General features: G+C 66.9%; 51 protein-coding genes and 1 tRNA gene (1 of these 52 cut by a window edge). 33 read left to right on the top strand and 19 right to left on the bottom strand.

Features of this window, described 5'->3' with window-relative positions:
• From ABQJ56_RS11365 to ABQJ56_RS11235, 27 genes are all read left to right on the top strand, one after another.
• A protein-coding gene (locus ABQJ56_RS11365) for an SRPBCC family protein (RefSeq protein ID WP_367845128.1) crosses the window boundary here: on the top strand, window positions 1-310 show its 3' portion. The gene continues 134 nt to the left of window position 1, outside the view; the window shows 310 of its 444 coding nt (coding positions 135-444); its start codon lies beyond the left edge, outside the window; it ends in the stop codon at window positions 308-310.
• Between the two features lie 182 nt (window positions 311-492).
• Window positions 493-1,302, top strand: coding sequence for a DUF899 domain-containing protein (locus ABQJ56_RS11360; protein WP_367845127.1), 810 nt, complete (start codon window positions 493-495; stop codon window positions 1,300-1,302).
• 66 nt (window positions 1,303-1,368) lie between these two features.
• Window positions 1,369-2,112, top strand: a complete 744-nt coding sequence (gene fabG, locus ABQJ56_RS11355) for a 3-oxoacyl-ACP reductase FabG (RefSeq protein ID WP_367845126.1) — start codon at window positions 1,369-1,371, stop codon at window positions 2,110-2,112.
• A 231-nt stretch (window positions 2,113-2,343) separates the two neighbouring features.
• Complete coding sequence (acpP, locus tag ABQJ56_RS11350; protein WP_077483687.1) at window positions 2,344-2,583, top strand: acyl carrier protein; 240 nt, start codon at window positions 2,344-2,346, stop codon at window positions 2,581-2,583.
• Between the two features lie 196 nt (window positions 2,584-2,779).
• The gene (gene fabF / locus ABQJ56_RS11345; RefSeq protein WP_367845125.1) at window positions 2,780-4,018 is read left to right on the top strand and encodes a beta-ketoacyl-ACP synthase II; all 1,239 of its coding nucleotides are present in this window, start codon (window positions 2,780-2,782) and stop codon (window positions 4,016-4,018) included.
• Window position 4,019: 1 nt separating this feature from the next.
• Window positions 4,020-5,366, top strand: coding sequence for an aminodeoxychorismate synthase component I (locus ABQJ56_RS11340; protein WP_367845124.1), 1,347 nt, complete (start codon window positions 4,020-4,022; stop codon window positions 5,364-5,366).
• Window positions 5,363-6,178 (top strand): aminodeoxychorismate lyase, encoded by an 816-nt coding sequence (pabC, locus tag ABQJ56_RS11335; protein ID WP_367845123.1) that lies wholly within the window; start codon window positions 5,363-5,365, stop codon window positions 6,176-6,178. Before ABQJ56_RS11340 ends, pabC begins: the two co-directional genes overlap by 4 nt.
• Complete coding sequence (gene mltG, locus ABQJ56_RS11330) at window positions 6,175-7,215, top strand: endolytic transglycosylase MltG (protein WP_367845122.1); 1,041 nt, start codon at window positions 6,175-6,177, stop codon at window positions 7,213-7,215. Before pabC ends, mltG begins: the two co-directional genes overlap by 4 nt.
• Window positions 7,212-7,844 (top strand): dTMP kinase, encoded by a 633-nt coding sequence (tmk, locus tag ABQJ56_RS11325; RefSeq protein ID WP_367845121.1) that lies wholly within the window; start codon window positions 7,212-7,214, stop codon window positions 7,842-7,844. Before mltG ends, tmk begins: the two co-directional genes overlap by 4 nt.
• Window positions 7,841-8,776, top strand: a complete 936-nt coding sequence (gene holB / locus ABQJ56_RS11320; protein ID WP_367845120.1) for a DNA polymerase III subunit delta' — start codon at window positions 7,841-7,843, stop codon at window positions 8,774-8,776. The genes tmk and holB overlap by 4 nt, the downstream gene beginning before the upstream one ends.
• Window positions 8,767-9,708 carry a PIG-L deacetylase family protein gene (locus ABQJ56_RS11315; RefSeq protein WP_367845119.1) on the top strand — a complete coding sequence of 314 codons (942 nt, stop codon included), beginning with the start codon at window positions 8,767-8,769 and terminating at the stop codon, window positions 9,706-9,708. Before holB ends, ABQJ56_RS11315 begins: the two co-directional genes overlap by 10 nt.
• A gap of 82 nt (window positions 9,709-9,790) precedes the next feature.
• Window positions 9,791-10,144 carry a PilZ domain-containing protein gene (locus ABQJ56_RS11310; protein WP_367845118.1) on the top strand — a complete coding sequence of 118 codons (354 nt, stop codon included), beginning with the start codon at window positions 9,791-9,793 and terminating at the stop codon, window positions 10,142-10,144.
• 250 nt (window positions 10,145-10,394) lie between these two features.
• Window positions 10,395-10,751, top strand: coding sequence for an NADH-quinone oxidoreductase subunit A (locus ABQJ56_RS11305; protein WP_367845117.1), 357 nt, complete (start codon window positions 10,395-10,397; stop codon window positions 10,749-10,751).
• Entirely contained in the window at window positions 10,742-11,299 is a 558-nt protein-coding gene (locus ABQJ56_RS11300; RefSeq protein WP_077483677.1) for a NuoB/complex I 20 kDa subunit family protein, read from the top strand. Before ABQJ56_RS11305 ends, ABQJ56_RS11300 begins: the two co-directional genes overlap by 10 nt.
• Before the next feature lie 9 nt (window positions 11,300-11,308).
• Window positions 11,309-12,040, top strand: a complete 732-nt coding sequence (locus ABQJ56_RS11295; RefSeq protein WP_367845116.1) for an NADH-quinone oxidoreductase subunit C — start codon at window positions 11,309-11,311, stop codon at window positions 12,038-12,040.
• Window positions 12,041-12,044: 4 nt separating this feature from the next.
• Window positions 12,045-13,301, top strand: coding sequence for an NADH-quinone oxidoreductase subunit D (locus ABQJ56_RS11290; RefSeq protein ID WP_367845115.1), 1,257 nt, complete (start codon window positions 12,045-12,047; stop codon window positions 13,299-13,301).
• 21 nt (window positions 13,302-13,322) lie between these two features.
• Entirely contained in the window at window positions 13,323-13,850 is a 528-nt protein-coding gene (nuoE, locus tag ABQJ56_RS11285; RefSeq protein WP_367845114.1) for an NADH-quinone oxidoreductase subunit NuoE, read from the top strand.
• A 7-nt stretch (window positions 13,851-13,857) separates the two neighbouring features.
• Window positions 13,858-15,195 (top strand): NADH-quinone oxidoreductase subunit NuoF, encoded by a 1,338-nt coding sequence (nuoF, locus tag ABQJ56_RS11280; protein WP_367845113.1) that lies wholly within the window; start codon window positions 13,858-13,860, stop codon window positions 15,193-15,195.
• Window positions 15,192-17,519 (top strand): NADH-quinone oxidoreductase subunit NuoG, encoded by a 2,328-nt coding sequence (gene nuoG / locus ABQJ56_RS11275; RefSeq protein ID WP_367845112.1) that lies wholly within the window; start codon window positions 15,192-15,194, stop codon window positions 17,517-17,519. Before nuoF ends, nuoG begins: the two co-directional genes overlap by 4 nt.
• 5 nt (window positions 17,520-17,524) lie before the next feature.
• Window positions 17,525-18,541 (top strand): NADH-quinone oxidoreductase subunit NuoH, encoded by a 1,017-nt coding sequence (nuoH, locus tag ABQJ56_RS11270; protein ID WP_367845111.1) that lies wholly within the window; start codon window positions 17,525-17,527, stop codon window positions 18,539-18,541.
• Window positions 18,542-18,548: 7 nt separating this feature from the next.
• Window positions 18,549-19,040: an NADH-quinone oxidoreductase subunit NuoI gene (gene nuoI / locus ABQJ56_RS11265; RefSeq protein WP_367845110.1), complete on the top strand. Its 492-nt coding sequence runs from the start codon at window positions 18,549-18,551 to the stop codon at window positions 19,038-19,040.
• Window positions 19,041-19,052: 12 nt separating this feature from the next.
• The gene (locus tag ABQJ56_RS11260; RefSeq protein ID WP_367845109.1) at window positions 19,053-19,718 is read left to right on the top strand and encodes an NADH-quinone oxidoreductase subunit J; all 666 of its coding nucleotides are present in this window, start codon (window positions 19,053-19,055) and stop codon (window positions 19,716-19,718) included.
• A complete protein-coding gene (gene nuoK / locus ABQJ56_RS11255; protein WP_077483669.1) occupies window positions 19,715-20,020 on the top strand; it encodes an NADH-quinone oxidoreductase subunit NuoK in 306 nt (101 codons plus the stop codon). The genes ABQJ56_RS11260 and nuoK overlap by 4 nt, the downstream gene beginning before the upstream one ends.
• Window positions 20,021-20,024: 4 nt before the next feature.
• Window positions 20,025-22,067, top strand: a complete 2,043-nt coding sequence (gene nuoL, locus ABQJ56_RS11250) for an NADH-quinone oxidoreductase subunit L (RefSeq protein ID WP_367845108.1) — start codon at window positions 20,025-20,027, stop codon at window positions 22,065-22,067.
• 15 nt (window positions 22,068-22,082) lie between these two features.
• Complete coding sequence (locus ABQJ56_RS11245) at window positions 22,083-23,591, top strand: NADH-quinone oxidoreductase subunit M (protein ID WP_367845107.1); 1,509 nt, start codon at window positions 22,083-22,085, stop codon at window positions 23,589-23,591.
• Window positions 23,592-23,603: 12 nt separating this feature from the next.
• The gene (nuoN, locus tag ABQJ56_RS11240; protein ID WP_367845106.1) at window positions 23,604-25,046 is read left to right on the top strand and encodes an NADH-quinone oxidoreductase subunit NuoN; all 1,443 of its coding nucleotides are present in this window, start codon (window positions 23,604-23,606) and stop codon (window positions 25,044-25,046) included.
• A 76-nt stretch (window positions 25,047-25,122) separates the two neighbouring features.
• Window positions 25,123-25,199, top strand: a tRNA-Met gene (locus tag ABQJ56_RS11235).
• A 128-nt stretch (window positions 25,200-25,327) separates the two neighbouring features.
• Here ABQJ56_RS11235 and ABQJ56_RS11230 read toward each other — a convergent pair.
• The 4 genes from ABQJ56_RS11230 to ABQJ56_RS11215 all read right to left on the bottom strand — a co-directional run bounded on the left by ABQJ56_RS11230 (window position 25,328) and on the right by ABQJ56_RS11215 (window position 27,936).
• Window positions 25,328-26,101, bottom strand: a complete 774-nt coding sequence (locus tag ABQJ56_RS11230; RefSeq protein ID WP_367845105.1) for a formyl transferase — start codon at window positions 26,099-26,101, stop codon at window positions 25,328-25,330.
• On the bottom strand, window positions 26,098-27,147 hold the full coding sequence (locus ABQJ56_RS11225; protein WP_367845104.1) for a polysaccharide deacetylase family protein: 1,050 nt from the start codon (window positions 27,145-27,147) through the stop codon (window positions 26,098-26,100). Before ABQJ56_RS11225 ends, ABQJ56_RS11230 begins: the two co-directional genes overlap by 4 nt.
• Before the next feature lie 331 nt (window positions 27,148-27,478).
• Window positions 27,479-27,736, bottom strand: a complete 258-nt coding sequence (locus ABQJ56_RS11220; RefSeq protein ID WP_367845103.1) for a hypothetical protein — start codon at window positions 27,734-27,736, stop codon at window positions 27,479-27,481.
• A 77-nt stretch (window positions 27,737-27,813) separates the two neighbouring features.
• Window positions 27,814-27,936, bottom strand: coding sequence for a hypothetical protein (locus tag ABQJ56_RS11215; RefSeq protein ID WP_367845102.1), 123 nt, complete (start codon window positions 27,934-27,936; stop codon window positions 27,814-27,816).
• Window positions 27,937-28,656: 720 nt separating this feature from the next.
• On the opposite strand from ABQJ56_RS11215, the gene ABQJ56_RS11210 reads away from it, so the two are divergent.
• Window positions 28,657-29,826, top strand: coding sequence for a polysaccharide biosynthesis/export family protein (locus ABQJ56_RS11210; protein ID WP_496430681.1), 1,170 nt, complete (start codon window positions 28,657-28,659; stop codon window positions 29,824-29,826).
• Window positions 29,827-30,539: 713 nt separating this feature from the next.
• Complete coding sequence (locus tag ABQJ56_RS11205) at window positions 30,540-31,706, top strand: undecaprenyl/decaprenyl-phosphate alpha-N-acetylglucosaminyl 1-phosphate transferase (protein ID WP_367845101.1); 1,167 nt, start codon at window positions 30,540-30,542, stop codon at window positions 31,704-31,706.
• A 140-nt stretch (window positions 31,707-31,846) separates the two neighbouring features.
• Here the strand turns inward: ABQJ56_RS11205 and ABQJ56_RS11200 are convergent, their stop codons facing one another.
• From ABQJ56_RS11200 to ABQJ56_RS11130, 15 genes are all read right to left on the bottom strand, one after another.
• A complete protein-coding gene (locus tag ABQJ56_RS11200; protein WP_367845100.1) occupies window positions 31,847-33,286 on the bottom strand; it encodes a glycosyl hydrolase family 28-related protein in 1,440 nt (479 codons plus the stop codon).
• A 149-nt stretch (window positions 33,287-33,435) separates the two neighbouring features.
• A complete protein-coding gene (locus ABQJ56_RS11195; protein WP_367845099.1) occupies window positions 33,436-34,704 on the bottom strand; it encodes a glycosyltransferase family 4 protein in 1,269 nt (422 codons plus the stop codon).
• The gene (asnB, locus tag ABQJ56_RS11190) at window positions 34,679-36,646 is read right to left on the bottom strand and encodes an asparagine synthase (glutamine-hydrolyzing) (RefSeq protein ID WP_367845098.1); all 1,968 of its coding nucleotides are present in this window, start codon (window positions 36,644-36,646) and stop codon (window positions 34,679-34,681) included. Before asnB ends, ABQJ56_RS11195 begins: the two co-directional genes overlap by 26 nt.
• Window positions 36,646-37,731, bottom strand: a complete 1,086-nt coding sequence (locus tag ABQJ56_RS11185; protein ID WP_367845097.1) for a glycosyltransferase family 4 protein — start codon at window positions 37,729-37,731, stop codon at window positions 36,646-36,648. The genes asnB and ABQJ56_RS11185 overlap by 1 nt, the downstream gene beginning before the upstream one ends.
• Complete coding sequence (locus ABQJ56_RS11180) at window positions 37,728-39,047, bottom strand: hypothetical protein (protein ID WP_367845096.1); 1,320 nt, start codon at window positions 39,045-39,047, stop codon at window positions 37,728-37,730. Before ABQJ56_RS11180 ends, ABQJ56_RS11185 begins: the two co-directional genes overlap by 4 nt.
• A complete protein-coding gene (locus tag ABQJ56_RS11175) occupies window positions 39,044-40,321 on the bottom strand; it encodes a glycosyltransferase family protein (protein ID WP_367845095.1) in 1,278 nt (425 codons plus the stop codon). The genes ABQJ56_RS11180 and ABQJ56_RS11175 overlap by 4 nt, the downstream gene beginning before the upstream one ends.
• A gap of 85 nt (window positions 40,322-40,406) precedes the next feature.
• Complete coding sequence (locus tag ABQJ56_RS11170; protein ID WP_367845094.1) at window positions 40,407-41,864, bottom strand: oligosaccharide flippase family protein; 1,458 nt, start codon at window positions 41,862-41,864, stop codon at window positions 40,407-40,409.
• A gap of 33 nt (window positions 41,865-41,897) precedes the next feature.
• Window positions 41,898-43,208: a glycosyltransferase gene (locus tag ABQJ56_RS11165; RefSeq protein ID WP_367845093.1), complete on the bottom strand. Its 1,311-nt coding sequence runs from the start codon at window positions 43,206-43,208 to the stop codon at window positions 41,898-41,900.
• Window positions 43,205-44,356, bottom strand: a complete 1,152-nt coding sequence (locus tag ABQJ56_RS11160; protein ID WP_367845092.1) for a hypothetical protein — start codon at window positions 44,354-44,356, stop codon at window positions 43,205-43,207. The genes ABQJ56_RS11165 and ABQJ56_RS11160 overlap by 4 nt, the downstream gene beginning before the upstream one ends.
• 96 nt (window positions 44,357-44,452) lie before the next feature.
• A complete protein-coding gene (locus tag ABQJ56_RS11155) occupies window positions 44,453-44,944 on the bottom strand; it encodes an acyltransferase (protein ID WP_367845091.1) in 492 nt (163 codons plus the stop codon).
• Window positions 44,920-46,047: a DegT/DnrJ/EryC1/StrS family aminotransferase gene (locus tag ABQJ56_RS11150; RefSeq protein ID WP_367845090.1), complete on the bottom strand. Its 1,128-nt coding sequence runs from the start codon at window positions 46,045-46,047 to the stop codon at window positions 44,920-44,922. Before ABQJ56_RS11150 ends, ABQJ56_RS11155 begins: the two co-directional genes overlap by 25 nt.
• Window positions 46,044-46,631 carry an acyltransferase gene (locus ABQJ56_RS11145; protein WP_367845089.1) on the bottom strand — a complete coding sequence of 196 codons (588 nt, stop codon included), beginning with the start codon at window positions 46,629-46,631 and terminating at the stop codon, window positions 46,044-46,046. Before ABQJ56_RS11145 ends, ABQJ56_RS11150 begins: the two co-directional genes overlap by 4 nt.
• Window positions 46,632-46,643: 12 nt before the next feature.
• Window positions 46,644-47,603, bottom strand: coding sequence for a Gfo/Idh/MocA family protein (locus ABQJ56_RS11140; RefSeq protein ID WP_367845088.1), 960 nt, complete (start codon window positions 47,601-47,603; stop codon window positions 46,644-46,646).
• Between the two features lie 142 nt (window positions 47,604-47,745).
• Complete coding sequence (locus tag ABQJ56_RS11135; protein WP_367845087.1) at window positions 47,746-49,944, bottom strand: polysaccharide biosynthesis tyrosine autokinase; 2,199 nt, start codon at window positions 49,942-49,944, stop codon at window positions 47,746-47,748.
• A gap of 33 nt (window positions 49,945-49,977) precedes the next feature.
• Complete coding sequence (locus ABQJ56_RS11130) at window positions 49,978-50,412, bottom strand: low molecular weight protein-tyrosine-phosphatase (RefSeq protein WP_496430680.1); 435 nt, start codon at window positions 50,410-50,412, stop codon at window positions 49,978-49,980.
• Window positions 50,413-50,464: 52 nt separating this feature from the next.
• Between ABQJ56_RS11130 and ABQJ56_RS11125 the strand changes: the two genes are divergently transcribed.
• The 4 genes from ABQJ56_RS11125 (at window position 50,465) to infB (ending at window position 56,621) form a co-directional block, all read left to right on the top strand.
• Window positions 50,465-50,779: a hypothetical protein gene (locus ABQJ56_RS11125; RefSeq protein WP_367845085.1), complete on the top strand. Its 315-nt coding sequence runs from the start codon at window positions 50,465-50,467 to the stop codon at window positions 50,777-50,779.
• A gap of 710 nt (window positions 50,780-51,489) precedes the next feature.
• Window positions 51,490-52,026: a ribosome maturation factor RimP gene (gene rimP / locus ABQJ56_RS11120; protein ID WP_367845084.1), complete on the top strand. Its 537-nt coding sequence runs from the start codon at window positions 51,490-51,492 to the stop codon at window positions 52,024-52,026.
• A gap of 176 nt (window positions 52,027-52,202) precedes the next feature.
• Window positions 52,203-53,708: a transcription termination factor NusA gene (gene nusA, locus ABQJ56_RS11115; protein WP_367845083.1), complete on the top strand. Its 1,506-nt coding sequence runs from the start codon at window positions 52,203-52,205 to the stop codon at window positions 53,706-53,708.
• A 126-nt stretch (window positions 53,709-53,834) separates the two neighbouring features.
• Complete coding sequence (gene infB, locus ABQJ56_RS11110; RefSeq protein WP_367845082.1) at window positions 53,835-56,621, top strand: translation initiation factor IF-2; 2,787 nt, start codon at window positions 53,835-53,837, stop codon at window positions 56,619-56,621.
• Window positions 56,622-56,707 lie beyond the last annotated feature (86 nt).

The following is a 56,707-nucleotide window of genomic DNA, read 5'->3' as shown; positions in this document are numbered from 1 at the left end:
CGACGTGGTGGCCGATCCCCGTCCCGGCGGCTTGTTCTATCTCGGCATGGTGCACTCGGGCGAGATCCGCCCGCACTACGGCCGCTACCTGCGCGTGGAAAGCCCGCGCCTGCTCGAGTTCACCGGGGTGAGCGAGCACACGCACGGCAAGGAATCGGTGGTCACGCTGGAGTTCATGCCGCGCGGCGGCCAGACCGATTTGCGCCTCACCCATGAAGGCCTGCCCGACGAGCGGATGGCGGTGGCGCATACCGGAGGCTGGACGTACTTCCTGGATGCGCTGGCGCCGCGGCTGGCAGGCGAGGGCTGAGCCGTGTGCCCGCTCTGCATGGGCGCCGCGGCGATCGTGCTGGCCGGTACCGGTTCGGCCGGAGGCGTGGCGACCCTGGTCGCCGCGAAGCTGCGTCGCCGTCGCCGCGGCAATGGCGCGCGCGCAGCGGGAAAGCCGGGGCCGGGAATCGATTTGCGACCGAAGACAGAGGGAGGCAATCCATGAACAGCGGCATGGGCGACACGGCGCGCGGGCACAGGCTCGCGTCGCGCGAAGAATGGCTGCAGGCGCGCCTGGCATTGCTGCGCGAGGAGAAGGCGCTGACCCGGCGCAGCGACGAGCTGGCGCGCCAGCGGCAGGCGCTGCCGTGGGTGCGCGTGGACAAGGATTACCGCTTCGACACCGAGCAGGGCAGCGTCACGCTGAGGGATTTGTTCCGCGGCCGCTCGCAACTGCTGGTCTATCACTTCATGTTCGGCCCAGACTACACGGCGGGGTGTCCGTCCTGCTCGTCGATCGCCGACGGGTTCAACGGCATCGTCGCGCACCTGGAGAACCATGACGTGGCGTTCACCGCGGTGTCGCGCGCGCCGCTGGCGAAGCTGCAGGCCTACAAGCGGCGCATGGGCTGGACGTTCCCGTGGGCGTCCGCGAGCAACAGCGATTTCAACCACGACTTCAATGTCTCGATCACCGAGGCGCAGCAGCAAGCCGGCGACGTCGAGTACAACTATCGGCGTGGCGGCCATCCGCTGGCCGCGGCGCAATACCCGGAGATCGTCCGCCAGTTCGCCGCCACCTGCGGCACCGAGGCGCCCACCTACGTACGCGACCGTCCCGGCATGAGTGCCTTCGTGCGCCAGGACGACGTCGTCTGCCACAGCTATTCCGCCTACGCGCGCGGGCTGGACGGCCTGTGGGGCATGTACCAGTGGCTGGATCGCGCTCCGCTGGGGCGCAACGAGGCGGCGGGTGCCTGGTGGCGGCGCCACGACGAATACGGCAGCGGGGGCGCCGACTGCTGCCGCTGAATCGCGTGCAGCGGAAGTCCGTTTCCGTGTAAGGTTCGCGGCTTCGAATCCTCACGGAACACGGCGATGGACAAGACACTGACGGGCGAGGTCGCGCTGGTGACCGGCGCCAGCCGCGGCATCGGCGCGGCGATCGCGGACGAACTGGCCGCGATGGGCGCCACGGTGATCGGCACGGCCACCAGCGAGAGCGGCGCGGCGGCGATAGCCTCGCGGCTGGCCGCGCATGGCGGCCACGGTCGCGTGCTGAACGTCATCGATACTGCCGCGGTGGAGGCGCTGATCGACGGCATCGCCAAGGAGTTCGGCGCGGTGTCGATCCTGGTCAACAACGCGGGCATCACCCGCGACCAGCTGCTGATGCGCATGCCCGAGGCGGATTGGCAGGCCATCCTCGACACCAACCTCAGCTCGGTCTTCCGCACCAGCAAGGCGGTGATGCGCGGCATGATGAAGGCGCGCAAGGGCCGCATCATCTCGATCGCCTCGGTGATCGGGCTCACCGGCAACCCCGGCCAGTCCAACTACGCGGCGGCCAAGGCCGGCATCATCGCGTTCTCCAAGTCGCTGGCGCGCGAGATCGGTTCGCGTGGCATCACGGTGAACGTGGTGGCGCCGGGCTTCATCGACACCGACATGACGCGCGCGCTGCCGGAGTCCGCGAAGGAGGGCCTGTTGAACCAGATCGCGCTGGGTCGACTGGGCGAGGCCGGCGACATCGCCAAGGCGGTGGGTTTCCTCGCGTCGCCGGCCGCGGCCTACATCACCGGCGAGACGCTGCACGTCAACGGCGGCATGTACATGCCCTGAGCGGGCATGCCCGGCAGTTTCAAACACCCTCGTTCCATACGGCCACGCATGCCAGGGCTGTCGCGCGCGGCCGCGTTTTCGGCGACAATTGTCTTTTCGCGCCGGCCGGAGGCCGGCGTTGCGCACCCGCGGCGGATGCATGGCGGCCTTGCGGCTTAGCCACTACAATCCGCCGGTCTTGCCGGCCGCGGGCCGGCGTACAACACAATTCCCCGTGGGAGGTTTGGCAACATGAGCACCATCGAAGAGCGCGTCAAGAAGATCGTCGTCGAGCAGCTGGGCGTGAAAGAGGATGAAGTCACGGCGAACGCCTCGTTCGTGGACGACCTGGGCGCCGACTCGCTCGACACCGTCGAGCTGGTGATGGCCCTCGAGGAAGAGTTCGAGACCGAGATCCCGGACGAGGACGCTGAGAAGATCACCACCGTGCAGCAGGCCGTGGACTACATCAAGGCCCACACCAAGGAATGATCGATCGTCGGCGGGACGGCGCGCTGCGCCGCTGCCCACGTCGCGATACCGGAAGCTGCGCCGCCATGGCGCAGTTTTCGTTTCTGCAATCTGCAACGTCCGATCCCGTATGGTATGCGGCGGCGTCGGGCATCCGCGATTTGCCGGGAATGGCCGCGCAGCGACCGCTCCCTCCGAGACACGAAGGAACATCAGCATGAGCAAGCGACGCGTGGTAGTGACCGGCATGGGCATCATCTCGCCGGTCGGCAACGATCTGGCCACCGCCTGGGACAACATCCTCAAGGGCGTCAGCGGCATCGTGCCGGTCACCCACTTCGATGCCACCGCCTATGCCACCCGCATCGCCGGCCAGGTGAAGGGCTTTGATCCGACGCAATGGGTGCCGCCCAAGGACGTCAAGAAGATGGACCCCTTCATCCAGTACGGCATCGCCGCCGGCACCCAGGCGCTGCGCGATTCCGGGCTGGAAGTGACCGAGGCGAACGCGCCGCGCATCGGCGTGGCCGTGGGCGCCGGCATCGGCGGCCTCAACACCATCGAGGACACCTCGATCGAGCTGCACGAGAAGGGCCCGCGCCGCGTGTCGCCGTTCTTCGTGCCCAGCTCGATCATCAACATGGTCTCGGGCTACCTGTCGATCATGTTCGGCTTCAAGGGCCCGAACGTTGCCTGCGTCACCGCCTGCACCACGGCCACCCACAACATCGGCCTGGCCGCGCGCATGATCCAGTACGGCGACGCCGACGCGATGATCGCCGGCGGCGCCGAGTTCGCCACCACCGGCACCGCGATGGCGGGCTTCTGCTCGGCCAAGGCCATGTCCACCCGCAACGACGAGCCGACCAGGGCCAGCCGCCCGTGGGACAAGGACCGCGACGGCTTCGTGCTGTCCGACGGCGCCGGCGTGCTGGTGCTGGAGGAATACGAGCACGCCAGGGCGCGCGGCGCGCGCATCTACGCCGAGGTGGTCGGCTTCGGCATGAGCGGCGACGCCTACCACATCACCGCGCCCAGCGAGGGCGGCGAGGGCGCGGCGCGCTGCATGGAGAACGCGCTGAAGGACGGCGGCATCAATCCGTCCGAGGTGCAGTACATCAATGCGCACGGCACCTCGACGCCGCTGGGCGACCTCGGCGAGGTGCTGGCCGCCAAGCGCGTGTTCGGCGACCATGCCTACAAGCTGGCGATGAGCTCGACCAAGTCGGTCACCGGCCACCTGCTCGGCGCCGCCGGCGGCGTGGAGGCGATCTTCAGCATCCTCGCGATGCGCGACCAGGTGCTGCCGCCCACGGTCAACCTCGACGAGCCGGGCGAGGGCTGCGACCTCGACTTCGTGCCGCACGTGGCGCGCGAGGCGAAGCTGGACGTGGTGATCTCCAACTCCTTCGGCTTCGGCGGCACCAACGGCACGCTGGCATTCCGTCGCGTCTGACGTGGCGCATCGTCGAACCCTGCACGGCCGGCGCGATCTGCTCGCGCCGGCCGCTGCATTTCCGGACCGCTATCCCTGCCTGCTGGAGAGCGTGCTGCACGGCACGCCGCAGGCGCGTTACGACATCCTGTTCGCGTTCCCGCGGGACAGCCTCACGCTGACGGCGGATGGCGGCGTGCGCAACGCTGCGGGCGATGTGGTCGGCGGGCGTTTTCTCGATGCACTGGACGCGGCCTGGCAGGCCGCGCGTCTGCCGCGCGAGGACGACGGCCTGCCGTTCCACGGCGGCTGGGCGTTGCTGCTGGGCTACGAGCTCGCGGGCGAGATCGAGCCGAAACTCCGCCTGCGCGCCGACGCCGCGCTGCCGGTGGCGCTGGCCCTGCGTTGCCCGGCAGCCGTCGTCGTGGACCATGCGCGCGGCTGCACCGTGCTGGTGGTCGAGGCCGGCAGCGAACACCTGCTCGACATGCTGGAAGCCGATCTGGCGGCGCCACCGCCGACGTCCGTCCTGCCGTCGCCCGTGCGCTGGGTCGAAGACGAACCGGCACGTTTCCTTGACGGCGTGGCGCGCATCCACGAACACCTGCACGCGGGCGACATCTTCCAGGTGAACCTGTCGCGCGCCTGGCGTGCGCACTACGCCCAGGCGCCGACGCCGGCGGCATTGCACGGCGCGCTGCGCCGCGCGAACCCGGCGCCGTTCGCCGGCCTGCTGCAGCAACCCGGCTGGGCGATCGCCAGTTCCTCGCCGGAGCGGCTGGTGGAAGTGCGCGACGGCGTGGCGCAGACGCGCCCGATCGCCGGCACCCGCCCGCGCGTGGCGGGTGACGACGATCGCGCGCGCATCCGCGAACTCGCCGCGCATCCCAAGGAGCGCGCCGAACACGTGATGCTGATCGACCTCGAACGCAACGACCTCGGCCGCGTCTGCATGCCCGGCACGGTCGAGGTGGACGAGCTGATGACGGTGGAGAGCTACGCCCACGTGCACCACATCGTCTCCAACGTGCGCGGCCGCCTGCGGGCGGGCGTGACGCCGGGGCAGGTGGTCGGCGCGGTGTTCCCCGGCGGCACCATCACCGGCTGCCCCAAGGTGCGCTGCATGGAGATCATCGCCACGCTGGAAGACGCGCCGCGAGGCGCCTACACCGGCGCGCTGGGTTACCTCGACCGCAACGGCGACCTCGACCTCAACATCCTGATCCGCACGCTGGCGCTGGCCGGCGGCACGGTGAGCCTGCGCGCGGGCGCCGGCATCGTGGCCGATTCGGTGGCCGAGCGGGAGCTGGAGGAAACACGCGCCAAGGCGCGTGGCCTGCTGCGCGCGCTGGGGGTGGCGGACGCATGATGCTGGTGAACGGCCAGCCGCAGGATGTCGTCACCGCACTGGACCGCGGCTTGCTCTACGGCGACGGCCTGTTCGAGACGATCCGCCTTGTGGGCGCGTCCGCGCCGCTGTGGCCGCGCCACATGCAACGGCTCGCGCATGGCTGCGCGCGCCTGCGCCTGCCCGCGCCCGAATCCGCGCAGCTGTGGCGCGAGGCGCTGGCGGCGACGCAAGGCATGGCGCAGTCGGTGCTGCGCATCACGCTCACCCGGGGCACGGGCGTGCGCGGCTACGCGATGCCTGCGGCGCCGCAAGTCACCCGCATCGTGGCGGCATTCCCGATGCCGGCGCTGGAGGCGGCGACGTACCGCGACGGCGTGCGCCTGCACCTGTGCCAGACCCGCCTGGCCGAGCAGCCGCGGCTGGCCGGCATCAAGCACCTCAACCGGCTGGAGCAGGTGCTGGCGCGTGCCGAGTGGAGCGATCCGGCGATCGCCGAAGGCTTGCTGTGCGACCTGCACGGCAACGCGGTTTCGGCCACCGCGGCGAACCTGTTCGCTGTGGTCGGCGGCGTGCCGGTGACGCCGGCGCTGGAGCGCTGCGGCGTGGCCGGCGTGCTGCGCGCCGAATTGCTGGAGGTGCTGCCGCGGGTCGAGGTGCGCGATCTGCCCCTGCACGAGTGCCTGGAGGCCGGCGAGCTCTTCCTATGCTCCAGCGTTCGCGGCATCCTGCCGGTTCAGGCCGTGGCGGATAAGGTGTTTGCCCCCGGCCCGGTGGCCCGCGCGATGCAGGCGCATTGGCGTGGACTCGGCTTTCCGACGGAGCAGGCATGAATCGCAAGACCCGGCGCGGACGCGCACTCTGGCGCAACACGATCCTGGTGCTGCTGCTGGCGCTGATTGGCGCCGGCGTCTGGGGATGGCGCGACTTCAGCCGCTTCGGCGACGCGCCGCTGCACGTCACTGCGCCGGGCGAAAGCATCGACATCGGTCGCGGCAGCAGCTTCAAGGAGATCGTGCGCCAGTTGCGCAACCAGCAACTGAGTTCGGCCTCGCCGCTGTACTGGCGCCTGCTGGCCATCGAGATGCGTGTGGCCGGCAGGTTGCACGCGGGCGAATACGCCACGTCGCCCGGCCTCACCCCGCGCCAGCTGCTCGCCAACATGGCGGCGGGCAGGGTGATGCTGCGCAATTTCACCATCGTCGATGGCTGGACCTTCCGCGATCTGCTTGCGGCGCTGGGCAAGGCGGCGGTGCTCAGGCACGAGACCACGGGCCTCGACGAAGCCGCGATCATGCGGAAGATCGATGCGGCGGGCGAGCAGCCGGAAGGCCGCTTCCTGCCCGAGACCTACGCCTACGTGAAGGGCGACAGCGACCTGGACATCCTGAAGCGCGCGCATGCGGCGATGGCGAAGACGCTGGGTGAACTGTGGCCGCAGCGCGACAAGAGCCTGCCGCTGGCCACGCCCTACGACGCGCTGATCCTCGCCTCTATCGTGGAGAAGGAAACCGGCCGCGCCGACGAGCGCGCGAAGATCGCCGGCGTGTTCGTGCGCCGCCTGCAGGACCACATGCTGCTGCAGACCGACCCCACCGTGATCTACGGCATGGGCGACAGCTACCAGGGCAAGATCCACAAGGTCGACCTCACCACCGACACGCCGTACAACACCTATACCCGGCCGGGCCTGCCGCCCACGCCGATCGCGCTGCCGGGCAAGCCGGCGATTGTGGCGGCGCTGCATCCCGAGCCCGGCAGCGCGCTGTATTTCGTGGCGCGCGGCGATGGTACCCACGTGTTCGCCGACAGCCTGGCCGAACAGAACCGCAACGTGGCCTGCTACCAGTTGAAGAAATGCAACCCATGACCGGACGTGGCCGCTTCATCACGCTGGAAGGCGGCGAGGGCGCTGGCAAGAGCACCTTGCTGGCGGGCCTGCGCGAACACCTGCAACGCCGTGGCGTGGACCTGTTGCTTACCCGCGAACCGGGCGGCACCGCGCTGGGCGAGGCGGTGCGCGCGATCGTGCTCGACCCCGCACGGCATGACTTGTGCGCCGAGAGCGAGCTGCTGCTGATGTTCGCCTCGCGTGCGCAGCTGGTGCGCGAGACCATCCGGCCCGCGCTCGATGCGGGTCGCTGGGTGCTGTGCGACCGCTACGTGGACGCCAGCTATGCCTACCAGGGCGGTGGCCGCGGCCAGCCGGCCGGGCGCATCGCGGCGCTGGAGCAATGGGCCTGCGACGGCCTGCGCCCCGACCTCACCCTGCTGCTCGACCTGCCGGTGGCGGATGGCCGTGCGCGTGCCGCCGGTCGCGGCGAGGCGGATCGCATCGAGGCCGAGGCCGATGGTTTCTTCGAGCGCGTGCGTGCCACGTATCGCGCCCGCGCCGCGGCCGAGCCGCAACGCTTCCGCGTGATCGACGCCAGCCAGTCGCCGGAAGCGGTCTTGCGCGCGGCGATTGCCGCCACCGCGCACCTGGGAGCGACGGCATGAGCGCGATGCCCTGGCATGCGGCGGACTGGGCGCGATTGCAGGCGCGCCGCGAACGCGATGCCTTGCCGCATGCGTTGCTGCTGTGCGGCCCCGCCGGGCTGGGCAAGCGCGCGTTCGCGCAGCGTTTCGTGCGCGGCCTGCAGTGCGAGCGTGCGCAGGGCGGCGAGGCCTGCGGGCAATGCCGCAGCTGCCTGCTGCTCGACGCCGGCACGCATCCCGACCTGGTCACGCTGAGCTTCGGCCTGCGCAAGGACGGCACGCCGCGCACCGAGATCGTGATCGAGCAGATCCGCGAGCTGTCCGCGCGGCTGGCGATGAGCAGCCAGTTCGGCGGCTGGCAGGTGGCGCTGATCGACCCGGCCGACGCGATGAACGCGGCGGCGGCGAATGCGCTGCTGAAGACGCTGGAGGAGCCGACCGGGCAGACCCTGCTGGTGCTGCTGGCCGATGCGCCATGGCGCTTGCCGCAGACGATACGCAGCCGCTGCCAGCGCATCGAATTCGGCGTGCCGCCGACCGAAGAGGCCCTGGCGTGGCTGCAAGGGCAGGGCGTGGCCCAGCCGCAGCAGGCATTGGAAGCGGCGCTGGGCAATCCCGGCCTGGCGCTGGCCTGGGCGCAGCAAGGTGCGCTGGAACGCCGCGTCGAAGTGCGGCGCGACCTCGCCGCGCTGGCCGCCGGTCGCGGCCAGGTCACCGAGATGGCGCGGCGCTGGCTGGACGACGAGGCCGCGCAGCGCCTGTGGTTCGCCGCGCAGGCGGCGGCCGACGAGCGCCGTGCCCGGGCGATGCAGGCGGCGCCGCCGCTCGCCAGTGCGCTGGACGGCGAGGCGCTGGCGCACTGGTACGCCGCCGCCAACCGCACCCGCGATGCCTTGCGCGGCCCGCTGCGCGGCGACCTGCTGCTGCTGGAACTGCTGGCGCAATGGCGCTGAGCGCGCCAGCGTTCCCGACCATCACGGCGCAAACCCGCCTGCTGGTGGTGGCGCCGCATCCCGACGACGAAACCCTGGCCAATGGCCTGCTGATCCAGCGCGTGCGTGCGGCCGGTGGCGCGGTGCGCGTGCTGTTGCTCACCGATGGCGACAACAATCCCTGGCCGCAGCGCTGGCTGGAGCGACGCTGGTCCATCCGTGCGGCCGAACGCGAACGCTGGGGCCGCCGTCGCCGCGCCGAGCTGCAGGAGGCGTTGCGCCGCCTGGACGTGCCGGCCACGGCACTGCAGTCGCTGGGCTGGCCGGACATGGGCGTGCTGGACTGCCTGCTGCAGCCGGCGCAGGCGGCGCTGGCCGAGCTGACGGCGGCGCTGGCTGATTTCGCCCCCGACCTGGTGGCCGTGCCGGCGTTGGGCGACCGCCATCCCGACCACGGCGCGGCCCACGTGCTGGTGCGCCTGGCCCTGGCCAGGCTGGGCCGCTCGCCGGTCCTGCTCGGCTACCTGGTCCATGGGCGCGACGAGGGCCGACCGCTGCCGGGACAAGCCGGCACGCCCGCGCAGCAGGCCGCCAAGCGGCAGGCGCTGGGGGCCTACGCCAGCCAGCTGGCCTTGAGCGGCGGGCGCTTGCGCCAACTGGCCGAACGTCCCGAGCGCCATGCGCATGTCGAGGCGATGCGGTCTGGCTCGACCCGGGCATTGCCGTGGCGGCCTTCGCCGCTGCTGTGGCCGCGCCTGCGGCTGAGCGCAGCCAGCACTTGCGGCCCGGTGCAGCAATGGCCGTGGCGTGCCGCGCCGCTGCGGCGCGACGGGCGGGGCGGCTGGCGGCTGGACTGGTCCGCGGCGCGAGCGGGGGACGCCTGCTTCGTGCGGCTGTCGCTGGCGCTGCCCTCGCCATGGATCTTCGACCACTGGGGCTGGCGCGAAGTGTGAGCGGGTGCTTTGCGCGCTGCGCCGCGGTCGCTAGCATGGGCAATTGCCGCACCGCTTGCCGAGACGCCGTCCAGGAGCCCGCATGAATCCCGTCGCCGCCCGCCAGGGCATCATCTCGCTGAAGATCAAGGACGCCGCCACGCTGTACAACGCCTACATGCCGTTCCTGCGCAACGGCGGCCTGTTCGCGCCCACGGCCCAGGCCTATGCATTGGGCGACGAGGTGGTGCTGCTGGTGAGCCTGGCCGACGAGAGCGAACGCCTGTCGGTGGTGGGCAAGGTGGTGTGGATCTGCCCGCCCGGCGCGCAGGGCAACCGCACGGCGGGCATCGGCATCCACTTCAACGATTCGTCGGATGCCGAGGTGGCGCGCCAGCGCATCGAGAACATGCTTGCCGGCGTGCTCAATTCCGAGCGTCCCACCCACACGATGTGAGGACGCCGTGATGCGCCGCGCATGAGCCGTTTCATGGCTTGCCGGCGCGCGTCAAGCTGTTGTGGTGTCGGCATGCGCTGATACAATGCGTCGGTTCACGACCCCGAATCGTGGAGAGTCGGACGCCCGTGGTAGTCACCCGACGCGAGCGTGGCCGCAAGGCCCGAGGCCCCATGGCCTGCCGAAACGAATTGCCGGACCGTCACCCCACGGTCACTGATGCGTCGATGGCGCGGAGGTAGGTTGCATCGTGATTGCCGAATACTGGCCCGTACTGCTGTTCATCGCCGTGGCCGTGGGCCTCGGCCTCGTGTTGCTGGCGGTCGGCATGCTTGCCGGCCCGCGTCGCCCCGAGGCGGAGAAGCTCGCGCCCTACGAGTGCGGCTTCGAGGCTTTCGAGGACGCGCGCATGCGTTTCGACGTGCGCTACTACCTGCTCGCGATCCTGTTCATCATCTTCGATCTGGAAATCGCCTTCCTGTTCCCCTGGGCGGTGGTGTTCAAGCAGATCGGCATCGTGGCGCTGATCGAGATGGCGCTGTTCCTGCTGCTGCTGGTGATCGGTTTCGCCTACGTCTGGAAGAAGGGAGCACTGGAATGGGAGTGATCTCCTCCATCGACAAGGTGATGCACAACCCGCAGCCGCTGGACGTGGTGGACGACATCCTGCGTCCGGCCGGCGACAACCCGGTGGTGCAGCGCGGTTTCGCCACCACCAGCGTCGACGCGCTGATGAACTGGGCGCGCACGGGTTCGATGTGGCCGATGACCTTCGGCCTGGCCTGCTGCGCGGTGGAGATGATGCACGCCGGCGCCGCGCGCCTCGACCTCGACCGCTACGGCGTGATCTTCCGCCCGTCGCCGCGCCAGAGCGACGTGATGATCGTGGCCGGCACCCTGGTCAACAAGATGGCCCCGGCGCTGCGCAAGGTCTACGACCAGATGCCGGAGCCGAAGTGGGTGATCTCGATGGGCAGCTGCGCGAACGGCGGTGGCTACTACCACTACTCCTATTCCGTGGTGCGCGGCTGCGACCGCATCGTGCCGGTGGACATCTACGTGCCGGGCTGCCCGCCGACGGCCGAAGCGCTGATCCACGGCATCCTGCAGTTGCAGAAGAAGATCCGCCGCACCAGCACCATCGCGCGTTCCTGAGGCGTGCCCATGACTGACATGCAAAACACCTCGCTGGCCGAGCGCCTTGCCGCGCGGTTCGGCGATACGCTGAAGACCAGCGTGGCGCGCAATGAGACCACCGCCGAGCTGGCCGCCGCCGACCTGCTCGCCGTGGCCACCGCGCTGCGCGACGAGCCAGGCTTCCGCTTCGGCGAGCTGGTCGACCTGTGTGGCGTCGACTACCTCGGCTACGGCCAGACCGAATGGGATACCACCGACGTCACCAGCACCGGCTTCTCGCGCGGCGTGGAAGGCGAGGCGATGGGCCGCTTCGACTGGGCCGAGCGTCCGCGCGACGTGAGCCAGCCGCGCCGCTTTGCCGTGGTGATCCACCTGCTCTCGGTCGAGCACAACCGGCGCCTGCGCCTGCGCGTGTTCTGCGACGACGACAGCCTGCCGCTGGTGCCCTCGGTGACCGGCATCTGGCCGGGCGCGAACTGGTTCGAGCGCGAGGCGTTCGACCTCTACGGCATCGTCTTCGACGGTCATCCGGACCTGCGCCGCATCCTCACCGACTACGGTTTCGTGGGACATCCGTTCCGCAAGGACTTCCCGCTGATCGGCAACGTCGAGGTGCGCTACGACGCCGAGCAGAAGCGCGTGGTGTACGAACCCGTGACATCGGTGGTGCCGCGCGTGCTGGTGCCGCGCGTGATCCGCGACGATGCCGACCTCATGCAGGCCCAGGCCGAAGCCGCCGACGACTGGCGCAGGAACTGATTCGATGGCCCAGGAAATCCGCAACTACACGATGAACTTCGGCCCGCAGCATCCCGCTGCGCATGGCGTGCTGCGCCTGGTGCTGGAGATGGACGGCGAGACCATCGTCCGCGCCGACCCGCACATCGGCCTGCTCCATCGCGGCACCGAGAAGCTGGCCGAGTCCAAGCCGTTCAACCAGTCGATCGGCTACATGGATCGCCTCGACTACGTGTCGATGATGTGCAACGAGCACGCCTACGTGAAGGCGATCGAGACCCTGCTGGGTATCGAGGCGCCGGAGCGCGCGCAGTACATCCGCACCATGTTCGACGAGATCACGCGCATCCTGAACCACCTGATGTGGGTGGGCTCGAACGCGCTCGACCTCGGCGCGATGGCGGTGTTCCTATACGCGTTCCGCGAGCGCGAGGAGCTGATGGACGTCTACGAGGCGGTGTCGGGCGCGCGCATGCACGCCACGTATTACCGTCCCGGCGGCGTCTACCGCGACCTGCCGGCGCGGATGTCGCAGTACCGCGAGTCGCCGTGGCACAAGGGCAAGGACCTCAAGCGCCTGAACAGCTGGCGCGAAGGCTCGATGCTCGACTTCCTCGATGCCTTCACCGACGACTTCCCGAGCAAGGTGGACGAGTACGAGGAACTGCTCACCACCAACCGCATCTGGAAGCAGCGCACCGTGGGCATCGGCGTGATCTCGCCGGAACAGGCCCAGGCCTGGGGCATGACCGGCGCGATGATCCGCGGCTCGGGCATCGCCTGGGACCTGCGCAAGAAGCAGCCCTACGCGAAGTACGCCGAGATGGACTTCGACATCCCGGTGGGCGTCAACGGCGACTGCTACGACCGCTACCTGGTGCGCGTCGAGGAGATGCGCCAGTCCAACCGCATCATCAAGCAGTGCGTGAAGTGGCTGAAGGCCAACCCCGGCCCGGTGATGGTGGACAACTACAAGGTCGCCCCGCCGAAGCGCGAGGAGATGAAGGAGAGCATGGAAGCGCTCATCCACCACTTCAAGCTGTTCACCGAAGGCTACGGCGTGCCGGCCGGCGAGACCTATTGCGCGGTCGAGGCGCCGAAGGGCGAGTTCGGCTGCTACCTGGTCTCGGACGGCGCCAACAAGCCGTTCCGCGTGCACCTGCGCGCGCCGGGCTTCGCCCACCTGTCCTCGATCGACCCCATCGTGCGCGGGCACATGCTGCCCGACGTGGTGGCGATGATCGGCACCTACGACCTCGTGTTCGGCGAAGTGGACCGCTGAGCCGGCACGACGGAGAAACGCATGAAAGCCACCGGACATTACGACCAGGTCAAGCACGTCGATCCGCTCGCCGTGCTCACCGAGCACACGCGCCAGCACATCGACCACTGGCTGACCAAGTTCCCGCCGGACCGCAGGCGCTCGGCGCTGATCCAGGCGCTGTTCGCCGCGCAGGAACAGAACCGGGGCTTCCTCACCGACGAGCTGATCACGGCGGTGGCGAAGTACCTCGACCTGCCCGCGGTGTGGGCCTACGAGGTGGCCAGCTTCTACTCGATGCTGGAAACCCGGCCGGTCGGCCGCAACAACGTGGCGATCTGCACCAACATCTCGTGCTGGCTCAACGGCGCCGAGGACCTGGTGAAGCATTGCGAGAAGAAGCTGGGCATCAAGCTTGGCGAGAGCACCCCGGACGGCCGCGTCTACCTCAAGCAGGAGGAAGAGTGCATCGCCGCCTGCGTGTACGCGCCGGCGATGACGGTGAACGGCCATTACCACGAGCGGCTCACCCCCGAGAAGCTCGACCAGATTCTCGACGGCCTGGAGTAAGCGCGAGATGGCAAGCACCCACGGTCCGGTCGGACCCGCCCCCCAGGACCACCAGGTCGTCTACACCACGCTGCATTTCGGCAAGCCGTGGGCGATGGCCAGCTACGAGCAGGTGGACGGCTACAAGGCCTGGCGCAAGATCCTCGCCGAGAAGCCCGATCCCGCCGCCCTGGTCGAGGAAGTCAAGAAGTCCAGCCTGCGCGGCCGCGGCGGCGCGGGCTTCCCCACCGGCCTGAAGTGGTCCTTCATGCCGAAGGGCGCCATGCAGAAGTACATCCTCTGCAACTCGGACGAGTCCGAGCCCGGCACCGCCAAGGACCGCGACATCCTGCGCTACAACCCGCATGCGGTGATCGAGGGCCTGGCGATCGCCTGCTACTGCACCGGCTCCACCGTGGCCTACAACTACCTGCGCGGCGAGTTCCACCACGAGCCGTTCGAGCACTTCGAGGAAGCGCTGAAGGAAGCCTACGCGGCGGGGCTGCTGGGCAAGAACGTGCAGGGTTCGGGCATCGACGTGGACATCTACGGCGCGCTCGGCGCCGGCGCCTACATCTGCGGCGAGGAAACCGCGCTGATGGAATCGCTGGAAGGCAAGAAGGGCCAGCCGCGCTTCAAGCCGCCGTTCCCGGCCAACTTCGGCCTGTACGGCAAGCCCACCACGATCAACAACACCGAGACCTACGCCTCGGTGCCGGCGATCCTGCGCAACGGCGCCGACTGGTTCCTCAACCTCGGCAAGCCGAACAACGGCGGCCCGAAGATCTTCTCGGTCTCCGGCCACGTCAACCAGCCGGGCAACTTCGAGATCCGCCTCGGCACGCCGTTCAAGGATCTGCTGGAAATGGCCGGCGGCGTACGCAACGGCAACCGGCTGAAGGCGGTGATCCCCGGCGGCTCCTCGATGAAGGTGCTCAACGCCGAGGAGATGATGGCCAGCACCATGGACTACGACTGCCTGCAGAAGGCGGGTTCGGGCCTGGGTTCCGGTGCGGTGATCGTGATGGACGAGACCACCTGCATGGTCAAGGCCTGCCATCGCATCGCGCGCTTCTACAAGGCCGAGTCCTGCGGCCAGTGCACGCCCTGTCGCGAAGGTACCGGCTGGATGTACCGCGTGCTCGACCGCATCGTGGAAGGCAAGGGCACGCAGGACGACCTGCATCGCCTCAAGGCCATCGCCGGCCAGATCGAGGGCCACACCATCTGCGCGTTCGGCGAAGCCGCCGCGTGGCCGGTGCAGGGCTTCCTCGCCAAGTTCTGGAACGAATTCGAATACTACGTGCAGCATGGCCGCTCGATGACCGAGGACCGGCTCGCCGCCAACCGTGGAGTCGCTGCATGAGTGCGCAGCCCACCAGCAATGTCGCCCCCGACCTGGTCAACATCGAGGTCGACGGCAAGCCCGTGCAGATCCGCAAGGGTGCGATGATCATCGAGGCGGCCGACGCCATCGGCGTCGCGATCCCGCGCTTCTGCTACCACCGCAAGCTGCCGATCGCCGCCAATTGCCGCATGTGCCTGGTCGACGTGGAGATGGGCGGCCGGCCGATGCCGAAGCCGCAGCCGGCCTGCGCCACGCCGGTGGGCGAGGGCATGAAGGTCACCACGCGCTCGGACAAGGCGCTGAAGTTCCAGAAGGACGTGATGGAGTTCCTTCTGATCAACCACCCGCTGGACTGCCCGATCTGCGACCAGGGCGGCGAGTGCGAGCTGCAGGACGTGGCGCTGGGCTACGGCCGCAGCGTGTCGCGCTACACCGAGCGCAAGCGCACCATCGCCGACGAGAACCTCGGGCCGCTGGTTGCCACCGAGATGACCCGTTGCATCCAGTGCACGCGCTGTGTGCGCTTCACCAGCGAGATCGCCGGCAGCTACGAGCTGGGCGGCATGAGCCGCGGCGAGAACCTGCAGATCGGCACGTATATCGGGAAAACCGTCGAGACCGAGCTGTCGGGCAACATCATCGACGTCTGCCCGGTGGGTGCGCTGACCAACAAGCCGTTCCAGTTCAAGGCGCGCGCCTGGGAGCTGATCGCCAAGCCGTCGGTGGCCTGGCATGACGCGCTGGGCTCGAACCTGTGGCTGCACACCCGCCGCGGCGAAGTGCTGCGCACGGTGCCGCGCGACAACGAGTCGGTCAACGAGTGCTGGCTGTCCGACCGCGACCGCTACAGCCACCAGGGCATGTATGCGGCGGACCGCATCGGCCAGCCCGAAGTGAAGCGCAACGGCCAGTGGCAGCAGACCACCTGGGAAGACGCGCTCGCCGTCGCCGCCGAGGCGCTGAAGGGCGTGCCGGGCAGCGAGCTGGGCGTGCTGGCGCACCCGGCCACCACGAACGAGGAAGCCGACCTGCTGCTGCGCCTCGCGCGCGGCCTGGGCAGCGCCCACGTCGACCATCGCCTGCGCCAGCTCGACTTCGCCGACAACGCCGTGGCCGCCAGCTTCGGCCTGCCGGTGGCCGAGGTGTCGCAGGTCAAGGCCGCGCTGCTGGTCGGTTCCGACCTGCGCCGCGAGATGCCGCTGCTCAACCATCGCGTGCACCAGGCGACCAAGCAGGGCGCCAAGGTGTACGCGGTCAACCCGGCCGCGTTCGAGTTCAACTACAAGCTGGCCGGCGCCGCGATCGTGCCGCCGCAGGGCATGGTCGACGCGCTGCTGGCGCTGGCCCGCGCCGCCGTGGCGGAAGGCGCGGCCGCGCCGGCCGCGCTGGCCGACGCGATCAACGCCGCGGCCAGCGACGAGGGTGACCACGCCGCGATCGCCGCGCTGAAGGCGGGCAGGGCGGTGGTGATCCTCGGCGAGGCCGCGGCCACCCATCCGGAGGCCTCGTGGCTGCGTGCGATCGCACGCTTCATCGCGGCAGCTACCGGCGCCGGCTACAACGAGTTGCCGGTGGGCGCGAACGCGATCGGCCTGGCCCAGCTCGGCGTGGTGCCGGGCAACGGCGGACTGGATGCGCAGGCCATGCTGGCGCAGCCGCGCAAGGGCTACGTGCTGTACGGCGTGGAGCCGCCGCACGATTTCGCCGACGGCGCGCAGGCGCTCGCCGCGCTGCGCGGCGCGCAGCAGGTGGTGGCGTTCAGCGCCTACGCCGGCGCCGCGCTGCGCGAGGTGGCCAACGTGATCCTGCCGATCGCGCTCTTGCCGGAAACCGACGGCACCCTGGTGAACGTCGATGGCCTGGCGCAGGCGGTGCAGGCCGGCGCGAAGGCGCCGGGCGACGCCCGCCCGGGCTGGAAGGTGCTGCGTGCGTTGGGCGGCCTGATGAAGTTCGCCGGTTTCGAGTTCGACGACCTGGGCGGATTGCGCGACGGCATCGTGGCGCGTGGCGCCGCGGTGCGCGACGCGCTGGCCGCGCGCAAGCCGGCCGCCGGTCTTGCCCGCATCGCCACCTGGCCGATCTACCGCAGTGACGCGGTGCTGCGTCGTGCCACCGCGCTCAACGCACATCCGCTGAACCGTGCGCCGGCCGCACGCATCAATGCGGACGAAGCCGCCCGTCTGGGCCTGGCCGACGGTACGCAGGTGCGCGTCGGCGACGCCACGCTGCCGGTGGCCATCGATCGCACCGTGCCGGACGGCGCCGTGTGGATCGAGGCCGCGCAGGATTCCACCGCCACGCTGCCGCCCTACGGCGCAGCCATCACCTTGAGCAAGGCGTAAGGCACATGGGCGAACAGCTACTGAACCAGGTCGTCTGGCCGGTCATCCACATCCTGTGCATCGTGCTGCCGCTGGTGATCGCGGTGGCGATGTTCGTGTACTGGGAGCGCAAGGTCATCGGCTGGATGCACGTGCGCATGGGGCCGAACAAGATCGGCCCGTTCGGCCTGCTGCAGGCCTTCGCCGACGTGGTGAAGCTGCTGCTGAAGGAAGTGATCCTGCCGAGCAAGGCGAACCGCGCGCTGTACTACCTCGCGCCGCTGCTCGCGCTGGTCCCGGCGCTGGCGGCCTGGGCGGTGATCCCGTTCGGCACGAAGCTGGTGCTGTCGAACGCGAACGCGGGCCTGCTCTACCTGCTGGCGATGACCTCGCTGGGCGTGTACGGCATCATCCTCGCCGGCTGGGCGTCGAACTCGCGCTACGCGCTGCTCGGCGCGATGCGTTCGGCGGCGCAGGTGATCTCCTACGAGCTGGCGATGGGCCTGTGCCTGGTCTGCGTGCTGGTGCTGGCCGGGTCGCTGAACCTCACCGACATCGTCAACGCGCAGGCCGGCGGCAAGGGCATCTTCAGCTGGTTCATGTGGCCGCTGCTGCCGGTGTTCGTCGTCTACTTCATCTCCGGCGTGGCCGAGACCAACCGCGCGCCGTTCGACGTCGCCGAGGGCGAGTCGGAGATCGTGGCCGGCTTCCACGTGGAGTATTCCGGTTCGGCGTTCGCGCTGTTCTTCCTCGCCGAGTACGCGAACATGATCCTGGTGAGCTTCCTCGCCTCGATCCTGTTCATGGGCGGCTGGCTCAGCCCGTTCCCGGAGAGCTGGGGCTTCATCGGCCACGGCAATTTCCTGTGGCTGTTCATCAAGGCCTTCGCCTTCGCCTTCCTGTTCCTGTGGTTCCGCGCCACCTTCCCGCGCTACCGCTATGACCAGATCATGCGGCTGGGCTGGAAGGTGTTCATTCCGATCACGATCGTGTGGGTGCTGGTGGCCGGCTGCATGAAGTACTACGGCATTGCGGGGGCTTGAGGTTCCGATGAAACGTGTAATCAGTTATTTCAACAGCCTGCTGCTGACCGAGCTGCTCAAGGGCATGGCGCTGACCTGGCGCTACATGTTCAGTCCGAAGTACACGATGCGCTACCCGATGGAGCACATCCCGAAGTCGAACCGCTTCCGCGGCCTGCATGCGCTGCGCCGCTACGCGAACGGCGAGGAGCGCTGCATCGCCTGCAAGCTGTGCGAGGCGGTGTGCCCGGCGCTGGCGATCACCATCGACTCCGCTCCGCGCGAGAGCGACGGCCAGCGCCGCACCACGCGCTACGACATCGACCTGTTCAAGTGCATCTTCTGCGGCTTCTGCGAGGAGAGCTGCCCGGTGGACTCGATCGTCGAGACGCACGTGCACGAGTACCACTTCGAGCACCGCGGCGAGAACGTGGTGACCAAATCGCAGCTGCTCGCCATCGGCGACCGCTTCGAGGCGGAGATCGCCGCGGCCCGTGCGCAAGACGCGGCCTACCGCTGAGGATGGAACGCCATGATTGATCCGAACCTGTTCCAACTCGTCTGTTTCTACGCGTTCAGCGCGGTCACCGTGGCCGCCGCGCTGGCAGTGATCAGCCTGCGCAACTCGGTGCACGCGGTGCTGGCGCTGGTGCTGACCTTCTTCAGCACGGCCTGCATCTGGATGCTGGCCGAGGCGGAGTTCCTCGCCATCGCGCTGATCGTGGTCTACGTGGGCGCGGTGATGGTGCTGTTCCTGTTCGTGGTGATGATGCTGGACATCGACCAGGAGAAGCTGCGCGAGGGCTTCGTGAAGTTCCTGCCGGTGGGCCTGGTGGTGGCCGTGGTGATGCTGGTGGAGATGCTGGCGCTGATCGGCGTGCGCGTGATGCATGCGCAGACGATGGGCGCGAACCCGGCCGGCGATTCCAACACCGCGTGGCTGGGCAAGGCGCTGTACACGCAATACCTGCTGCCGTTCGAGGTCGCCGCGCTGATCCTCACCGTGGGCGTGATCGCCGCGGTCGCGCTGACCCTGCGCCAGCGCACCGGCACCAAGCGCCAGCTGGCCAGCCAGCAGGTCGCGATCAACCCGCGCGACCGCGTGCGCGTGGTGAAGATGGCGGCCGAGCGTCCCGCCGCCGAAGCGGCCCCGGTCCCGGCCCAGGAAGTCTCTACCTTGCAGGAGCCCCGGCCATGATTACCCTTTCGCACTTCATCGTGCTCGGCGCGATCCTGTTCTGCATCGCCGTCGCCGGCCTGTTCATCAACCGCAAGAACGTGATCGTGCTGCTGATGGCGATCGAGCTGATGCTGCTGGCGGTGAACATCAACTTCGTGGCGTTCTCCCGCTTCGGCCACGACGTGGCGGGGCAGGTGTTCGTGTTCTTCATCCTCACCGTGGCCGCGGCGGAATCCGCGATCGGCCTGGCGATCCTGGTGCTGCTGTTCCGCAACCGCAGCACGGTCAACGTCGCCGAAATCGACAGCATGAAGGGTTGATCCGATGCAGCTTCCGACATCCATCCTGCTGATCATCGCGCTGGCGCCGCTGGTGGGCTGCGTGCTGGCCGGCTTCCTCGGCAGGCAGATCGGCCGGGCCGGTGCGCACAGCGTCACCATCCTGGGCCTGCTGATTTCCTGCGGCCTGTCGTTCTGGGTGCTGTACCAGCTGGTCTGGGGCGGCGCGCCGAACTTCAACCAGAATCTCTACACCTGGTTCGAGATCGGCAGGTTCAACGCCAGCGTCGGCTTCATGATCGACCGTCTCACCGCGATGATGATGGTGGTGGTCACCTTCGTGTCGCTGCTGGTGCACGTCTACACCATCGGCTACATGCACGACGATCCGGGCTACCAGCGCTTCTTCAGCTACATCTCGCTGTTCACCTTCTCGATGCTGATGCTCGTGATGAGCAACAACTTCCTGCAGCTGTTCTTCGGCTGGGAGGCGGTGGGCCTGGTGTCGTACCTGCTGATCGGCTTCTGGTTCAAGCGGCCGACCGCGATCTTCGCGAACCTCAAGGCCTTCCTGGTCAACCGCGTGGGCGACTTCGGCTTCCTGCTGGGCATCGCCGCGGTGCTGTACTTCCTCAACACGCTGGACTACGCCACCGCGTTCGCCGCGGCGCCGACCCTGGTCGGCAAGACGCTGGCGATCACCCAGGGCACGCAGTGGGATGCGGCCACGGTGATCTGCATCCTGCTGTTCATCGGCGCGATGGGCAAGAGCGCCCAGGTGCCGCTGCACGTGTGGCTGCCGGATTCGATGGAAGGCCCCACGCCGATCTCCGCGCTGATCCACGCGGCGACGATGGTGACCGCGGGCATCTTCATGGTGGCGCGCATGTCGCCGCTGTTCGAGCTGTCGCAGTCGGCGCTCAGCTTCGTGATGGTGATCGGCGCCACCGGTGCGCTGTTCACCGGCCTGATCGGCATCGTGCAGAACGATATCAAGCGCGTCATTGCGTACTCCACGCTGTCGCAGCTGGGCTACATGACGGTGGCGCTGGGCGTGTCGGCCTATGCCGGTGCGGTGTTCCACCTGATGACCCACGCGTTCTTCAAGGCGCTGCTGTTCCTCGGCGCGGGCTCGGTGATCATCGCCATGCACCACGAGCAGGACATGCGCTACATGGGCGGCCTGCGCAAGTACATGCCGATCACCTGGATCACCATGTGGATCGGTTCGCTGGCGCTGGTGGCGGTGCCGTTCACCTCGGGCTTCTACTCGAAGGACGCGATCATCGAGGCGGTGGGCGACTCGCACCGCTGGGGCGCGGGCTACGCCTACTTCTGCGTGCTGGCCGGCGCCTTCGTCACTGCCACCTACACGTTCCGCCAGATGTACCTCACCTTTCACGGCAAGGAGCGCTTCACCGTGGTGCACAACCATGGCCACCATGCCGAGCACATGGACGACCACGGGCATCACGAGCAGGGCATCATGCACGAGACGCCGAAGGAGTCGCCGTGGGTGGTCACGCTGCCGCTGGTGCTGCTGGCGATCCCGTCGCTGCTGGTGGGCTTCTTCACGGTCAGGCCGATGCTGTTCGGCGGCTGGTTCGGCGGCGCGATCCGCGTGAACGAGGCGAACGACGTGCTGGGCGAGATGGGACACGAGTTCCACGGCGCGCTGCAGATGGCGCTGCATGGTTTCTGGAGCCTGCCGTTCGGCCTGGTGGTGCTGGCGTTCGCGCTCACCACCTGGATCTACCTGTTCAACCCGGCCATCGCCGGCAAGATCAGGAACGCGCTTAACCCGTTCTACCAGATGCTCAACCACAAGTACTGGTTCGACGCGGTGTACTTCGTGGTGTTCGCCCGCGGCGGCGTGAAGCTGGGCCGCCTGTTCTGGAAGGCCGGTGACGCCGCGGTGATCGACGGCGTGATGATCGACGGCACCACCGCCATGACCCGCCGCGTCGCCTCGGGCATGCGCCGGCTGCAGTCGGGCTACCTCTACCAGTATGCCTTCGCGATGATCATCGGCCTGATCCTGCTGCTCGGCGGGTACTGGCTGTTCGGCCCCATGCTGGCTGCGCAATAAGGGAAGCAAGCAAACATGTTCAATCACTTGCTCAGCCTGCTGATCTGGCTGCCCATCGCCGGCGCGGTGCCGGTGCTGCTGGCCGGCTCCGCCCGTCCCAACGTGGCGCGCTGGCTCGCGCTGCTGTTCATGGTGCTCACCTTCGTGGTGAGCCTGTTCCTGTTGCCGCAGTACGACGCCACGCAGGGCGGCATGCAGCTGGTCGAGAGCCACCTGTGGATCGCCTCGCTGAACGTGCACTACGGCCTCGCCGTGGACGGCATCTCGGTGGCGCTGATCCTGCTCACCACCATCGTCGGCATCCTCGTAGTGGTCGGCGCGTGGGAGGTGATCCAGGACAAGCCGCACCAGTACATGGCCGCGATGCTGGCGCTCGAAGGCCTGATGATCGGCGTGTTCTGCGCCACCGACGCCTTGCTGTTCTACGTGTTCTTCGAGGCGATGCTGATCCCGATGTTCATCCTGATCGGCATCTGGGGCGGTCCGCGGCGCGTGTACGCCACGCTGAAGTTCTTCATCTACACCTTCCTCGGCTCGATCTTCATGCTGATCGCGCTGCTGTACCTGTACCACAAGGCCGGCACGTTCGACCTGCGCACGCTGGCGGCGCTGCCGCTGAGCTTCACCGAGCAGGCGTGGATCTTCTTCGCCTTCCTGCTCGCGTTCGCGATCAAGGTGCCGATGGTGCCGGTGCACACCTGGCTGCCGGATGCCCACGTGGAGGCACCGACCGGCGGCTCGGTGGTGCTGGCGGCGGTGATGCTGAAGGTCGGCACCTACGGCATGCTGCGCTTCATCCTGCCGATCGTGCCCGATGCCGGTGCGCACTTCACCTGGCTGGTGGTGCTGCTGAGCCTGGTCGCGATCGTCTACATCGGCTACGTGGCGCTGGTGCAGGAGGACATGAAGAAGCTGGTGGCGTACTCGTCCGTGGCGCACATGGGCTTCGTCACGCTGGGCATCTTCATCGCCTTCATGCTGGCGCGCCAGCTCGGCAACGTCGACGCGGCGCGCCTCGGCATGCAGGGCGCGATGGTGCAGATGATCTCGCACGGTTTCGTCTCCGGCGCGATGTTCACCTGCATCGGCGTGCTGTACGACCGCCTGCATACCCGCCTGATCAAGGACTACGGCGGCGTCATCAACGTGATGCCGTGGTTCGGCTTCTTCTACGTGCTGTTCGCGATGGCGAACTGCGGCCTGCCGGGCACGAGCGGTTTCGTGGGCGAATTCATGGTGATCCTGGCCAGCTTCAGCGCCAACCCGTGGATCGCGCTGTTCGCCGCGTTCACCCTGATCATCGGCGCGGCCTACACGCTGTGGCTGGTCAAGCGCGTGCTGTGGGGCGACATCCACAACCCGCACGTGGCCGAAATGAAGGACATCAACGGCCGCGAGACCTTCGTGCTGCTTGCCTTTGCAGCGCTCACGGTGGCGCTGGGCGTCTGGCCGCAGCCGCTGATCCACCTGATGGACAGCTCGGTGACGCAGCTGGTGCAGCAGCTGGCCATCCACAAGATCTGATCGGGATAGAACATGATTACCTTCAACGACATCCTGGTCCTGTTGCCCGAGTTCTACCTGGTGGCGGCGGCGTGCTTGCTGCTGCTGCTGGATGCCTTCATGAAGCCGGAACAGCGTGGCTGGCTGCACTGGATCTCCATCATGGTGCTGCTGGTGGCCGCCTACATGGTGATCGCGGGCCAGCCCGACGTCACCGTGACCGCGTTCGGCGACATGTTCGTGCGCGACCAGACCTCGGAAATCCTCAAGGTGTTCGCGTTGCTGTGCACCGTGCTGGTATTCATCTACGCACGGCCCTACCTGCTGGACCGCAAGCAGTATGTGGGCGAGTTCTACACGCTGATGATCTTCGCCACGATCGGCGTGATGCTGCTGGTCTCGGCCGGCAACCTGGTGATGATCTACCTGGGGCTGGAACTGCTGACGCTGTCGTCGTACGCGCTGGTGGCGCTGAACCGCGATTCGCCGCTGTCCTCGGAGGCGGCGATCAAGTACTTCGTGCTGGGCGCGCTGTCCTCGGGCATGCTGCTGTACGGCATGTCGATGGTGTACGGCGCCACCGGCACGCTGGACCTGGCCCAGCTGCACGGCGCGGTGCCGCACAGCGCGATGCCGCACCTGCTGGTGTTCGGCTTGATCTTCATGCTGGTGGGCATCGCCTTCAAGCTGGGCGCGGCGCCGTTCCACATGTGGATCCCGGACGTCTACCAGGGTGCTTCCACGCCGGTCACCACCTTCATCGCCTCCACCTCCAAGCTGGCCGCGTTCGGCATGGCCTGGCGCCTGCTGGAGACCGGACTGGGCGACCTGTCGCAGCACTGGCAGCTGATGCTGGCCGCGATCGCGGTGTTGTCGATGGCGATCGGCAACCTGGTCGCGATCGTGCAGAGCAACCTCAAGCGCATGCTGGCCTACTCGACCATCTCGCACATGGGCTATCTGCTGATGGGCCTGGCCAGCGCGGGGCCGGAAGGCTATGCCTCGGCGATGTTCTACGCGGTCAGCTACGCGCTGATGAGCACGGTGGCGTTCGGCGTGATCCTGGCGCTGGCCCGCGCCGGCTTCGAGTGCGAGGAGATCGCCGACCTCAAGGGCCTGAACCAGCGTTCGCCGTGGTTCGCCGCGCTGATGGCGCTGGCGATGTTCTCGCTGGCCGGTGTGCCGCCGCTGTTCGGTTTCTACGCGAAGTACCTGGTGCTGCAGGCGGCGATCGACGCGCACCTGCTGTGGCTGGCCATCACTGGTGCCGTGTTCGCGATCATCGGCCTGTACTACTACCTGCACGTGGTCAAGGTGATGTACTTCGACAAGCCGGTCGAGGGCGGTGCCGACCAGGCCTCGACCGACACTTCGCTGCGCGTGGTGCTGTCGCTCAATGCGCTGGCGCTGCTGGTGCTGGGCGTGTACTGGGGGCCGCTGCTGGGCTGGTGCCGCCGCTCGTTCGGCCTCGGCTGATTGAAGAATTTGATGGAAAGTCCTTTGGCGAGGCTTGCAGTAAATGGCGAGTCTCGCTAGAATCTTCGGACTCTGATGCGGGGTGGAGCAGTCTGGCAGCTCGTCGGGCTCATAACCCGAAGGTCGCAGGTTCGAATCCTGCCCCCGCTACCAAGTTGATCCTCGATGCGGCGACCTCTGCGAAGAAGTCGCCGTCTTCGTTTTGGGCGTGATGCACTTGCCGGGCAGTTCGCGAATGGCCGAACGTGCCGGAATGTTTCCCGCGGGATTGCCCGACGACTCTATTTGACCGATCGGGAAAACCGGTACCTGAGGTACTGGCCGAGGGTGGGGTGGTACCACTGCCCGGATGGAGCAACGCCGTCATGGCTGACGAGGCTGCCGTCGAGCACGTCGCGCAGGGCCTGCTTCATCAGCGGGATCCCGGCGGCAAGCTGATGCAGCGGATAGGTATTGAAACCGTCGCTGTCCTCGATGCGGATGCGCTGCTGGTACAACACGCCGCCGGTATCCACGCCGGCGTCGACCAGGTGGACGGTGACGCCGCAGTTCTCGATATCGTCGTGGACCAGTGCCCAGTAACCGCCGTGCACGCCACGGTAGCGCGGCGTGATGCCGGCATGGGTATTGATGAAGGGACGCTGGATGCAGTCGATCACGGCGCGCGAGAGGATCCGCGTGCCGTTCACGACCACCGCGTCGGGATCGAGCTTCCTGAGCAGGCGGCGTACCGCTGCCGTGTTGACGCTGTCCACCTGGTGGGTGATGCCTGGCGGCGGCGGGGTGGCTTGCAGTCCGTAGCGAAGGATCAGCTCGTCGAAACGGCGGCGTTGCAGGCGTGCCAGCAGCCGGTTGAACACGATGAAGGCAAGCTGGCCGATGACCGTGGGCCAGCCCAGCCGGCGCACCCGGTGCCGGATCATGGCCCGGGGCGACGGCTTGCGCTCAATCACGACGGCGAGGATCTCCGCCTCGGTCGCCAGTGCGTTGTACAGGAACCGGGACGACGTCCCGTCCCCGCACAGCATGACGATGCGCGGGATCCGCCGGTTCATTCCGCGGCCAGTGCGTCGGCGAGTTCGGCCATGCCCAGCGAGCGCATGCCCTCGACGCGCCGCAGGTGCTCGAACTCCTCGATCACCCGTTCCAGGAAGCGCATGTTCCGATCGGTGTCGACGCCGAAATTGTGCGGGTGCCACCATAGGTGGAAGACCTCGCGGCGCCGGGCGGCATGGCGCATGGCGCGCCTGATCCGGTGCAGCCGCAGGCCCTCCAGCCAGGTCAGCCGCGGATTGCAGGGGCGCAGGAAGCGACTGGCCGGAAAGTTGAGCGGCAGACTGCCGGCGCAGCTTTCCAGCGTGTACGTGTGATGTCCGCTGAGATTGACATAGCTGTCCAGCAGGCGGCCCATGCGGCGCAGGGCGTTCTGCCCGCCGTGGTCGGTGGCGGCATAGAGCCAGCCATGCTCGTTGCCGCGGTAGGCGGCGAAACCGTGTTCGGCCAGCACCGCCAGGTAATCGGGATTCCACTGGTTGCGGGGAAACACCAGGCTGCGCAGGACGAGCCCTTGTGCAGCCGCGATGCGGGTGGCCGCGGCGAGATCGGCACTGAATGTCGCCGCCGTCTGGCCGGCCTCGCGGCAGTAGTAGTGCGAGAACGTGTGGCTCGCCACTTCCTGTCCTGGTGTCGCGGCGACCAGTTCGACCAGCCTGGGCGCGAAGTGATAGCGCTCTTCGAGATCCGCCGACCGTTCCAGGTAACGGTACGGACACAGCGCGCCGTTCTCATAGCCGGGTCTGGCGGAGGGAGCCGCCGACAGCGCGGCATCGCGATCATGGCAAAAAAGGAAACCCACCGTTGCCCACGTGGCGTGGATGCGATGTTGCTCGAACAGGTCCAGCATGCGCGGGATGGCTTGTGCGACACCATCCAGATGATCGCGATAGGCATCGAGGCTGCGAGTGTCGCGCACGCCCCAATACAGTTCGAAGTCGATGGATATGGTGAATGCGCCGGTATTCATTCCAGTTCCAGCCCGCTTCACGCCGGGGAAGCGTATCAGCTTCAAGCAAGGCCATGGTGGCACCCGGAAGGCCGCCATGGGCGACTGGGTGCTCCATCCGGTTCGCCGGCGCTCATGAAGTCGTGAAGGGAGCGGCCAAGGTTGTTGCCGTCAGGCATGCAGGGCACTGGCGCATCGCCCCGCAACGGAAAAATGGCATTGGCAAGCTGGGACCGGGAAACGCCCCGGAAGTTTCCGGCCCTTGCAGTCGCAGGCTTTGACGCGACGAAGAGGCGGGCCATTGACCGGTAACTCTCCGGGTGACCGGCTGGCTTGGTGTGAGGCGACGTTTGCCTTGCCGATGGGTGATCCTGCGTTGCTTTGGTGATTGCCAGCCGGCAAGCGGCATTTGCATGGCATGGAAACCCGTTCAAAGGCGGTCATCGACCGCGTCGCGCGGCAGCGCGTACTTGACCTCGCAGAACACGGACTCGGGCTTGCCGCAGGCGCGCGCCTTCAGTGCCCAGCGCCATGAACCGGCGGTGGTCCACCGCCACGATCGCCGCGTCGCAGGCGCCCGCCGCCGGCTCGGCCAGCAGTGCGCGTCACCGTATGCAACTGTGTCGCGGTCCTGTGGCGGCTGGGCCATGAAGCGCGTTTCGGCGGTCGAGCGGCGCGTCAGATCCATGATTCATGTGCGGCCCGGGTCGCCCGGCATGGAGGCAAAGTCCAGCCGGCCATGACTCCGTGGACGGGCAGCCTGGATCAATGAAGGATACCCATGCGAAACATCACCCAGCCGGCCATGGCGCTGATCGTCAGGCAAACAAGGAGCCAGAATCCGCGGGAATTTTTCCCCCAAAACGGCTTGTTCTTGTCGTTTTCCATGCTTCTTTGCATCCGCGGCGGGTGGCTGAACAGGCGCTGAGTATTCCCAGCGGAAGCCAGTATCGTGCCAAATGGGGGCGTTGGCACCAGGCGACGTGGTGCATCGTGATTCCGGACGCGGATCTGCGATAGGCATCGCAATCCGTTCCGGATGCTGACGGGCGGCCGCTCACCATGGCCCGCACTCCGAGCCCGGAGTGCGGCAGCCCGCATGCATGCCTCGCGGATGCCAGGCGTGTGGTGGCGCAGCGAGTCAGCCAGAGACAAGAATTGTCAGCGAGCTGCCGATGCCGAGGCGCTGCGGGCTCATCCAGCGCAGCGCGTGGTGCGACTGCAGAAGGCCGGGCCGTCCCAGGGACTTGGCTCGGCACTCTTGATTTCGACGGGCAAAGACAGTCGGGACGGCGAGGTTGGCCGTTCGGTTTTTGCAGCCGGAACAACACCGGCATGACGCAATGCGCCCTGCGGTCGACGACGGAGTCAGATGTACGGCTTCTAAACGTGGTTGTCGATTGTCAGGTGTACGGCTTCTAAATGCAGTGGTCGATTGTGATGTTTATTTCACGTCTTGTGTGGCATCACGTTCTTCCCTCCTGCTGGCGGTTGATTATCTCCGCGGTTATTAATCGATCAGGTTGGGTTGGCTACTCTCAAAAGACGCAACCTCGCCTGGCGGGATCGCAATCGTGCAGTCGAAATGCACGAATAACGGAATCGCGCGTGCTGCCATTCGGCAGTTTCACGTGGTTTGCCGCAAATCGAATCTTCGAGGACTTGTTGATCATGAAAACAACTTGCACCGTTGTCATTCTCGGGTTCGCTTTGCTGGCTGGAGGCTGCGTGTGGTCACCAGGACAAAACATGTCCGAGAAGGGCCTGGTTCGCGGTACGCCAACCGATAACAGCCAGGTGCAACTGGTGACGATTACTCCGCAACTGCTGGCAGGGGATCATTCGCCGGTGTTGAACGCAGCGGTGCCACAGGATCTGTTGTCCTATCAGCCGGGACCTTACCGCATCGGTCCGGGAGACTCGCTTTACATCACGGTCTGGGATCATCCGGAGCTGACGTCGCCGGCCGGCACGCAGCAGCAGACGGCGGCCAACGGGCGTCTCGTGCGATCGGACGGGACGCTGTTCTATCCCTACGTGGGCTCCATCAAGGTGGGGGGAATGACGATCGAAGAGGTGCGCCAGACGATCCAATCGAAACTCGCGAAGTACGTGACGAAGCCGCAGGTGGACGTCAGCATCGTCGGCTACAACAGCCAGCACGTGCTGCTCCAGGGTGCATTCATGAAGACCGATCCGCAGCCGATCACGTCGGTCCCGTTGACCCTGGCCCAGGCGCTCGGCACGGCAACCATCAATTCCGATCGGGCCAACATGTCGGATCTGGTATTGAGCCGTGACGGACGCGCCTACCACCTGGATCTTGCCGCCTTGTACGACGGCCGGGGGTTGGCGAAGGACATTTACCTGAAGCCGGGCGACCACCTGTTGCTTTCGTACAACGACGCCGAGGAGGTGTACGTGATGGGAGAGGTGATGCGTCCCCAGGCGGTCACCTTCCGGGCCCTTGCCTATCTCACGCTGACCCAGGCGCTGGGCCGTGTCGGGGGCCTCAACCCGGTCACCTCCAATGGCAAGGCGGTCTATGTCATTCGTGGCGCGAATGATCTGAAAAACGCTCCGGCCAAGGTCTTTCATCTCGATGCCCGCTCGCCATCCGCGTTTGCACTTGCAGACGATTTCAGGTTGAGGCCTGGCGACGTGGTGTTCGTCGGTGCCGCCGGCATAACCCGTTGGAACCGTTTCCTGAGCCAATTGCTGCCTTCAGCGACCCTGGTTACCAGTGCGGCCGCTGCGAATTACAGTGCGACCCACTGATGCAATCCTGAAGCCCACCCATGCCGGCGGCGGGCGGGACTCGAATCCTGGTCGTCATCGCATGCACGCGGCGCAATCCACGCGAGGGCGCTCGGGATCCGCGAAGAAGTTATTGCCATTGCCGCGGCGGCTGTTGCAGTCGCGACAATGGCCCGGGTTCAAGCCGGGCCATATCGTTACGATCGCGTAGAGACATGCGTCCGGGCCTTCCGTCGGAGGGTGAATCGGGCCGGTCATGTATTGGCATTTTCTGATCATTCTGCCGGCGCCATGAGTTATATGTTGCGGGTATTCGTCCGTATACCGGCGTTCGGTGATGCTGTTTCATCCGCACGGCGCAACGCTGCACCTGGATGACCGATTCATGGAGTAGACGGATTTCTTGAAACGCAATTTGAATATTTGGTTCATGTGATGCTCATATAGGCTGGCAGTGGCTGAATAGGTCATTTGCGCTGTACAAGAATCGACATCTGTAGGTGATAGGTTCAAAAGCCTGGTGTTAGCGTGATGTTCCTGATCAGGCAATCACTGCCAAGTTGTTCGTTGGTTCCGGACTGGTGACGGCAGGAAAAAGTGTCGATCCGGCGAATCCATGATTTGAGGCACGGACCGTCAAGGCCCTGACCGCCTGTTGTTGGCTGAACCACCCACAAATTGAACCCGCGCGGACCTTGGGGGACCCGTTCGAGATTGGTAGGAGGCGATGGTCCATGCAGGAATTGCGATTGCTCCTCGATGGCTTGGTTGCAGCATGTGCATCCGCAGCAGCCATCGTCGTCATGCGCCGGTTCGCCGTGGTGCTGGGCCTGGTCGACCATCCGGACCAGCGCAAGCAGCATCTCGGCGAAATACCGCTGGTGGGCGGCCTGGCGATTTTCGCCGGGATGATCGCGGGAGCGGCCTGCTACGACGCCTTCCATGGATTCGACGGGATCCTGCTGGAAACCGCCGCCGTGCTTGCCTTGCTCGGCGCGCTGGATGATCGCTTCGGCCTCAGCGTGCGGGATCGCCTGCTGACGCAGACCATCGTGATATTGACGGTGATCTCCAGTACCGGTGTTTACATCCACACGCTGGGGCACATCTTCGGTCACGACGTGATACTTGGCTGGCTTGGCGTGCCGATGACCGTGATTGCCGTCATCGGACTGGTGAATGCGTTCAACATGATGGACGGCATCGATGGGCTTGCCGGCAGTCTGACCCTGGTCAGCATTGCTGCCATCATCCTGTTCGCTTTTCCCACGCCCTTGCACGGGGTCATCATGCTGCTGGCCTTGCTGGCCGCAGCAACCTTGCCCTATCTGGCAGCCAACCTCGGCTTCCTGGGCGGGAAGATCTTCCTGGGCGATGCCGGCAGCACGCTGGTCGGCTATCTGCTGGCATGGGCGCTCATCCGCCTGAGCCAGATGCCGCAAACGCACTTGTCGCCGGTCGATGTGCTGTGGTGCGTGGCGCTGCCGGTGTGCGACACGCTCGCGGTGATGTTCCGGCGCATGCGGGAAGGCCGCTCGCCGTTCAAGCCGGATCGTGGGCATATCCACCATATCCTGCTGGGAACCGGTCTGGGGCCTCGAACCACCTTGGCGGTACTTGTCGTACTTGCCGCCGGCCTCGCGTCGATCGGTGCGCTCGTCAGCAGTGCGGCTCATTCGACGGGAGCGAACCTCGCGGCGTTTTGCCTGATCCTTGGCATATACATGGCGACCGTCATGCGCATGTGGTCGCGCGAGGAAGCGCGCCGGCAACACAGCCTTGGCCCGCAACACGTCGCCGCCAGTGCGAAGATCAAGCCGGCGGGCACGGGGCGGCAATCCCTTCCGCCCGATCTTGCGGTACAGGGCAGGGAGAACAGGAGCGGGGGCGGCGGGCAATGAAACCGGGCTGTTTGCCCGGCAGAAGACCTCGCTTGCCATTGACGCCATACGCGACAATCCGCGTCGAGCCCGCAGGGGTCCGAAGCTCGACGATTACGCCAAGGCGATGGCGGCTTGCGGTTGCGGGCGTCCGGCGGTGACTACCTGATTCCCACAAACCGTATCGTTGCGCCGGCGGCAAAGTCCTTTATGCCGTCTTCGACGTCGTTGGCGTATTCGATGGAGCGCTCCACCACCAGGTGGCCTGCGGTGATGCGCATCTGCCTGCTCGTGCTGAGGAAGGACATGGCGGCGGTGCCCGGGGCCGCGCCTGCGCTGCGCCTGATCCTGTTTCCGGAGATGATCACCGACCCGATGACCCTGCTGTTGTCGGGGGTATTGCCCTCGGCGAAGTTGATGCAGGAGCCGTGGATGTCGACGAATACGTTGCCCGCGCATACCACCCAGTTGGCGCCAAGCACGCCGATCGCGCCCATCTGCGGGCGTATGCCGATGAACGTGTTGCCCGTGATCACCGTGTTGATGGCATTTTCGCTGGTCCGGTAGGCGAAGGATCCCAGTCGGATCGCGTCACCACCCGGACCGGATCCCGGCGGCGAGCGCTGGAAGGTGCATCCGCTGATCTGCGTGCCGCTCAGGCCGTTGACCGCCACATCGACACGAATCGAATTGAGGAAGTGGCAGTTGAGCACGGAGAGGTTGTCGGCAGTGCTGGTGGTGGTCTTGGCCTTCGTCGCGGTATCGATGCCCCAGTAGCAATTCGTGAACTGGCAATCCGACACGACCCAATCGTGGATGTTGTCGCCGGACTGGTGGCCGTTGAAGAACGTGATGCCCGCCGTGTTCACGGTGTCGATATCGATGAACCTGCAATGGGCGATGGTCACGTCGCGATACACGCTCCAGTCGTGGTCGGGCTCGAAATCGATGCCGCCGACCGAGTGCGAAAGTTTCGCGTTGCCGATGTTCCGGAAGACGCAGTTCTCGACGACCAGATGGTCGCAGTCGATGACGGACAGGCCGTTGCGGTTGTCCTTGACCGCGCCGTCGAACACGCAGTCTCGCACGGCGATGCGCTGGTTGTGGCGCTCGGTGCTGCGGAGCGTTCCCGAGCCGACATACATGCCGTCTCCGCGGAAGCCGTGGAAGGTCACCCGTTCGACCGTCAGGTCCGACGTGGCGTTGACGGCCAGCAGGTAGAAGTATTGCTGGTAGCCGAATTCGGCCACGCGTCCGTCGAGCTTGAGGTCGTGCAGGCGGATGTTGCGCATGTTGTCCGCGACGTTTGCGCTGCCGCCGTCGCGGACATGGGTGGCGAGCATGAACTCGCAGGCCAGCGAATCGTCGTATGCCCTCAGCTCGCTGGCCTGTCCGGCGCCATACAGCTCGACATCCGACTTGAGGTTGAGCTGCCTTACGGGGTAGACCCCGGCGGGCACGAAAACCTTGCCGTCGGCCCCGTCTATGGCTGCCTGGATGCCTCCGGTGCAATCGTACGTGCTGTGGCCCGCGCGGATCGCGGCATGTTCCGTCGTGGGCAGGAAATCCAGGACATTCGTCACATGCGGTGAGGATTGCATGGCACAGTCTCCGATCGTGTACGGCTTCGGGAACGGGTGGTGCGGTTCCGGCAAAGCCCGTCAGTCGATTCCATGGCGGTGAATGCGGTTCTCCGAACGGCGCATGGGTTGTGTCGTGGCAGGGCGCGCACGACGCGGAAAATCGACCTCTACAAGGATGATCCGGCGGGCACCGCCAGCGGATCGCACAATTCCGCATAGACCCCCAGGGTGCGCTGGATGACGATGCGCTCGTCGAACTGCGACCGCGCCTTGAGGCGGGCGGCCTCGCCCAACCGCTGCGCGAGCCCGGGATCCTCGTGCAGCCGCCGGATGGCCTGCGCCAGCGCCTCGCCGTCCCCCTTGGGAACCAGCAAGCCGTCGATGCCATCGGTCACCACTTCGCGGCAACCGGGTACGTCGGTGGTGACCAGGGGAAGCCCGCAGGCTGCGGCTTCGACCAGCGTCCTTGGCAACCCTTCCCGGTGGCTCGGCAGCACCACGACATCGACCGAACCGAGCAGGCCGGCCATGTCGTCGACATGGCCGAGCCAGGTGACCAGTCCCTCCGCCACCCACTCGCGTATCGTCGCTTCCGGAACCGCGGCCGGGTTGCCCGGGTCCGGCGTACCGGCGAGCAGGGCATGGACCGCGCAGCCCTGGAGGCGTAGCTGCCGGATGGCGGTGACGAACTCGGCCAGGCCCTTGTCCCAGAGCAGCCGGCTTGCCAGCAGTACGCGCATGCGTCCGTCGCCCGGGGCCTTCGTGTGCGTCCCTGCGGCGAACTGCGCGCAATTCACGCCCGAACCCCGGATCAGGCGGATGTGCTGCGGGTCGACAAGTCCGGCCTGCCGGAACAACGCAACGTCGTCCGCATTCTGCAGGATGAGCCGCGCGCCGCTGCCACCCAGCGCGAGGCGCAGCAAGCCGCGCACCAGCGGTCGCAACAGTCGTGCCTTGACGTGCGGGCTGGTGAACACGTAACCCATGCCGGCGACGGCGTTCACCCGGGCGGGTACGCCGGCCAGTCGCGCCGCCAGCGAGCCGTACACGGCGCACTTGATGGTGAAGCCGTGCACCAGCATCGGCCGTTCGCGTTGCAGCAGGCGGACGAGATGCCACAGCAACGCCGCTTCACGCAGCGGGTTGAGGCTGCGCCGCGCCATCGGCAGTGGTTCCCATCGCAGGCCGAGGGCCCGCAGCTTGCCGCCATAAGGCCCCGGCGGGGAAATCAGCAGGACGTCGTATCCCTGCTGCCGCAGGGACATCGCCAGCGAGCGGCGGAAGTTGTAGAGATACCAGTCCGTGTTGGCGAACAGGACAGCTTTCATGGTTGTGCCTCGCGCAGGGCCACGGGCGTGCCGCGTTGTCCGCGGGGGGGAGGGCAGGGCGTGCGGCTCGCGCGCAATGGCGTCATGGCGACGTCCTCCGGTTTTCATCCAGCCATGCCTGGAACATGAGCACGCTCCACAGCGGGTGCTGCCAGTTGCGCCGGCCGCCCAGGTGCTCCTTCCATTTCCGCCGGATCGGCGCCGGGTGGAAATAGCCTTCCCGGCGCAGGCGGTTCTCGTCGAGCAGGGCTTCCGCCCAGTCGCGCAGGGGGCCGCGCAGCCAGCTGTCGAGCGGGATGCCGAAGCCCATCTTGGGCCGTTCGGTCAGTTCCCTGGGCACGTGCCGGTACAGCACCTGGCGCAGCAGCCACTTGCCTTCGCCGTCGCGTATCTTCTGGTGCAGGGGCAGGCGCCACGCCAGCTCGACCACGCGATGGTCGAGCATCGGCACGCGCGTCTCCAGGCTGTTGGCCATGGCGGCCCGGTCGACCTTCGCCAGGATGTCGTCGGGCAGGTAGCTCTGCGCGTCCATCGCCATCATCCATTGCGCCAGGTTCCCGGTGTCCGGCCAGGTTGCCGGATCGGTCAGCAGGGTCGCGGGCTCGTGCGCGCCGATCACGACGCCGTCCGGGTTCTTCCACTGGCTGGCGAGGTGCAGGAAAAAGGCGTGGCCGCTCGACAGCGGGAGCACGTCGGCCAGTTTCTGCGCCTTGTCGCCGGGCGTGGCCAGATGCCAGCGCTTCGGCAGCAGCGGTCTGGCGCGTTCGAACCATCGGTCCCATGCCGTCGGCGACAGGGCGCGCAGCATGCCGGCGCTGGCGTGGCGGACGAACGACGGCAGGCGCTGCATCCGCTCCCAGGCCGTGCGCGCGCCCAGGTAGCGGTTGTAGCCGCCGAAAAGTTCATCGCCGCCGTCGCCGCTCAACGCCACCGTCACCTCGCGGCGGGTCAGCTGGCTGATCAGGAAAGTGGGAATCTGCGAGCTGTCGCTGAAAGGCTCGCAGTAGATCGAGGGAAGGCGCGGGATGACCGCCAGGGCGTCCTCGGGGCGCACGTAAAGCTCGGTATGCTCGGTGCCGAGATGCCTGGCCACTGCCTTGGCGTGGGTGGCCTCGTCGTAGCCGGTCTCGCCGAAGCCCATGGTGAAGGTCTTGATCGGGCGCTGGCTGCGTGCCTGCATCAGGGCCACGACCGTGCTGCTGTCGATGCCGCCGCTGAGGAACGCGCCCAGCGGCACGTCGGCCAGCATCTGCGCGCCGATGCTGGTGCCCAGCTGTTGTTCCAGCGCATCGGCCGCTTCGGCATCCGAACAGCGAAGCGGGTCGGCCAGGCCCGCTTCGACGGCGTCGTTGTAGCGCCAGTACGCCGCGGCCTGCGCGCTCCGTGGCGCATCGGCGGTGATGCGCAGCAGGTGCCCGGGGCGAAGCTTGAAGACGCCGCGGCAAATCGAGTACGGCGCGGGAATGCAGTCGTGGCGCAGCAGCAGCGCCAGCGCGTCGCGATCGACACCCGCACGGAAGGCCGCATGTGCCTTCAATGCCTTGAGCTCCGAGCCGAACAGCAGGGTATCGCCCTGCCATGCGTAGTACAGCGGCTTCTCGCCCAGGCGGTCGCGCGCGAGCGTGAGTGCCCGCTGCTGGCGATCCCACAACGCGAAGGCGAACATGCCGACGCATGCCTGCAGGGTCCGCTCGACGCCCCACGCGAGGAAGCATGCGAGCAAGGTCTCGGTATCCGAATGCCCGCGCCAGGCGATGGCCGCGCCTTCCGCGAGCAGGCGCTGGCGCAGGTCCGGATGGTTGTAGATCTCGCCGTTGAACACGAGGACGTAACGCCCGCAGGCCGAGAGCATGGGCTGGTGGCCGGCCGGCGAGAGGTCGAGGATGGACAGGCGTCGATGCGCCAGCACGATGCCGGCCGATTCGTCGCACCACGCGCCGCTGTCGTCAGGACCGCGATGGCGCAGCCGGGCCGACATCGATTGCACCTGCTCCAGCAGCGCATCGCGTGCACCGCCATGCAACTGCCAGAATCCGGCCAGGCCGCACATCAGTGCCGCCCCACGCCGTGCATCACATCCGCGAGGCGTGGCGCCTGCACGGTCACGCTGTATTCGTCCTCGACGCGGGCACGACCCGCCAGGCCCATGCGCGTACGCAGGGGGCGGCTCAGGATCAGCCGCTCGAGGCCGTCCTGCCACGCGGCTGCCTCCGTCGCCAGGAAGCCGTCTTCGCCATGGCGCACGATGTCGACGTTCGCGCCGACCGCCGAGGCGACCACCGGCAGGCCGCACGCCATGTACTGGATGATCTTGTAGCCGCACTTGCCGCGTTCCCACGGGCCGTCGCGCAACGGCATGATGCCGATGTCCATCCGCGCGATCGTCGCGGCCTCGCTGTCCTCGGACCATGCCGCCACCTCCGGCACGATGCCGTCGAAGCGGCCGACGATCTCCGTTCGCGGTCCCACCAGCAGCAGGTGCGCGCCATGGCTGGCGCAGACCTGCTGCAGCACTTCGCGGCTGTCCAGCAGGTATTCCTCGGTGGCGGGCGAGCCGATCCAGCCGATGACCGGCCGGTGGCCATCCGCATGGTTCACCACCGCGTAGCGTTTCTCGTCCACGACGGTCGGTATGACCTCGATCCGCGTCGCACCCGCCTGCGCGGCGCGCGCGGCGAGGTAGCGGTTGCCGGCGACCACGCAGGCGGCACCGCGCATGACCCGGTCGATCTTGCGGCCCAGCATGCGCCGCACCAGCGGGCTTGGCGACAAGTCGTACTTGTGGAACAGCGCATCGTCGTAGTCCACGACGTATGGCTTGGCGGATCGCGCCAGCATCGACTCCAGCCAGTACGGCAGGTAGGGGAACAACTCGCCCTCGATCCAGGCGAGGTCGTGCTCGTCGCGGCGTAGAAGCTGCATGACCCGCTGGCAGCAGTACCGCCATGCGAGATGCCGGGTGATTCCGGGGCGGTTCCCGTACAGGGCCTCGAGATAGGCATCGGGGAACAGCGCATGCACCCGCACGTCGATTCCGCGGTCGCGCAGCAGGGGCAGGTACTGCAGGCTGCGCAGCCGCGAACTGGGGCCCAGCCTGGAATATCTGGAAAACAGCAGCACCCGGAGACGCTTCATTCCACCGTCCGCCGCAGGTTCGCCGGGTACTCGACGAACAACGCCACCAGCGGGATGACGTACATCCACTGGAAGGCGAAGGCCTCGATGTAGGGGTTCGTGTTGGTGCCGAGGAAGGCGCAGAAAAAGCCGCAGAACATGAACTTGTGCCGTGGCGGCAAGCAGCGGGCATAGGCCAGCCGCGCCACGGCGGCCATGTAGGCCAGGAATGGCAGCGCATAGATCAGCGTGCCGATGATCCCGACCCGATAGAACGTAGCCAGCCATACCACCTCGTAACGCCAGGGGTGGATCGGATCGCTGACGAAACTGACGCCGACGCCGTGCCCGGCCCCCACGCCGTTGTCATCGAGAATGGCGGTGAACAGCGAATGGCTCATCTGCGCACGTGCGCTGCCGCCACCCGAGGCGAGCTTGGCGGTGACGACGTCGAGCACCTTCGACAGGCTGATTTGCGTGTAGGCCTGCAGCAGGAACAGTGCCGCCACCACCGCGACTAGCATCGGCAGGCCATAGCGGATGGCGCGGGTGAGCGGCGATCTGTGCGGATGCTCGGTGGTGCGCGCTGCCAGCACCAGGCCCAGCAGCCAGCCGAGCGGCACCGCGAGGATCAGCGCCGAGCGGCCGGAGGTGAGCGCGCAGATCAGCAGCGCCGCCAGCAGCACGAACCGCAGCAGCCTGCCCTTGATCAGTTCGGGCGAGCTGAAAAAGCCGCCGCACAGGAAGATCAGCGAGCCATAGACATGCATGGTGGCGCCGGAAAATCCCTCGTTCTGGTTGATGTTGGCTCCCTGGAAGAAGAAGGCCACCGCGGCCGCGCCGTGCCGGAAATACAGATAGAAGAACAGGGCGACGCTGAGCACGCACAGCAGGCTGAGCAGGACGAACCAGCCGATCAGCCGCTCGGCGCCAAGCCGCCTCAGCAAGGCCTCGGCGATGATCGTCCACAGCAGCGGCGAAACGATGTAGATCGCCGCCACCTCGGCGATGGCGATCAGCGGCGCACCGTGCATGCCGCCCACGATCACGTAGATGATCGTCACGATCACCGTGCAGGCATACATCGTCAGCAGGTTCCTGAAGCCCGGACTGATGCGCAGTCCCGGCAGCGCCAGCATGAAAGCCAGGCCCATCACCGCCGCGGTGGGGATGGGCAGCGAATTCGGGACGACCACGGCAAGGAACAGCAGCAGGAAGGCCGCCCCCAGGAACAGGTGGCCCACGGTGAGCCGATACCAGCCCGCGTCCTCGAATGCGGTGGACGGCAGGGACAGGCTCGCCTGGGCGGTCCGTGGTGAATCGTGGCCGGGAGTCATGGCTGCACCATTTCCGAGATCCAGCGATCGAGCATGCCGGCCTGCGCGAGCTTGCTGTAGGGGCTGATGTCGCGCTGCGCGGTGGCGGCGGGGGGCGACAGGGCGATCCGCAACGCGTCGCCAGCAGATGCGCTCTCGCCGGTCAGCAGGCTGTGCCCCGCTCCCGTCTCGGCGAGGATGGCGGTGGCGGCGTTGCGCACTCCGGAAATGCAGACGATGTCCGCCCCCGCGGCGAGGTACTCGAACAGCTTTCCGGTGGCGCAACTGGCACGCGAACCAGTCAGCAGCAGCAACCTGTCGCAACGCTGCATCAGCCGCAACGCCAGCGTGCGTTCCACCGGTCCGTGCACGCTGACGGAAAACCTGGCCCGTTCGAGCGTGGCCCGTTCGGCATCGGTCAGCTCGCCCACGAACATCACGTGCTTGTTCGCCGCGGTTTCGGGGGACGCGTTCAGCGCATCGACGAGGAAATCGAGGCTTTTCGATGCCGAGCCGTCGCTGGCGCCGATGCGCCCGAAATGCCCGACCAGCAGCGTACCGGGCGGAACGTGCCGGGCAAGGATCGCGGCGACGCGCGTGTCGTCGCCGGCCTCGCCGCCCGGCGCGGCGAAATCGGCCGGGTCGTAGCCGTTGGGCAGGGTGGCCGCGGCCTTGTGCGGGTAGCGGCGCTGGAAATCGGCCACCAGGGGAGGGCTCACCGAAGTGACCAGGCCGGCGCCTGCCACCACGCGGGCCTCGATCAGTTTGCGCATCCGTGTCCGCAGCCAACCGGGTTTGCCCAGCGGCTCGAAGACGAATCCGTCCCGGAAATCCTGCAGGCAGCCGATGCCATGCCGGCTGGCCAGGCTCGCGGCGGCGATCAGGGCGTCGATCGGCGAGTACGTGCCGATGGCCACGCAGCGCTCGCCCGCGGCCAGTCTCCCGGCACACAGCCGATCGGCCTCGGCCAGCGCCTGCACCAGCCACGGCCGCGCGCGCCCGCCGCCCCCGGCAAGCAGGAACGGCAGCGGCCGCACGAAGGCCGCCGCCAGGGTCAGCAGCGACGACGCGGCGGAGGATTCGCTCCCCACGCAGTGTCCGGGCAACGGCAGGATGGTGACGTCCGCCGCCGGCGGCACCGCCGCTGCGGGCGCGCCGGCCGCGGGCTCCCGGGCGAAGACGAAGATCCGGTATTTCGCTGGATCCAGATACTTCAGCAGGCCCTTGAACCGTTGCGCGGCGATATTGCCGGACAAGTGGTGCGCCGCGAAGACGAACAGGTTGATCTTCGTCATGGCCGCAGCCCCCATCCGCCCGCCGCTGCGTCGACCGGGACGGCGGAACCATGGCAGCGCGGCATGCGGCAGGGCGCGATCCTGCTCATGGCAGCATGCCGGGGTCTTCCTCCGGCTCCGGGTAGATGCGCTCCAATCTGAGCGAGTGGAGCACCGACTGGTACATGCCGGCCCATTCGGTGCGGAAGCACCAGATCACGACCGGCAGCAACGCCAGCCAGACCAGGCTGAGATGAACCGGGGCGCGGGGACCGTACACCAGCGTGGCGATGGACAGGCCCACGCCGGCCGTGACGAACGCATACAGCCGGGCGCGCGGGAAGGGGCGCCAGACATGGGCCGAGGCTTCGGTCCGCGCCACGAAGAAAACCAGGAACGCAACGGAGTTGGCCACCACCGCGCCGGCCGCGCCATGGTCGGGCACCAGCCACACGCTGATGACGACGTTGACGACCAGTCCCGCGATGGTCGACCACAGCGACAACATGGATCGGCGCGTGATCCCGATGCCGACGCAGGTCACTTCGGAGAGGGTGTAGAGCAGCGGCTCGCCGATGCAGCACAGCATCAGGTACTTCACCTGCGCGTAGTGCGCGGGCAGCACGAAGTCGGTCAGCCACGACAAGGCTCCGCTCAGGGCCCAGATGGTGCAGACCACGGCCAGTGCCTGCTGGGCGACGTGGTCGACGCGCCGCATGTCCACGCCATGCGCCACCCACTTGTAGACCATCGGTGCCCACAGCACGGTGAAGATCGTCTGGAAGACCACGCCCACGCCGGCGAAGCTCATGGAGACCGAATAGATCGCCAGCTCCGGCAGGGTGGACAGCGAACGCAAGGCCAGCGTGCTGGTGGCATCCAGCCCCCAGTAGGCCACGCCGGCAAAGATCAGCGGCACGCCATAGTCGAGCAGGCCGCGAACCTGCGCGCGGGAAACCGGGGCCAGCAGGGCCGGGCTCCATTCGCGCCAGGTGTTCAGGCTGTAGACGAGCAGGACGGCCAGCAGCGAAGCCAGGTAGGCCGCTTCCAATGCACCGAACGACCTCGAAAAGGCCGGCAGCGCCAGCACGCCCACGGCCAGCAGGAGAATCACCTTGGGCAGGATCTGGCTCAGCGAGAACGCCATGCCGCGGTCCTGCATGCGCAGGATCAGCGAAAGGAAGCGCGAGACGAAGCTCACCACCACGCAGGCCACGAGCGTCCAGTAATACGCGATATGCCCGAGGCCGAACAGCCAGTCGGCCAGGCGCTCGTCGATCGGTATGGTGGCCAGCATCACCAGCAGCATCAGCGCGAGCCCCGGGGTGAAGCAGGCTTTCAGCAGTGCGCCGCGATCGCTCCATTCGTGGTATTCCCGCACGTAGGCGCGGTCGAGCCCGAGGTTGAACAGCAGGACGCCGAACGACACCGCGATCTGCACGATGTTCAGCCGGCCCACGTCGGCGGGCGGAAATACCCAGGCGATCACCGGCACCGTCACCAGGCCAAGCACGGCGGTGGCGATGGGGCCGATGGCAAATGCCAGCACGGTTCGTATGTTCACCCGTCGACCTGTCCTGTTGAGCCGTTGTCGTGATCACCGTCTTGTCGCTTGTCGGATCCGGTATGCCGGCCGCTGAAAGGCGCGTTCCGGTTGCCTGTCGCTGGAAGCGCCGATGGCGATCACGTCTGCAACGAAATCCCGGTAATTCCTGGCGGCGTCGAAGCCGGCCTCGATCGCCTGCCGGGCCTGCGCGCGCCGGCTGTCGCGTCCGTCCGCGAACGCCACCCGCTCCATTGCTTCGGCAATTTCCCGGGCATCGGGGCGCGGGCCCAGCAAGACGCCGCAGCGGTCGGATACCAGGCTGGAGATGCCGCCCACGTCGGGGGCGACGGCCGGCACGCCCGCGCTCATGGCCTCCATGATGGAAACCGGGACGCCTTCGGATTCGCTGGCATTGACCAGCATGTCCACCGGAGTATTGAGGTAATACGCCTTGACGGCATGGTTGGGCAGTTCGCCGAGGAAGGTGCAGGTGACGTTGCCCAGCCCGCGCAGTTCCGCCCTGGCCTGTGCCGTGATTTCCTCCAGCAGCGGGCCGGCGCCGATATGTGTCCAGGTCATGCTGATGTCCGGATGACGGCGGCCGAGCAGGGCCATGGCGCCGACGATCCGGTCCAGCCGTTTCACGCGCAGGCAGGAGGAAACCGACACCACCCGCAGGCATCCGGCCGCGCTCGGGCGCGCGCGCGCGCCGGCCAGCGGCACGCCCAGCGGGCTGACGCGGACCTTGCCCGGCGGGGCGCCGTAGGTCCGTTGCAGGTAGGCCCGCGCCTCGCGCGACAGCGCGAAGACCGCGTCGTAGTCGGCAATGAACTGGCGCTTGAGCGGCATGTAGCCGTCCCTGCGGCGCGCTTCGTACAGATCGAAGCCATGCACGCGGGAGACGACCTTGCGCACCGCGCCGGCCTTCCTGGCCAGCACGGCGGCACAGGCCTGCGTTTCGTTCCAGTAGCAGTAGGCCACGTCGATCGGGCCGTGGTTGCCGGCGTATCGGCGCAACTGCGCGGCCTGTTCGAACACCTTGGATGTGTGCAGCAGGGCGCGCACGACCGTGCGCGGATTCGTCTTGCGCGACCGCCGCAGCTGGCCGAGCTCACGCCGGAAGATCGCGGAACACAGCGCCAGCAGCATGAACCACAGTCGCCGGTGTTTGGCGGAGCGCGCCATGCCGAGGTCGACCGCGATGCCCGTGGGCACGGGCCGCGGCGCTCCCGCGGCCAGCGCCGGCAGCAGCGTCACGCGGGCATCGGTGCGCGCGGCCCAGTAGCCGATCTCGTCCTCGATGAACTGCTCACCGGGGAGGTAGGGATAGGCATTGGTCAGGATGGCGATGTTCACGATCATGCGGCCATGCCCGTGACGACGATGTCGGTCACGCTGTCCTGGTAGACGGCATGGTCCACCTCGAAGGGAACGCTGATCTTGAAGCGGCCTGCCGTGGCGAGGCTCGTCGTGAGCACGCGGCGCCAGTTCGCGGTCACTTCTTCCATCGTCAGCATCGCGGGCCGCCCCGTGGCCAGCGCGTTGTATTTCTCCCAGTAGAGATGGTCGTGGAAAATGCTGTATTCGGCGCTGATGACGGCAATCGTCATCTCGACGGCATTGGCCAGGTCAAGCTCGGACACGCATATCTCGGGCACGTTCTCGCGCACCACGTAGTACAGGCGGGACAACGGCACCGAAGCGGACTCCACCCGGCTGTACAGGCGGTCGGGCGACATCTTGCGTCGCACGTTGGCGGAGTTCACATGGTTCTTGATGTTGAAGTGGGCGCGGTCGATCCATCCGCGGCCCGCGAGAATCTCGCTTTTCATCGCGTTGCCGACGCAGTTGTAGCCGTAGATCTTCGGCCACGCCATGTTGCCGTTGACGCGTGCGGTGTCGGACATGACGACGATATCGTCGCTGACGAAGCCGACATCCTCGCTGTCCCTCAGCGCGAGCATGGCCGACGACTTGCCGGCACCGCCGGTGCCGGCGAGCAGGCAGGCGCTGCCGCCGATCGCCACGGAGGCGGCATGGATCGGCACCACGTCCTTGAAGAAATAGACCGACGGGACCAGCACGAACTCGTGCAGGATCTGCTCGAACGCCTCGGCCTCGCGCGGATACTCCATCGACAGCAGCTTGTGGACCGTACGCCGGATGCCGCGTCGCGGCTTGATGACGACGTCCACCTCCAGGCGATCGTCGCCGGCACGCTCCCAGTAGACGTCGACGGTGGGAAAGGATGTCAGCATCCCGCGCTCGAATGTCTCGTGCACCCTGGGATTGATCGAGGAAGGCTTGTACGCGGGCACGGCGCGGCCGATGCGTACGTTCACCTCGGGCTCGCGGTCGCCGGCATCCGCGTACAGGTCCAGGCTTTCCGCGAGCAGCTCTTCCAGTTCCGCGTCACCGGAAAACGCATAGCATTTGTCGAATATGATTTTCTTCATGCGTGCAGATCCTGCATTGGCCATAACTGCTGACAGGTCACGCCGGCCACGCATCCATGCCGGTGCAGCGCAGGCGCCCGTTCCCTGGAGAGATCGCCGCCGCCAGGCGGCTGGTGCAGATGCCGGGACGACATGGTCGGTGCTTGCATGTCATCGCTCCCTGATGACTCGCGCGGGAACACCGGCAATCACCCGGTTGTCCGGTACCGATCGCGTGACCACGGAATTGGCACCGACGATCACGTTGTTGCCCAGCGTGACGCCTTCCCGGATATAGACGTTGTCGCCTATCCAGCAGTCATCGCCGATGACGATGTCGCGCTCCAGGTGGATGATCGGGCCCGCCGCATTGTTGGTGGGCCTGTCCTGCGAGTGCGTGATCGCCTTGATCGAGACGTTGTAGCCAATGGCGCAGCTGCGGCCGATGACGACTTTGGAATGCATGCCGCATGACAGGTGCGCCTGGTTGAGATAGCTCTGCTCGCCGATCAGGAAATGCTGCTTGGGGCCGATCAGCTTCGATCCCAGGCCGATCGTGGCGCGCGGCGATATGCCGCTGTACTCGCGCAATCGCCGGACGTGGCTCCTGCGCTGCGCCCAGTTGACCGAACCGCTTATCAGCCTGGCAAGGAGATCGAGCATGGCCGAACCTGTTTCATGGAGGCCGCGATGATGTTTTCCGCGATCAGGCTTGTCTGTGACTCCGTCAGATACGGGTGCATGGGCAAGCTGAGTACCCGACTGGCCACTTCGTCGCCCACCGGGAGACGCGCGCCGGCATCCGCCACCGCGGGCTGCCGATTGATCGGAACCGGGTAATGCACCACGGTGGGAATGCCCGCGTCCTTCAGTCGTGCCTGCACGGAGTCGCGATCGTCCACACAGATCGTGTACTGGGCGTAGACGCTGGTGTTGTGCGGTTCGACATGGGGCAGGGTGGCGCTGCCGGCTCCGGCGAGCAGCGCACCGTAACGGGCCGCGACGCGCTGCCGCCGTTCGATTTCGTCCTCGAAGATTTCCAGCTTGGCCAGCAGGATGGCCGCCTGCAACGTGTCCAGCCGGCTGTTCACGCCGATGCGAACGTGGTGGTAGCGGCGATCCTGGCCGTGACGCGCGATTTGCCGCACGGCCTGGGCAAGCTGGTCGTCATTGGTGAAAACCGCCCCGCCGTCGCCATAGCAGCCCAGTGGCTTGCTGGGGAAGAAGCTGGCGCAGGCGATCGTGCTCAGGTTGCATGATCGCCGCCCCTTGTAGAGCGCGCCGAAACTCTGCGCGGCATCCTCGATCACCGGAATGCCATGCCTGCCGGCGATCGCATTGATGGCATCGAAATCCGCGCACTGCCCGTAAAGCGAAACCGGGATGATCGCGCGGGTCCGCGGGTTGATCGCCGCCTCGAGCCCGGCGGGATCGAGGTTGTAGGTGCGCGGATCGATATCCACGTACACCGGCCTGGCGCCCAGCAACGCCACCGTTTCCGCCGTGGCGATGTAGGTGAAGCCGGGCATGATGACTTCGTCGCCGCTGCCGATACCCAGCGCCATCTGCGCGATCTGCAGCGCGTCCGTGCCGTTCGCGCAGCTGATGCAATGCCTGGCGCCGACGAAGGCGGCCAGCTTCGCCTCCAGCTCGGCCACTTCGGGGCCGAGGATGTACTGGCCGTGGGACAGCACGCGTGCGATCCCGGCGTCGAGGCGGTCCCTGATGCGGGCTTGCTGGATCTTGAGGTCGATGAAGTCGATCATGTGCCGGCGCCCTGCCTGTGCAACGTGCTGCCGGCCAGCACGTAGCGACTGCCGGTATGGGCGCAGACGGCTTCGGCGTGGCCTTCCAGCGGCAGGTCGAGCCGTTCGCCGAATTCGCTCATCCAGCCGATCTGCCGCGCCGGCACACCCACCATCAGGGCATAGGCCGGCACGTCGCGGGTGACCACCGCGCCGGCGCCGACGAAGGCGAACTCGCCGATGGTGATGCCGCAGACGACGGTGCAGTTCGCTCCCAGGGTGGCGCCGCGGCGGACCACGGTGTCCTGGTATTCGTCCTTGCGCTCGATCAGCGAGCGGGGGTTGTAGACATTGGTGAACACCATGCTGGGGCCGCAGAAGACCCCTTCCTCCAGCGTCACGTTGTCGTACACCGACACGTTGTTCTGGATCTTGCAGCGGTCGCCGATGACGACCCGGTTGCCGACGAACACGTTCTGGCCGAGCGAAACCTCTTTGCCGATGCGGGCGCCGCCGCAGACGTGCACGAAGTGCCACACGCGGGAGCCTGCGCCGATCCGGGCACCTTCATCGACGATGGCGGACGGGTGCTGGTAGTGGTCCATGCTGCGTCCTTTTCAGGCTTGCCGTTGCAGGAACGGGTGAACGTCGCCCGCGGAGGGGGTGGCCTTGCCGTTGCGGATCGCCGCCACGGTGTCGATGGCGGTGCGGTTTTCCTCCAGGCCGAAGCCGCGGCCGGCGAGGATCTCCTCGTAACTGCGGTTGTGCAGGTCGGTGAAGCCGCCGGAAAACTCGATCTCCTCGCCGTCCACGGTGATCGAGCGGTAGGTGCGCTGCCCGGCTTCGCGTTGTGCGGCGGGCACGTCCTCGACATCCACCGACAGGAACCAGCGCACGCGGGCATTCTCGTATTCGAGGTAGCCGGCCGCCTTCGTTTCGCTGCACAGGTGCACCACGTTGAGCTGCAGCGCCCCGAACACGTAATGCAGCATGTCGAAGAAATGCACGCCGATGTTGGTGGCGATGCCGCCGGATTTCTTCGGATCGCCCTTCCAGCTCTGCAGGTACCAGTGGCCGCGCGAGGTGACGTAGGCAAGGTCCACCTCGTGCTTGCCGCGCGCCGGTTCGTGCCGGACCTTGTCGCGCAGGGCGATGATCGCGGGGTGCAGGCGTAGCTGCAGGATGGTGTTGATGCGCCTGCCGGTTTCCCGCTCGATCTCCGCCAGGCCGTCGATGTTCCAAGGATTGAGCACCAGCGGCTTCTCGCAGATCGCGTGGGCGCCGGAGCGCAGGGCGAAGCGCATGTGCGAATCGTGCAGGTAGTTCGGCGAGCAGATGGCGACGTAGTCGATCTGGCCGCCGTTCCCGGCACGCCGGCGCAGGTCGACGTGGCGGTCGAAGCGCTCGAACTCGGTGAAGAAGTCGGCGTCGGGGAAATGGCTGTCGATGATGCCCACCGAGTCGTTCGGATCGAAGGCCGCCAGCAGGCGGTTGCCGGAGGCCTTGATGGCCTGCATGTGGCGCGGGGCGATGTAACCGGCGGCGCCGATGAGGGCGAAGTTCTTCAAGCTGGGCATGGAACTGATCCTGCGTGATCCCGGGAGGGCGTCCGCGGCGCCGCGCCGATCGGGCGCTGGCGTCGTCGTGGCCGTCGTCATTCGTTCCCCCGGCGCATGCAGCCTGCCTCGTCGCGTGTCGCGTTGGTGTCGTGGCCGGCGGTCATGACAGCGCCTTGCCGACGCCGTAGTAGGCGTAGGCGTAGTAGCCGCTGCTGCGCTTTTCCACGGCATTGAAGATGGCGCCCTTGATCGGAACGCCGTTCTGCTCGAAGCGCTGCCTGGCCAGCGCGATTTCGCGCGGCTGATTGAGCCCGAAGCGCACCACCAGCAGGGCGGTGCCGGCATGGTGGCCAATGAGCGCGGCATCGGTCACCGCCAGGATGGGCGGCGTGTCGATGATGATCAGGTCGTACATCCGCTTCAGGTGATCGAGCAATGCGGAGAACCGGGCGTTCATCAGCAACTCGGAAGGATTCGGCGGCACCTTGCCGCGTGCGATGAAGTGCAGGTTTTCCAGCGACCCGATCTGGTGTGTTGCCTCGTCCAGGTCGGCCTGGCCGGAAATCAGCTCGGAAAGGCCCGCGCTGGGTTTGCTGCCAACGATCCTGTGCAGCGAGCCCATGCGCATGTCGCCGTCGATCAGCAATACCCGCTGGTTGCTTTGCGCGATGACGGCGGCGAGGTTGGCGGCAACGAAGGTCTTGCCGACATCCGGGCCGGATCCGGAGATCATCAGCACATTGTTTTTCGCTTCCAGGCGGGCGAAGTGCAGGCTGGTGCGCAGACTGCGCAGGGCTTCGGTGGCCAGGTCCGCAGGCGCCTCCGTGACCAGCAGGCGCTGCTTGTCGCCCCTGCGGACATGCTTGTCGTGCAGCATCTGCTCCCGCAGGCTGATCGGAATGGTGGCGTACACCGGCAGGCCGATCCTTTCGATGGCGGCCGGATCCTCGATGCTGCGGTTGAGCATGCGGCGGACGAAGACGCATACCAGGGCCACGAAGCCGCCCAGGAATGCGCTGCCCAGCACCACGATCGGTTTTTTCGGCCATACCGGCCGCGTGACGTCCACGGCGGCCTTGTCCACGATGCGCACGTTGCCCACCGTGCCTGCGCGGGCTATGTCCAGCTGCTGCGCCTGGTTGAGCAGGCCGGTGTAGGTGTCGTTGCTGACCTGCACGTCGCGTTGCAGCTTCAACAGTTCCTGCTGGGTATCAGGCAGGCCGCCCACCTTCTTGTCGATGGCGCCCTTTTGCGCTTCCAGCTGGCCTATCTGCTGCATCAAGGCCTTGTAGGCCGGGTGCGCGGGCGTGTATTGGCGCTGCATGTCCGCCTGCTGCAGGCGCAACTGCTGGATATTGGTCTGGACGGCAACTTCCTGGTTCAGCAGGCTCTGGGTCTGCATGTTGATGTCGACCGAACGGACCCGGTTCTGATATGCGTTGAGCGCCGCCGTGGCCTTTTCCAGCTGGATGCGCACCTTGGGGAGCTGCTCCCGGACGAACTCCAGGCTGTTTGCCGCCTCGGCCGAATTGCGATCCACATCCTGCCGCACGTAGAGCTGGCCGACCTGTCCGAGCAGGTTGGTGGCCAGCGCGGGATTGGTATTGTCGTAGGTCATCTCGAGGATGCCGGAATCCTTGCCCTGCTCGTTGACGTTGATGGCCTTCTGCAGCCCGTTGATCACGGTCAGCTGGCGATGGCGGAAAACGCGGAAGTGCGTGCCGGGATTGGCCAGCAGTGTCTTGACCTGGATGGTCACGCCCTGACTGCTGGCGGATTGTCCCGCCTTGCCGGCAACCAGGAGGTTGCCGTTCTCGTCCTGCAGGGCATAGTCGCCGTTCCTGCCGGCGATCAGGGTCAGCGGCTTGTCCAGCAGGCCGTCCGGCACGTCCAGCTGGAAAATGTCCAGCTTCGCGCCGCCCCAGTCGTAGCCGTTCATTCCGAACCAGGGCGAGGCCACCTTGCCGGGATTGTGCGAGGCATAGAGGCGGGCGATGAAGTTGCCGAACAAGGGGAGGCGCTTCGGGTGGCTTTCGATCGTGAGCTTGAGCTTGTCCACCGCTGCGCCGACCACCATGCGCGAGGTGATCAGTGCGGACTGGGTGGTCGCTTCGGGATCCGACGCCCCCAGTGTCTGGCTGAGTGCGCTCAGGCCGGGCAGGTCCGGGACTTTCTGTTCCACCTGCACCATCGACGTGGCCTGATAGACAGGCGTGGCCGCGATCGCATAGATGATGCCGAGCACGACAAAAAAAACGGTGATGCGCGCGATAAGCCACTTGTTATCACGCAGCGTGCCGAGCAATTCACCCAGGTCAATCTCGTTGTCGCTTTGCGCGCGTTCCAGAGTGTCGGTCATATCGATTGCCATCTCGTGACATGAAAACAGGAATCACAAATAAATCTTCCAGCTGTCGACCCCCCGGATGATCATTTCATGGACATATTCAAAGGCTGCGCGGTGCTGGCGATAAGGGTCGGGGATATCATTTCCATTCAGCCATTTGTCGAGCAGGTAAGCCTTGCCGCGAATTTCGGGTGAAAGCTGAATCATTGCGTCGACATGACTTCTTTCCATGCCCAGCACCAAATCGGCTTCGCGCAGCATTGCAGGAGTCAGCTGGCGTGCGCGATGCATCGTGCCGTCAATGCCGCTTTCCGCGAGCAGCTGCAGGGCGGTTGCATCCATGGGCCTTCCGCCAGGCGCATAAAGACCCGCGCTGCTGAATGCAACGTGACGCGATCTCGTGCGCTGTCGAAACAGGTATTCGGCCGTGGGGCTGCGGCAGACATTACCCATGCAGACGATCAATACCCGCTCAAACACAGCGCCGTCATGCTCCCGATCCCGATCCAGCGTCGATCCAAGGATGCTAGAAATGGCGGTCCCGGCCTCCTGTCACTATTCAGTGGAAACTCGCGGCAAAGCGAGTTTCGTGGCCCTGTTTCGATTGCAAGTGGCGCGTTTCGCAAAGCTGCTCGACAGTGAGCGGCAAGCGGGTTGTATCCCCGCTTATTATCTCGCCCCCGGCATTACACGAGGATGTCGATACGTTGAGCGCCAGCCGGAGATGGTTTGTCATCGCCAGGCTGAAATTGGAGCATCGATGATTGCACGTCCGGATTGCTTGTCAGTGAACAACAGCCAAATGGTCCGTGCCATGGTCGTGATTCGCCCGCGGACAAAGGATTGATGCCTGCATTGTGCGGTGACGCGAATGTGAAATTCACGTCGATTTATCTTGATTGCGAGAGCTTGAATCCGATGTCATCTGAGCCTGCGACCGGGATCCAGTCGATATGGTCACGCGGCCGGCCCGGACGGCGTGTGCGCCTTGATGCATCGGCAACCGTCCGAAGCTTCGATGGCGATGTTGCCGGGCGGCGTTGCCGCATGCAGAGCGACCCTCGCCATTCGTGCGCGATATTGCCGGCGCAGTGGGCTGCGACGCCTGCACGCCCGGGACGCAGCTTCACCGCGAGCCGCCCGTCTGGCAGTGCGGACGGGTTCGCCATCGGCAATGAGGCATGGGCATGCCCAGGCCGGGGCCGCCCGGCTGCCTTCGGAGGTTCGGGTGCCCCTGCGACGCAGCAGGACCCTGCCTTGCGACGCGGCGGTATTCCAGTTATGATCCCCGAACTCTGATGCGGCCAAGTGGCAGTACGAGGATCCCGGTTGCAGAGACCGCGTCCTGTCCCCGCAACCAGATCTTTCTTGGACAAGAAAGCCTCCTCGTGAGGCTTTTTTGTTGGGCGCAGGGATGCGTCGCGCCTGCAGCGGTCCATGGCCGCCGGCGCCGGAGGGGTTGCCCGGAGTCGGGACATCGGCGAGGACGCTCCCGCAAGGAGCAGGGAATGGGCCGCTTGAGCCCATTTTTTGTTTTCGCGACCTGGATACGCACTGATGGACACGCACGCACTTGCACAACGCTTCAGCACCGTCCTGGCCGATCTCGGCCTGGTATGTCTGGGTGTGGAATTCGCGCCATCGCAGGGCCAGAGCACCCTGCGCGTCTATCTCGACCTTCCCGAAGGCGCCGCCGATGGCGAGCGACGCGAGGTGGGCATCGAGGATTGCGAGGCGGCCAGCCGCGAGCTTTCCGCGCTGCTGGACGTGGAAGACCCGGTCCCCGGCCACTATGTGCTGGAGGTTTCCTCGCCCGGCCTCGATCGTCCGCTGTTCACCGCCGCGCAATTCGCACGGGTGGTCGGACAGGAGGTGAAGCTGCTGTTGCGCGTACCGCTGGAAGGGCGTCGCCGCCTGCGCGGCAAGCTGCTGGCGGTGGAGGGCGAGCGCATTTCGCTGGAGGCCGAGGACAGGGTGTTCGCCCTCGAGCATGCCCAGGTGGAAAGTGCACGGGTGGTGCCGGACTGGGTGGCGCTGGGCTACGCGCCCAAGCCCAAGCCCGGCAAGGCGCCCGGCAACAAGAAGAAAGCCTGAATCATCCCGTTCAACCATGCGATCATGGACGGCCGCAGTACGAAGCCACGCACGGACGGGCAAAGACATTGAAAAGTGCAGCCATGGATGGCTGCTTGTTGATCCTGGCGTTCAGGGACGAGCGCAGAAGCCAAGTTACCAAGCGGTCGCCGCGGGGCGCCCATGGAGTTGCTGCAATGAGCAAAGAGCTTTTGCTGGTGGTCGACGCGGTTGCCAACGAGAAGGGCGTGCCGCGCGAGGTGATCTTCGAGGCGATGGAGGCCGCATTGGCCTCGGCGGCGAAGAAGCGCTACCCCGACGAGGAGCCGGACATCCGCGTGTCGATCGACCAGGACACCGGCGAGTACGAGACCTTCCGTCGCTGGGAGATCATCGCCGACGACGGCGAGATGGAGTCGCCGTTCTACCAGCTGCGCCTGATGGACGCGCTGGACGAGCGCGCCGATGCCCAGGTGGGTGAATACATCGAGACGCAGATCGAGAACGCCGAGTTCGGCCGCATCGCGGCGCAGGCCGCCAAGCAGGTGATCGTGCAGCGCGTGCGCGAAGCCGAACGCCAGCAGGTGGTGGACGCCTACAAGGACCGCGTGGGCGAGCTGATCACCGGCATCGTCAAGCGCGTCGAGCGCGGCAACATCTACCTCGACCTGGGCGGCAACGCCGAGGCCTTCATTCCGCGCGACAAGACCATCCCGCGCGAGTCGGTGCGCGTGGGCGACCGCGTGCGCGGCTATCTCTTCGAAGTGAAGTCCGAGGTGCGCGGGCCGCAGCTGTTCGTGTCGCGCGCCGCGCCGGAATTCATGATCGAGCTGTTCAAGCTGGAAGTGCCGGAAGTCGGCCAGGGCCTGGTCGAGATCAAGGGTTGCGCCCGCGACCCGGGCGACCGCGCCAAGATCGCGGTGGTGGCCCACGACAGCCGCACCGATCCGATCGGCGCCTGCATCGGCATGCGCGGTTCGCGCGTGCAGGCGGTGTCCAACGACCTCAACGGCGAGCGCGTGGACATCATCCTGTGGCACGAAAACCAGGCCCAGTACGTCATCAACGCGATGGCGCCGGCCGAGGTGCAGTCCATCATCATGGACGAGGAAAAGCATTCGATGGACATCGCGGTGGCCGAGGACAAGCTGTCCCAGGCGATCGGCCGCGGTGGCCAGAACGTGCGCCTCGCCAGCAAGCTCACCGGCTGGCAGCTCAACGTGATGACCCAGGACCAGGTCGCCGCCAAGAGCGAGGCCGAACAGGAGGCCGCGCGCCAGCTGTTCATGGACAAGCTCGAAGTGGACCAGGAGATCGCCAACATCCTGGTGCAGGAAGGCTTCTCCAGCGTCGAGGAAATCGCCTACGTGCCCAGCGCCGAGCTGCTGGCGGTGGAGGGCTTCGACGAGGACATCGTCGAGGAACTGCGCGCCCGCGCCCGCGACGCGCTGCTCACCGAGGCGCTGGCCGTCGAGGAGACCATCGACGAGCACCAGCCCAGCGAGGAGCTGCTTGAGCTGCAGGGCATGGACGAGACCACGGCCTACGCGCTGGCGGCCCGCGGCGTAGTGACGGTCGACGACCTCGCCGACCAGGCGGTGGACGACCTCATCGACATCGAGGGCATGACCGAAGAGCGTGCCGCGTCACTGATCATGGCGGCGCGCGCACCGATGATCGAACAGCTGGAGAAGGGCGGCTAACCGCGAACGGCGGCGCCCGGGACGGGCGCGCCGAGGAAGGCCTAGGGTCTTCCACCAGGGATGGCGGTGTACGTGCAGGCGAGGCCGCACGGACGACAAGCGCGGGAACGGCGGAGAAAGAACACGATGTCGGATGTCACGATCAAACAACTCGCCCAGGTGCTGGGCATGCCGGTCGACAAGCTGCTGGGGCAGCTTGGCGAGGCCGGCATGAAATTCTCCGATCCGGAGCAGGTCATCAGCAGCACCGAGAAGGTGAAGCTGCTGGGCTTCCTGCGGCGCACCCACGGCAAGAACGAACCCGCCGCGGAGACCGTCGACAGCGCGCCGCGCCAGATCACGCTGCGGCGCCGCACCGTGGGCGAGCTCAAGGTTTCCACGCCGGGCGGCCGCGGCGCCGCCAGCACCGCCAAGACGGTCAACGTCGAGGTGCGCGCCAAGCGCACCTACGTCAAGCGCAGCGTGATCGCTGAAGAGGCGGGCGCCGAGCCCGAGCGCGAGGAGGCCGTGCGCAAGCTGGCCGAGTCCCGCGAGCAGCGCAAGCAGGAAGAACAGGAGCGCCACGACGCCGAGCAGCGCAAGCAGGAAGCATTGCAGCGCGAACAGGAAGAGCGTCGCCGCGCGCAGGAACAGGCCGAGGAGCGTCGCCGCGAGGCCGAGGCCAAGGTCGCCAGCCCCGTCGAGGCCGAGCCCAGCTCCGAGCCTGAAGAGGCCAGCCCCGAGTCCGCACCGGAAGCGGGCGAGCCGGTGGTCGCCAGCGAGGCCGCCGAAGCGGCGCAGCCGGCGGTGCAGCGCCTCGACACGCGCGGTCTCGGCATGATCGTTCCACAGGTGCACGAGCCGCGCAAGCGCGAGAAGCTGGTCAAGCCGACGCCCGCGCCCGCCCCGGCTCCGGCACCCGCCCGTGCCGCGGCGGCCCCGGCATCCGCCGACGCCGCCCGCGGCAAGTCCCGCCACGGCGGTCGCGACCGCGACGACGTGGCCGGCGGCAAGCGTTTCGCCGGCGGCGAGCTGCACCTGAGCGACGCCGATCGCGCCCGCCGTTCCAGCGGCAAGCGCGGCAAGCCCGGCAAGGGCGCCGTGCGCGAGGTTGCGCGCGGCGGCTCGCCGGCCGGCGGTGCGCACGGCTTCACCCGTCCCACCGCCGCGGTGGTGCGCGAGGTCGTGGTGGGCGACGCCAACGTGGTCGCCGAGCTGGCGCAGAAGATGGCGGTCAAGGGTTCTGAGGTGGTCAAGGCGCTGTTCAAGATGGGCGTGATGGCCACCATCAACCAGACCATCGACCACGACACCGCCGCGCTGGTGGTGGAGGAACTCGGCCACAAGGTGGTCGAGGTCAACGCCAACAACGCCGAGGCCGCGCTGGCCGCGCATACCCAGAGCGTGGAGCTGGAGGGCGAGAAGGAGTCGCGTCCGCCGGTGGTCACCATCATGGGCCACGTCGACCACGGCAAGACCTCGCTGCTGGACTACATCCGCCGCACCAAGGTCGCTTCGGGCGAAGCCGGCGGCATCACCCAGCACATCGGCGCCTACCACGTGGACACGCCGAAGGGCGTGATCACCTTCCTCGACACCCCCGGCCACGCCGCGTTCACCGCGATGCGCGCCCGCGGCGCGCAGTCCACCGACATCGTGGTGCTGGTGGTGGCCGCCGACGACGGCGTGATGCCGCAGACGGCGGAAGCCGTGCAGCACGCGCGCGCCGCCAAGGTGCCGCTGATCGTGGCGCTCAACAAGATGGACAAGTCCGACGCCAACCCGGACCACGTCAAGCAGGGCCTGGGCAACCTGGAAGTCATCCCGGAAGAATGGGGTGGCGACACGCCGTTCGTGCCGGTGTCGGCCAAGACCGGCATGGGCGTCGATGAGCTGCTCGATGCGATCTCGGTGCAGGCCGAGGTGATGGAGCTGACCGCCGTGTTCGACGGTCCGGCCTCGGGCGTGGTGATCGAATCCAGCCTGGACAAGGGCCGCGGCCCGGTGGCCACCGTGCTGGTGCAGCAGGGCACGCTGAAGCGCGGCGACTTCGTGGTCTGCGGCATCGAATACGGCCGCATGCGCGCGCTGGTCGACGAGACCGGCAAGACCGTGCAGGAAGCGGGCCCCTCGATCCCGGTGCAGGTGCTGGGCCTGTCCGGCGTGCCGGAGGCGGGCGACGACTTCGTGGTGGTGGCCGACGAGAAGCTGGCCAAGCAGGTGGCCGCCGAACGCCAGCAGAAGCGCCGCGAGACGCGCATGGTCAGCAAGGCCAACCGCCTCGAGGACATCATGGCGCAGATGGGCCAGGGCACCGGGCAGCAGACGCTCAACATCCTGGTCAAGGCCGACGTGCAGGGTTCGGTCGAGGCGCTGCGCGAGTCGCTGGGCTCGATCGGCAACGAGAACGTCAAGGTCAACGTGATCTCCGCCGGCGTCGGCGGCATCACCGAGTCCGACGCCACCCTGGCCGCGGCCTCCAAGGCGCTGGTGATCGGCTTCAACGTGCGTGCCGACGCCTCGGCGCGCAAGGTGATCGACACCGCCGGCCTGGACGTGCGCTATTTCTCGATCATCTACGACGTGATCGACCAGGTGAAGCAGGCCGCCTCGGGCCTCCTGGGCGTGGAGATCCGCGAGGAGATCATCGGCATCGCCCAGGTGCGCGAGGTGTTCCGCAGCTCCAAGTTCGGCGCGGTCGCCGGCTGCATGGTCACCGAGGGCCACGTCAAGCGCAGCAAGCCGATCCGCGTGCTGCGCGACAACACGGTGGTGTTCGAGGGCGAGCTGGAATCGCTGCGCCGCTTCAAGGACCTGGTCGACGAGGTGCGCAATGGCATGGAATGCGGCATCGCCGTGAAGCAGTACAACGACGTCAAGGTCGGCGACCAGATCGAGTGCTTCGAGCGCATCGAGGTGGCCCGTACCCTGTAACGCCCGCAAGGCGTCACAGGGTACGGGCGCGGCCATGGATGGCCGCACGCGGAGCAATGGCTGCGCCATTGCTCCGGCGGAGGCGG

Source organism: Rhodanobacter geophilus (assembly GCF_040812275.1).
Classification (GTDB): Bacteria; Pseudomonadota; Gammaproteobacteria; order Xanthomonadales; family Rhodanobacteraceae; genus Rhodanobacter_A; species Rhodanobacter_A geophilus.
Note: the sequence above shows the minus strand (reverse complement) of the source record. Positions and strands in the feature narration are given on the sequence as shown.

Bases quoted from the DNA above. Each gene is read 5' to 3' on its own strand.
- ABQJ56_RS11290 (WP_367845115.1), top strand. From the start codon at position 12,045: ATGGCCCAGGAAATCCGCAACTACACGATGAACTTCGGCCCGCAGCAT.
- nuoG (WP_367845112.1), top strand. From the start codon at position 15,192: ATGAGTGCGCAGCCCACCAGCAATGTCGCCCCCGACCTGGTCAACATC.
- ABQJ56_RS11155 (WP_367845091.1), bottom strand. From the start codon at position 44,944: ATGCTCGATCTCCTTGCCAGGCTGATAAGCGGTTCGGTCAACTGGGCG.
- nuoH (WP_367845111.1), top strand. From the start codon at position 17,525: ATGGGCGAACAGCTACTGAACCAGGTCGTCTGGCCGGTCATCCACATC.
- ABQJ56_RS11230 (WP_367845105.1), bottom strand. From the start codon at position 26,101: ATGAACCGGCGGATCCCGCGCATCGTCATGCTGTGCGGGGACGGGACG.
- nusA (WP_367845083.1), top strand. From the start codon at position 52,203: ATGAGCAAAGAGCTTTTGCTGGTGGTCGACGCGGTTGCCAACGAGAAG.
- nuoL (WP_367845108.1), top strand. From the start codon at position 20,025: ATGCAGCTTCCGACATCCATCCTGCTGATCATCGCGCTGGCGCCGCTG.
- nuoI (WP_367845110.1), top strand. From the start codon at position 18,549: ATGAAACGTGTAATCAGTTATTTCAACAGCCTGCTGCTGACCGAGCTG.
- asnB (WP_367845098.1), bottom strand. From the start codon at position 36,646: ATGTGCGGCCTGGCCGGATTCTGGCAGTTGCATGGCGGTGCACGCGAT.
- nuoF (WP_367845113.1), top strand. From the start codon at position 13,858: ATGGCAAGCACCCACGGTCCGGTCGGACCCGCCCCCCAGGACCACCAG.
- ABQJ56_RS11315 (WP_367845119.1), top strand. From the start codon at position 8,767: ATGGCGCTGAGCGCGCCAGCGTTCCCGACCATCACGGCGCAAACCCGC.
- ABQJ56_RS11185 (WP_367845097.1), bottom strand. From the start codon at position 37,731: ATGAAGCGTCTCCGGGTGCTGCTGTTTTCCAGATATTCCAGGCTGGGC.
- ABQJ56_RS11145 (WP_367845089.1), bottom strand. From the start codon at position 46,631: ATGGACCACTACCAGCACCCGTCCGCCATCGTCGATGAAGGTGCCCGG.
- ABQJ56_RS11300 (WP_077483677.1), top strand. From the start codon at position 10,742: ATGGGAGTGATCTCCTCCATCGACAAGGTGATGCACAACCCGCAGCCG.
- ABQJ56_RS11150 (WP_367845090.1), bottom strand. From the start codon at position 46,047: ATGATCGACTTCATCGACCTCAAGATCCAGCAAGCCCGCATCAGGGAC.
- ABQJ56_RS11215 (WP_367845102.1), bottom strand. From the start codon at position 27,936: ATGGAAAACGACAAGAACAAGCCGTTTTGGGGGAAAAATTCCCGCGGA.
- mltG (WP_367845122.1), top strand. From the start codon at position 6,175: ATGAATCGCAAGACCCGGCGCGGACGCGCACTCTGGCGCAACACGATC.
- ABQJ56_RS11125 (WP_367845085.1), top strand. From the start codon at position 50,465: ATGGCGGTCCCGGCCTCCTGTCACTATTCAGTGGAAACTCGCGGCAAA.
- ABQJ56_RS11140 (WP_367845088.1), bottom strand. From the start codon at position 47,603: ATGCCCAGCTTGAAGAACTTCGCCCTCATCGGCGCCGCCGGTTACATC.
- ABQJ56_RS11360 (WP_367845127.1), top strand. From the start codon at position 493: ATGAACAGCGGCATGGGCGACACGGCGCGCGGGCACAGGCTCGCGTCG.
- ABQJ56_RS11175 (WP_367845095.1), bottom strand. From the start codon at position 40,321: ATGACGAAGATCAACCTGTTCGTCTTCGCGGCGCACCACTTGTCCGGC.
- nuoE (WP_367845114.1), top strand. From the start codon at position 13,323: ATGAAAGCCACCGGACATTACGACCAGGTCAAGCACGTCGATCCGCTC.
- ABQJ56_RS11245 (WP_367845107.1), top strand. From the start codon at position 22,083: ATGTTCAATCACTTGCTCAGCCTGCTGATCTGGCTGCCCATCGCCGGC.
- ABQJ56_RS11165 (WP_367845093.1), bottom strand. From the start codon at position 43,208: ATGATCGTGAACATCGCCATCCTGACCAATGCCTATCCCTACCTCCCC.
- ABQJ56_RS11160 (WP_367845092.1), bottom strand. From the start codon at position 44,356: ATGCGTGGCCGGCGTGACCTGTCAGCAGTTATGGCCAATGCAGGATCT.
- ABQJ56_RS11310 (WP_367845118.1), top strand. From the start codon at position 9,791: ATGAATCCCGTCGCCGCCCGCCAGGGCATCATCTCGCTGAAGATCAAG.
- rimP (WP_367845084.1), top strand. From the start codon at position 51,490: ATGGACACGCACGCACTTGCACAACGCTTCAGCACCGTCCTGGCCGAT.
- ABQJ56_RS11225 (WP_367845104.1), bottom strand. From the start codon at position 27,147: ATGGCGGCCTTCCGGGTGCCACCATGGCCTTGCTTGAAGCTGATACGC.
- nuoK (WP_077483669.1), top strand. From the start codon at position 19,715: ATGATTACCCTTTCGCACTTCATCGTGCTCGGCGCGATCCTGTTCTGC.
- fabF (WP_367845125.1), top strand. From the start codon at position 2,780: ATGAGCAAGCGACGCGTGGTAGTGACCGGCATGGGCATCATCTCGCCG.
- ABQJ56_RS11200 (WP_367845100.1), bottom strand. From the start codon at position 33,286: ATGCAATCCTCACCGCATGTGACGAATGTCCTGGATTTCCTGCCCACG.
- infB (WP_367845082.1), top strand. From the start codon at position 53,835: ATGTCGGATGTCACGATCAAACAACTCGCCCAGGTGCTGGGCATGCCG.
- ABQJ56_RS11135 (WP_367845087.1), bottom strand. From the start codon at position 49,944: ATGACCGACACTCTGGAACGCGCGCAAAGCGACAACGAGATTGACCTG.
- ABQJ56_RS11260 (WP_367845109.1), top strand. From the start codon at position 19,053: ATGATTGATCCGAACCTGTTCCAACTCGTCTGTTTCTACGCGTTCAGC.
- nuoN (WP_367845106.1), top strand. From the start codon at position 23,604: ATGATTACCTTCAACGACATCCTGGTCCTGTTGCCCGAGTTCTACCTG.
- ABQJ56_RS11220 (WP_367845103.1), bottom strand. From the start codon at position 27,736: ATGGATCTGACGCGCCGCTCGACCGCCGAAACGCGCTTCATGGCCCAG.
- tmk (WP_367845121.1), top strand. From the start codon at position 7,212: ATGACCGGACGTGGCCGCTTCATCACGCTGGAAGGCGGCGAGGGCGCT.
- ABQJ56_RS11205 (WP_367845101.1), top strand. From the start codon at position 30,540: ATGCAGGAATTGCGATTGCTCCTCGATGGCTTGGTTGCAGCATGTGCA.
- fabG (WP_367845126.1), top strand. From the start codon at position 1,369: ATGGACAAGACACTGACGGGCGAGGTCGCGCTGGTGACCGGCGCCAGC.
- ABQJ56_RS11195 (WP_367845099.1), bottom strand. From the start codon at position 34,704: ATGAAAACCGGAGGACGTCGCCATGACGCCATTGCGCGCGAGCCGCAC.
- holB (WP_367845120.1), top strand. From the start codon at position 7,841: ATGAGCGCGATGCCCTGGCATGCGGCGGACTGGGCGCGATTGCAGGCG.
- pabC (WP_367845123.1), top strand. From the start codon at position 5,363: ATGATGCTGGTGAACGGCCAGCCGCAGGATGTCGTCACCGCACTGGAC.
- acpP (WP_077483687.1), top strand. From the start codon at position 2,344: ATGAGCACCATCGAAGAGCGCGTCAAGAAGATCGTCGTCGAGCAGCTG.
- ABQJ56_RS11295 (WP_367845116.1), top strand. From the start codon at position 11,309: ATGACTGACATGCAAAACACCTCGCTGGCCGAGCGCCTTGCCGCGCGG.
- ABQJ56_RS11180 (WP_367845096.1), bottom strand. From the start codon at position 39,047: ATGACTCCCGGCCACGATTCACCACGGACCGCCCAGGCGAGCCTGTCC.